This window comes from Streptomyces sp. NPDC058653, assembly GCF_042716895.1.
Lineage (GTDB): Bacteria > Actinomycetota > Actinomycetes > Streptomycetales > Streptomycetaceae > Streptomyces.
Genome location: NZ_JBHXRM010000042.1, coordinates 1 through 57,671 on the forward strand (window position 1 = coordinate 1; position 57,671 = coordinate 57,671).

Sequence of the window (57,671 nt, forward strand, 5' to 3'; positions counted from 1 at the left end):
CCAACAACCCCCCCGGGGTGGCGCTCCGGCCCGTGGCCGGTCTGCTGTTCATCGGCGGCGGCGTCGTCGGCGCGGGCATCGACGCGCGCCTGCCGGGGCCCCCGCCACTCGGGGCGGGGGGCCCACCCCGTTCACGTACGGGCCGACCCTTCACACGCCGGTGTCGCCGTGGCACGTGCCGGTGTCGCCGTCACGTCAGCCGTTCGCGAGGGCCACGACGCGGTCGAGCGCGCCGTTGAATCTGTTGTGGTCGCCCACGATGGGCCCGGTGGAGGTGTACTGCCACATCGTGTACACGCCCCAGCCGGCCGGGAGCTGACCCACCGTGGAGTTGTAGCGGGCCACCCAGAGCGGGTTGGTGGAGCCGAAGCCGCTGTAGTTGCCCGTGCACTCGGTCCACCAGCTGGTGGCCGTGTAGATCACGGCGTCCCGGCCGGTGCGGGACCTGTAGGTGTTCAGGAACTCGCGGATCCAGGCGACCATCTGCGCCTGCGTCTTGCCGTAGCAGGCGGCGCCGTACGGATTCCACTCGATGTCCAGCACACCGGGCAGGGTCTTGCCGTCACGGGACCAGCCACCGCCGCCGTCGACGAAGTAGTTGGCCTGGTTGGCGCCGCTGGAGTCGTTCGGAGTGGCGAAATGGTAGGCGCCACGGATCATGCCGATGGTGTACGACCCGTTGTACTGCTGCGCGAAGTACGGGTTCTTGTAGTAGTTGCCTTCGGTGGCCTTCACGTACGCCCACTTGACGCCGCTGTTCCACAGGGAGCCCCAGTTGACGTTCCCCTGGTGGCTGGAGACGTCGACGCCCTCCGTCTGTACGGCGCGGTCGCCGGCGGGCGGGCCGCCGCCCTGGCCGTCGTGTTCGATGACGCCCATACCCATGTGGGCGGAGCCTCGTTCGGGGATGTCCGAGGTGTGGGGGGAGCCGTCGGCGCTCGCCGCGCCGGGGAGTGTGAGGAGGAGAGCGAGAGCCGCGAGGAGGACACCGGCCAGGGTGGGGCGGCGGCGGCCTGACGTGTCGGATGTGCGCACGGACATGTTCGTGCCTCCGAGAACGATGAGGGGGGAAGCTCGTGACGGGTCGACATATCATGGTGTGGACATGCCAAAACCTGCGCTGGGGACGACGCTACGGGGGCGCCGCGGAGCTGGGGAAGGGCCTCAGACCGCTGCCGTTGGTATAAACCTGCGAAATAATGACCGAGCTGGGGCAATGGACCCCGGTGTCGGAAAACTTTCAGGAGCGGGAAAGCTCGCGATGGGTGTTATGGGTGCTGACGTGCACGGAGACAGTACGGCGAATGAACCCGAAGCGGCCGGGAAAAGTGATGTGGACCGTGAATTCCTGGCGCTGGAGCGTGAGTTGGCCGTTTTCCTGCGGCGTGCCAGAGCCAATTCCGGAGAAATGGCCCGCGAGGTCCACCCCGAACTCGAACCGGCCGCCTACGGACTTCTCGTACGGCTGGAGGAGACCGGCCAGCAGCGCGCCACCGATCTCGCCGTCTATTTCGGTGTCGGCAAGGCCACGATGAGCCGTCAACTGCACGCGCTCGAAGGGCTCGGACTGGTGACACGGGAGCCCGACCCGGCCGACGGGCGGGCCTCGCTGGTCCGGCTCACCGCCGAGGGGCTGGAGCGCTTCCGCCGGGTACGGGACGCGCGGCGCGAGCGGTACGTCCGCAAGCTCGCCGACTGGAACCGGGCGGAGGTCGCCGAACTGGCGCGGCTGCTCCACCAGTTGAACGCGCGCGCGGCCCGCTGAGCGCGCCAGGGGCGGCGGTGCGGCGGGGTGGTAAGGCAGGACGGACGGGGCTACGGCTCCACGTACACGACCGTCGCGTCGTCGTACGCCTTGCCCCGCCGGAACGCCACCCCGTCCGGGTCCGCCGACTCCGCCGCCCGTACCCGGTCGATCAGTTCCTGGGGGCCGCTCTTCCTGACCAGCGCCAGACAGTCCGCCCAGTCGCCCTCCCGGAACACCTCGACCCAGCGGGCCGCGCCGTCGGTGAGGGCCACCATGGCGCGGACCTCGGAGGCGGGCGTACGTCCCGTCACTGCCTTCGACGCCACGCCCGGGTCGACGGCCGCGGTGAAGAAGCCGCCCTCGGCGTTGCGCAGCGCGTCCGTCGCGGCGGCCTGCCGGCGGACCGAGCGCGGAACGCGGTCCAGCCGGTCGTCCACGACGGCCCGCACCTCACCGGCCGGCGACTCCAGGAGAAGCGTCGAGTCGGAGAGGACGAGATGCTCGACCGACGCCCCGTCCCAGCGCGCCATGACGACGGTCGCCTGCGGCGTTCGGGGGTGAGAAAGGTCACATGTGTCACGGTGGGCGTCGGCGGTGCGTCCGATTGCCTCCGCCAGTGCCTCGGTGAGAGGCATCTCCCGCCGGGAAGCGGACAGTTCGGTCAGCGCGCCGCCCAGCCGTGAGGTGAACCACGGCACTCCGTGCACACAGCCGTCACCGTCCCGGGGAGGCGTCACCCCGTCCAGCGCGATCAGGGTGCCGCCGCTGCCGGCCGACGGCGCGGCCACGGCGGTCCAGTCCTCGTTCGGGCGGGGGTGGCTGCCGGGGGCGGTGGCGATGTCGATGCGCATGGACCCAGTCTGCCCCAGGCCCGGAAGGCTCCCCGTGGTGCCCGACCGGGGGGCACGGGTGCGACGCGTGCCGGGACACAGGCCTCGTACTGTCGGCGCCGCGGCGCGCCCCGCCGCGACCCGGCGCATCCCGGCGTACTCTCCCGCGAGACCCCGGAGCGCCGTCTCCGAACAGCCGCGCGTCGTCGGCTCCGCGGCGATGCGGCCCGGCATCCTGCCAAAGCTCACGCGTAAGTTCCAACCGCCCCGTCGCGCATGACGAGGACGCGCGCCCGCGCGAGTTGTTCGCCAACTCCTCCTTGATGTTCACTCGTTCAGGTGGCGGAGCGGCCGATACGCGCCCCCTCCGAAGAACGCTGGAATGGTCGGAAGCCGTGCCAGGGGTGGAGGGGTTATCCGGGTCTGACCGGACGTCATCTCCGCCTCGTGGGCGGACGAGTCAGAATGCGAGCACCGGTGCAGATGAAGCGGCCTCGGGGCAAGGGCGGCAAGCGCGACGGGTCCCGGAGCTCGGTGGAGCCCCGTAAGCCGGCGGAGTCCCGCAAGGCGGTGCCGTCCGGCTCCGCCGGAGGGGACGTGCCGGAAGCTCCCGCCGGACGGCCCGTACGCGTACGCACCCGGCTCGTCGCCGCGGTCGCCGTCGTCGGCGTCACCGTCGTGGCGGCGGGCATGCCCGCCGTCCTGAGCGCCTCGTCCGAACTGAACGACGCCCAGAGCCTGGTCACCCTCGCCGAACTGAACCGGCAGACGGCCGTGCTCGCCCACTCGCTCGCCGACGAGCGGGACGAGGTCGTCGTCCATATCGCGGGAGGCCGCCAGGAGGCCGGGAGCGGGGGCGACGAGGAGAAGGACGGCGAAGGGGCCGACGGCGACCCGGGCGCCGGCGCCGCCACCCGGGTCGACCGGCAGATCGACGAGATCGACGTGGTCGCCTCTCCCGGCCTGCGCAGGGACCTCTCCACCGTCCCGTCCGTCCGCCGCACCGCCCTGACCGGCAAGGGCAGCGCCCTGGAGGCCTACCAGGCGTACACGGACGTCATCGCCAAACTGCACGCCGTCAGCGACGAGGTCGCCGAGAAGACGCCCCCCGGGGCCGCCGACGGCACCCGCGCGCCCGCCGCCCTCGGCCGCGCCGTGGAGCAGGCGTCGGCCACCCGGGGCCTGCTGCTGGCCGCGCTCGCCGTCCCGGAGCCCGAGAGCAAGGCCCCCCAGTTCGATCCCGTCACGGGCCTGCCCGTCGAGTCCGGCGACGACAATGGCGACGGCGACGAGAGCGAGCGCACGCGCGACGCGCTGAGCGCCGCCGCCCAGCAGTCCCGCGTCCATGAGCTCGCCTCCCTCACCGACTTCGACCGGTCGGCGGGCGCCAAGGCGCGCGACTCCCTGGCCACGACCGTCACCGGGCCCGAGGTCACCGCGGCGGAGAAGTACCTGGCCGACCTGGCGGACAGCCCCGAACTCTCCGACCGCGACCGGGACGCCGACCGGGAGAAGCTCGACTCGTCGCTGTCCAGCCGGATCGAGCAGATGCGGGGCGTCGAGTCCGGCATCGGCTCCGCCCAGCTCAAGCGGCTGGAGGCGCTGCGCGACGACGGCGTCACCTCGCTGGAGGTGAGCATCGCGCTCCTCGGCGGTCTGCTGATCGTCGCCGTCGGGGCGTCCACCGCCGTCGCGCGTACGCTCACCCGGCCGCTCGCCGTCGTCCGTATCGGCGCCGCCCGGCTGGCCGCCGAGCCCGCGACCGAGGAACCGGTCCGCTTCACCGGCCGCAACGACGAGTTCGCCCAGGTCGTACGGTCGCTCAACGGCCTGCACGCCAAGCTTCTCGACGTCTCCGCGCGCGCCGACAAGCTCAGCGGCGAGCGCACCGGACTGATCGGCGCCCGGCAGTCCATGGCCGACCAGCGCGCCGAACTCCAGGAGCGGGCCGCCGGGATCACCGCGGAGCTGGAGGCGCTGCGGCACACCGTCCACCACACGTTCGTCAATCTCGCGCTGCGCACACTCGGCCTGGTGGAACGCCAACTCGGCGTCATCGAGACCCTGGAGGAGCGCGAGCAGGACCCGGACCGGCTCGGCGTCCTCTTCCAGCTCGACCACCTGGCCACGGTCATGCGCCGGCACAGCGAGAACCTGCTGGTGCTCGCGGGCCATGAGCAGGGCGCGAGTTACGCGGGTCCCGTCCCGCTCGTCGACGTCCTGCGGGCCGCCGTCAGCGAGATCGACAAGTACGAGCGGGTCACCATCCTGTCGCTGCCGCCCAACGCCCAGCTGGCCGGATTCGCCGCGGACGACCTCAGCCACCTCGTCGCCGAACTCCTGGAGAACGCGACCTCGTTCTCGCCCCCCGGCGCCCACGTCGAGCTCTCCGGCTGGCGGCTGGAGAACGGCGACGTGACGCTCGAGGTCCGGGACAAGGGCATCGGGATGTCGGCCGCCCGGATCGCCGAGCTCAACGAGCGGCTCGGGGACCCGCGGGCGCACCAGCCGCGGACGGCCACGCCCGCGAAGGCGGGGAAGTCCGGGAAGGCAGGGAAGCCCGGGAAGCCGGCGACGTCCGGCGCCGAGGGCGAGGGCGCGGCCGACGGGCTCGGTCTGCGCGTCGCCGCGCTGCTCGCCTCACGCCACGACGTCCGGGTCACGCTGCGCGCGCAGAAGCAGGGCGGGCTCGCGGCCGTCGTCGTACTGCCCGGGGCCCTGCTGCCGACGGCCCTGCCCGTCGCGGGCCCGCACCGCTCGACGGCGGGGGCCGCGCCGCTGGTGCAGCTGCCCGGCTCGGAGGCGGAGGCCAACTCCAACACGCTGCCCGGTCTCTCCGGCCGGGACCCGCTGCCGACGGCGGACGGGGAGCCGATCCGCCGGACGCCCACCGCCGACCCGTACGCCATCGGACCGGAGGCGCACGAGCGCGTCGCGGACGAGTCGGACGAAGCGGATGACCTGGTCGGTACGGGCGAGGCGGAAGAGTCGGGCGAGGCCGACCGGACAGACGGGGACGAGCCGCCCACCGACGCCACCACCGACGCCGTCGACGACTCCACCGCCGACGCCGTCACCGACAAGGGACTGCCGAAGCGTGTCCCCAAAGTCGTCAAGCCCGGCGCCACAGCGGGCGACCGGGCGGGTAGCGTCGACGCGGACGCGTTGCGCCGCAGGCTCGGTGGCTTTCACCGGGGAGCCAAGGACGGCAGGCGCGACGCCGATGCCGAGCTCTTGGAGCAGACCGAAGTGCAGCAGCAGACCAGCCCAGTGAAGACCGGCCCCGCGCGGACCGGTTCGGTGCCGCGGCAGCAGGACGACCCGGCGCAGGCGGCCGAAGGACGGACGGACGAGACGGGGGAAACTGTCGAGGAGGCACGCAGTTGACGGCGACCGGCACATTCGGACTCAGTAGCGAAGCCCGCAATCTCCACTGGCTGTTGACGAATCTCGTGCAGGAGGTGCGAGGCGCGCACTCCGTCGCGGTCGTCTCCTCCGACGGACTGCTGCTCCTCTCGTCGGACCCCGCACGGCACGACGCGGCGGACGAGGCGGGCGGGAGCGAGAGTCCGCGCGGCTCCAGCTCCGACCTGGCCACCGTCATCTCGGGCATCAGCAGTCTCACCCTCGGCGCGGCCGAACTGATGGACTGCGGGGGTGTGAAGCACACCATGGTCGCCATGGAGGAGGGCAGCGTCTTCGTCATGTCGATCAGCGACGGCTCACTGCTCGGCCTGCACGCCGGCGCCGACTGCGACATGCACGTCGTGGCGTACCACATGGCCATGTTCGTCGGCCGCGCCGGACATGTGCTCACCCCCGAACTCCGCAGCGAGCTGCGCAAGTCGATGGAGAGTGCCCGATGACATCGGCGTCCGCGGCCGGATCCGGCCGCGGATTCCCCGGCGGCGGGCTGCGCGCCCGCGGCCTGCCCCTGCGTTCCGCCGGGGGGCGTGCCGCGCGCGTGCGGCCGTACTCGCTGACCGGCGGCCGGACGCGTTTCGGCCATGTACTGCTGGTCGAAACGTTCGTCGCCGCGCTGGAGGCCACCGAGGAGCGCGCCTCCGAGGAACGCGCGCCGGACGGGCGTGCCCCGGCCGGTCCCGCGCCGGAGGCGCGCAAGGAGGCGGCGGGCGGCGGCGCCCCGTCGCGCACCATGCCGGAGATGCGCGCCATCGTGGACCTCTGCGCACGGATGCGGACCGTCGCGGAGATCTCGGCGCTGCTGAAGATCCCGCTGGGGGTCGTCCGGGTACTGCTCAGCGATCTGGCCGACCAGGGAAAGATCCGGGTGTACGGGACGGGCCACGGCAGCGGCCACCCGGACCGGGCCCTGCTGGAAAGGGTGCTCGGTGGACTCCGCCGTCTCTGACGTGTCGCCGTCGTCGGACCCGGTGGAGGACCCCTCCGAAGAAGGCCTGCGCGACTGGCAGTTGGACCGCAGCAAGGCGCCCATAGCGACCAAGATAGTGGTCGCGGGCGGCTTCGGCGTCGGCAAGACGACCTTCGTGGGATCCGTCTCCGAGGTGCGTCCGCTGCGTACCGAGGCGGTGATGACGAGTGCCGGTGAGGAGACCGACGACCTCACGGCCACCCCGGAGAAGACGACCACCACCGTCGTGATGGACTTCGGCCGCCTCACGCTCGACGACGACCTCGTGCTGTACCTCTTCGGCACCCCCGGCCAGCAGCGATTCTGGTTCCTCTGGGACGACCTGGTGCGCGGCGCGATCGGCGCCGTCGTCCTCGCCGACACCCGCCGGCTCTCCGACTGCTTCCCCGCCCTGGACTACTTCGAGAGCTGCCGCCTGCCGTACGTTGTCGCCGTCAACCACTTCGAGGGCACCGAGACGTACGACGCCCAGGACGTACGGGAGGCGCTGTCCGTACCGGCGGGCGTACCCGTGCTGACCATGGACGCGCGCAAACGCATCACCGTCGTCGACACGCTGCTGGCCCTGGTGGGCCACGCCCTCGAAGCGGCCCCCGAATAGCCCGGCAGCAGGCAAGCAGGCAGCAACATACGGAGAACCCCGTCATGCGGAAGATACTCGTCGTCGGTGCCGGACAGTCCGGCCTCCAGCTCGCCCTCGGACTCCAGTCGCACGGGTACGCGGTCACCCTGATGTCCAACCGCACGGCGGACGAGATCAGGTGCGGCCGGGTCATGTCCACCCAGTGCATGTTCCACACCGCGCTCCAGCACGAGCGGGATCTGCGGCTCAACTTCTGGGAGTCCCAGGCCCCGCGCGTCGAGGGACTCGGTGTCTCGGTCGCCGCGCCCGACTCCTCCCGCGCCACCGACTGGCTGGGCAGGCTCGACGGGATCGCCCAGTCCGTCGACCAGCGGGTCAAGATGGCCGGCTGGATGGAGACCTTCGCCCAGCGCGGCGGACAGCTCGTCATCCACGGGGCGGCCGTCTCGGACCTGGACTACTTCTCCCGTACGTACGACCTCGTCCTCGTCTCGGCCGGCAAGGGTGAGCTGGTCGCGATGTTCGCCAGGGACGCGGTCCGCTCCCCGTACACCACGCCGCGGCGCATGCTCTCGGTCGCGTACGTCCACGGGCTGGGCCCGCGCCCGGAACATCCCGGGCTGGACGCGGTGCGGTGCAATCTTGTGCCCGGTGTCGGCGAGCTGTTCGTGATGCCGACGCTGACCGTCAGCGGCCGCGCCGACATCCTGTTCTGGGAGGGGATACCCGGCGGTCCGATCGATGTCTTCCAGGGCGTCAAGGACCCCGCCGACCATCTCTCGCTGACGCTGGAGCTGATGGAGCGGTACACGCCCTGGGAGTACTCGCGGGCCACGAAGGTCGAGCTGACCGACGCGAACGCCACCCTGTCCGGCCGGTACACGCCCACCGTCCGCAACCCCGTCGGGCGGCTGCCGGGCGGCGGAACTGTCCTCGGTGTCGCCGATGTCGTCGTGGCGAACGACCCCGTCACCGGGCAGGGCTCCAACTCGGCCTCTAAGTGCGCCGCGTCGTACCTGGAGTCGATCCTGGCGCACGGCGACCGGGAGTTCGACGAGGCGTGGATGCGCGCCACGTTCGAGCGCCACTGGGAGAGCGCGCGGCACACCACCAAGTGGACGAACACCATGCTCGGCCCGCCGCCGGAGCATGTGCTGGACCTGTTCGACGCGGCGGGCCGGCTCCAGCCGGTCGCCGACCGGTTCGCCAACGGCTTCGACGACCCGGCGGACTTCGAGGACTTCTTCTACGACCCCGACCGGGCCAAGGCGTATCTCGCGGAGGTCGAGGAGAGCGCCACCGACTGACGCCCACCCCGCTCAACCGCGCCGTGCGGTGGACGAGTTGTTGCCCCGGTCGTCACCGGCGGCGGCGCCCGCCGGCAGCTGGGGCGGTTCGTAGGACCGCGCGTCGAGCGGATCGGCACCCGGGTCCGGCCGTACGGCGCCGAGCAGCGGATTCGACGCGATGGGGGAGACCTTCACCCGGCCCCCGGGGCGCGGGGCGTGGACCACCTTCCCGTCGCCGAGGTAGATCGCCACATGGGTCGCCTTCGGGAAGTACACCACCAGATCGCCCGGGCGCAGCCGGCTCAGCTTCACCTTCCGCAGCTGGGCCCACTGCTGCTGGCTCGTACGGGGCACGTTCACCCCGGCGCGTGCCCAGGCCTGCGAGGTCAGCCCCGAGCAGTCGTACGACTCCGGCCCTTCCGCGCCCCACAGATAGGGCTTGCCGATCTGTTTGACGGCGTACGACAGCGCCTTGTCGCCCTTGGCGGAGGGCGCCCGGAGGCTCCGGCCCGGCCCCTTGCTGGGGGCGACCGGGGCGCTCCTGGTGGTCGGCGTGCCCGTGGGCGCCGGCGCGGCCGTGGCCACCGGCCCGCTGCTGGCCACCGGTGTGCCCGTGGCCACCGGCCCGTTCCCGGCCACCGGTGTGCCCGTGCCCGTCGGCGTGGTCGCCGTCCCCGTGGGGCTCGCGGCCTCGCCGAGCGCGCCGGAGGTGATCAGCCTCTTCTGCGCCTTCTCCGTGTCGGCGTCCTCGCGTTCGGCGATCGCCGAGATCTGTTCCGCGCTGAGCGAGGCCAGCATTCTCTCCACGTCGGCGAGCCTCGCCCGGACCGCGTCGCGCTGCTTCCGCTGTTTCGCCGCCAGTGCCTTCTGCTCGGCCAGTGCCTTGCGGGACCGGGCGGCGAGGGTCTCGGCACGTCGCTCGCCGTTGGTCAGCCGCGCGATCGTCGACAGCCGGTCGCCCTGCGCACGGTCCATCAGATGCCGCTGATCCAGGGCGTGTTGCGGATCGTCGGAGAGCAACAACTGGATGTAGGAGGAGAGTTCGGACGTGCCCTGGTACTGCTGCCGGGCCAGCCGCCCGGCCTGGGCCCGGCTGCGGACCAGTGCCTCGCGGGCGTCGGTGAGGCCCGCGCCGACACTCTTGGCCCTGGTCCGCTGGGCGGTGAGCTTCACCTCGGTGTCGTTGTAGGCCTCGGTGGCCTCCTCGGCCTGCCGGTACAGCTTCCGCAGCTCGGTGAGGAGCGCGGAGACGCTGCGCGGAGCCGCGACGGGCCCGGCGCCGGGCACTGATCCGGCGCTCGGCACCGGCACGGCGCTCGGGGTCGGCACGGCGCTCGGCGTCGGCCGGGTGCTCGGGGCGGCTTCCGTGCCTGGGAGGGGTTCGGCACCCGGAACGGGTTCGGCGCCGGCCGGTACGGCGCAGGGGATCGTCGCCAGGACGGCGAGCGCCGCCGTACAGACGCCTCGCAGAAGTCTGCCTGACACCTCGTCACCTCCGTTCGCGGGACGGTCCGTCCGACCCCGAGGAGACGATGATGGGGCGTCATTTGTCCGACCCTCGTGTGCTTACCGCACAATTGGGCGACATGGCGGCACGCCGTCACCCCCCGAGGGCCGATACGACGGCCCCCGGCGTGGCGGCTTGAGGCGTACGGGAGGGGTGTCCGCCGGTCGCGCGCGGGGGCCGTGGCTCAGTCGACCGGCAGCGCGTAGAACGTGCCTCCGCGCCGGATCACCGCGGTCCTCCCCGCCATCAGCGGCTGATACGGCGGCGCGGCGACGCCCGCGCCGTCCGCGCCGGGGGAGGGGGCGGGGCCGCCGGCGTTCTGGAACTTCCACAGCCGCCTGCCGTCCTTCGCCCCGAACGCCGTCACCTGGAGCCCGTCGGCCGACAGCACCGTCCGGCCGCTCTCACTGAGCGAGATCCGGGGGACACCGCTCCAGGCGGGGCCCTCCGTCGTCCCCTTCCAGCGCTGTACGCCGGAGTCGGGATCGAGCGCGTACACCTCCTGGAAGCGGTTGGCGACGTACAGGGTGGAGCCTACCAGCGTGCCGGTGCCGAACGCGAAGGGCTTCTGGCCCGCCACCTCGGGCGCGCCGGACCGGCGCCACAGCCGCTCGGCGCTTGCGGTGTCGTACGCGTACAGCTGGTCCGCCGCCGCCGCGAAGAGCCGGCCGCGCGCGTCGCCGACCGAGCCGCCCACGGGCGGTACCGCGCCGAACGACTTCGACCAGGTCCGCTTCCCGGTCGCCCGGTCGAAGCAGTGGTAGACCGATCTGCCCCTGGCCGCCCTCACCTGGACCGGGAGCAGCGACTTGGCGTCCTGGCGCACCACAATGTCCGCCTCCCGTACGGCGATCAGCTGGTACACCGGGGTCAACGGCGCGCGGCCGTTGGCGATCACCGTGCGCCACAGCTCCTCACGGGTCGTCAGATCGAAGGCGAAGAGATGGGTGCGGACACGGGCCGCCTTCCCCGTCCCGCTCCGGTACGCCCCGGTGAACCAGACCTGGCCGTCGCTCGTCCCGGTGACACCGGCGACCTTCAGCCCGGGGGCGCCCTTGACGCCGTCCGCGTAGTCGACGCGGTGCTCGACCGCGCCCGAGGCCGTCGAGATCCAGAGCAGCCCGCTCTCCCCGGCGACGAAGCCGAGTCCGGACGAGACGGGAAGCGCCTGATGGAGGGCGGCGGCCCCGGCGCTCCGCCAGAGCCGTCTGCCGGTACGTACGTCCACGCCGGTGGCGCCCGAGCCCGAGGTCAGGACGAGGGTGCGACCGCCGATGACGGCGGCGTTCAGGACCTCGTCGGCGGCCACCTTCTGCTCATACGCCCAGAGGGCCTCGGGCGGCAGCCCGGTCAGCCTCCTCGGGGTGTCGTCCGTGCCGAGGGGTTTGTCGTCGGTGCCGTCGGACTGCTCGTCGCCGGCGAGCGCGAGGACGCCCCCGCCGCCGATCACCAGACCGGCGGCGCCCGCGACGATTCCGGTGATGAGCGCGCGGCGCCCGAGCGGCTGCCCGAGCGGCCCGCGGAGCGAGGCGAACCGGCCCTGGCCCGACGGTCCGCCGGGCGCGGTCGGCGCGGGCGCCGGGGCCCGGACGGGCCCCGGCGGCAGGGCGGGCGGTCCGGGCGGTCCCTGCGGGCCCGGCGCCGGCGGGAGGGCCTGGGACTGCTGCGGTACGGGGGCGGCGGTCGGCGGCAGCGGGAGGGCGGTCGGCTCGGGCCGGGCGTGGGGCAGCGACAGGGCGGCGGTCGGCCGGTCGCCGACACCGCTCTCGCTGCCGGAGGCGGTCCGGGGGCGGCCGATGCGCGTGGTGCGGGTGTCGGGCTCGGGCACGGCGCCGGGCGTCGCGTCGGCCGGCGGACCGGGCACGGCGTCCACCGGGCCGCCCGCCGGGGCGTCGGCGGACCCGCCCCGGGCGGCGTCCAGCGGCGTGTGCAGGGTGTCGACCCGGGCGGCCTGGTCGGCGATCGAGGCCGACAGCGCGGCGGGCAGCCACCCGCCCGGTCCGGCGGCCGACGCCGCCGCGCCCCCCGGCGCGAGCTCGGCCGCGACGGCTCCGGCCGTCGGCCGCTCGCCCGGCTCCTTCGCCAGACAGCGCGCGACGAGCGGCCTCAACCCGCCCGGCACTCCTTCGAGTTCGGCCGTCCCGGACGCGATGCGTTCGGCCGCCGACTCGGCCGGCCCCCTGGTGAGGGGCGTCGTACCGGTGGCCGCGTACGCCAGCAGCAGCCCCAGCACGAAGATGTCCGACGGCGGCCCCGGTACCTCGCCCTCCAACTGCTCGGGGGTGAGATACCCGAGCCGTACGGACAGCCGGCCGCCCTCCATGGCCTCCGCCGACGCCGCCGCGCCCAGCGCCCCGAAGGCGGTGAGGCGCGGCCCGTCGGCGGCGAGGGTCACGGTGTCGGGCGCGAGCCCCTGAAGGACCGCTCCGGTCGCGTGCACGCGCGACAGCGTCTCGGCGAGCGCGCCGCCCAGTGTCCGGACGGCCCGCTCGGGCAGCGGCCCGGCGAGGGCGACGGCCTCGCCGAGGGTGAGCGCGGGGACATAGCCGCACGCGGTCCAGAGCGTGTCCCCCTCGGACGGGTCGGTACGGGAGTCGAGCAGCGGCCGCACCCAGCCCCCGGCCAGCCGCTCCTCGGTCCGCGCCTCGGCCTGGAAGCGCCGCTGGAAGGCGGGCAGCACGGCGAGAGCGGGGCGGGCGACCGAGACGACGACGGTGGCGCCGTCCGGTCCGTACGCCAGATACCGCACGGCGCTCGCCGACTCCCGGTACCGCGACAGCACGGTGTAAGGGCCGACGAGACGTGGGTCGTCGTGCCGCAGCGGTTCCATCACGCGAATGCCCCCTGGTGGCTCGGCCGGGAGGTCATCTCCGGCCTGGTCGATCCTAGGCGGTGTCCTCCCGGTCCTGCCGGGCCCGCGGTCCCTGGTGCCGCGTCCGGTCTGACCGGCAGGACACCCCCCAGGCCCTGTCCGGTCGGTCCGAGCGGCCGTCCGTGCCGTGCGACGGCGACGGGACGGACCTGTCCGAACGCCGGGTCCGCCTCACGGCGTACGGCGCCGTTCGCGGACCCGCCCTAGATGGTGCCCGACAAATCGCGCCCGCGGCACCATATATGACCGTGTATGGCCAGGGAGTTCCGCGTTCGGGTGGTCCCGGGGCGCCGCCGGCTCAGCCGTGGCCGGGCTTGGACCAGGGCCACTTGAGCGTGCGGCGCTCGCGGCCCTCGGGGACGTACTCGTACTTCCAGCCACGTTGCAGCCCGAGCCGCTTGGTGTAGCCGGCGGGCGCGCGCCGGTAGGCGAACACGGTGGGCGGCCCGCCCCCGGCGTCCGGCACCGGGACCTCGTACCACTTCGGGGGCTGCCCGGTCGGCCCGGTCAGCACGGGCAGTACGCGACCGTCGAGCGGCCCGCCGACAAAGACGGTCTCTTCGCTTCTCACGCCGCCAGTGTCGCGCAGCGCCCCGCCCGGGCGGACCCCGGTCACCCCCGCGGCGTACCGCACCCGCCCCCGCGTCCCGCCCCGTCCCACCCCCACGACCAGCGGCTTAGCCGTCCGCGCTGACCCGTTCGACGGAACCTGACGTGGACCCTCGGCGCGCCGCTTGACGGCGCGTCTGCCTTTGATGAGGGCCACGGCCCGGTTTCCTGAGCGGGTGGCCGACGCCCGCACCGTGCCAAGGAAGCGGAGATCCCCACCATGCGCGTTTCTCGCATCCTCGCCACCGCCGCCCTGTCCTCCCTGGCCCTGGGCGTGGGTGCGACGGCGGCCCACGCCGACCCGCAGCCGGTCCTCACGGTGAGCCCGAGCCCGGCGCGGCCCGGCTCCCCGGTCACGATCTCCCTCGACGGCGGCTGCGACACCAGCACCGTGACGGCCTCGTCCCGGGCCTTCACGGGCTCGGTCACGCTGACCGCGAGCTCGACGTCGGGCATCTACCGGGGCACGGCGACGATCCGCCGCGACGCCCGGGCCGGCACCCACACGATCAACATCTTCTGCCCGAGCGACGGCACCTCCTCCTTCACCTTCACGGTCGCCGGATCGGCGACCCCCAGCCCCACCCCGACGAGGGGCGCCAGGGGCGGTGTGGGCGGCAGCATCGCGGGGACGGACGCGGCGAAGGTCGCGGCCGGGGCGGGGCTCGTGACGCTGGCGGCGGCGGGCGGCACGCTCGCGCTGCGCCGCCGCGCCAAGCACTGAGGCGCCGCGGGACACCGGGACCGGCGCTCCGGCGCCGGTCCGCTCACGCCAGCAGCCCCGAGGCCTTCCAGAGCCGCCGGCCCGCTCCCCGCAGCACCCCGATGTCGTCCAGGAAGTCCGTGAGGCGCTTCGCACCGGACCGCATCACCTCCCGGCGGTGGCCGCTCGCCCGGACCTGGGCGACGGCCTCGCGCCGGTCCAGCCCCACGTTCTCGTAGACCTGGGGACTGACGAAGCAGACGGAGAAGACGCGTGCCGCCTGGCCGGCCGTGAGACGGGTCAGTTCCCGCTCCCAGCGCGGCGAGGTGACCATCTGGCGGCGCAACTCCTCGCGGGCGTAGCGGACGTGGCGGGCCTCCTCCACCACATGGACGCGGGTCACGCCGCGCACCAGCGGCTGGACGCGCTCGTCCGGGAACGTCAGGCGCTGCATCCAGTCGAGGATCTCCTCGCCGAGGAGCGTCGCGGCGAACGAGCCCGGGGTCGTGGAGACGGTCTTCAGCAGGCGCGCGGCGTTGTGGTGGACGCGGGGGACGGGGTACGCCGGGGCGCCGCCCTTCCGGATCATCTTCGCGAACATCATCGAGTGGCGGCACTCGTCGGCTATCTCGGTGAGCGCGTAGCGGACATGATCGCTCGTCACCGACTTGTCGTAGACGTGCCTCACCAGCAGCTGCATCAGGATGATCTCGAACCAGATGCCGAGCGAGGCGAGCGAGGCGGCCTCGTGGCGGGCCAGGTCCATCCGCCGCTCCTCGGACATCCGCCGCCACAGCGGGGTGTCGTAGAGGGAGACGAGCTCCGGGGGCCAGTACCACTTGCCGTCCTCCGCCGGGGCGTCCCAGTCGAGGTCCCTCTCCGGATCGAAGGAGTGCCTCGCCGAGGCTTCGAGGAGCCGCCGGGCGACCTGTTCGCGGTCCCGCAGCGGGCCGAGCGCGTCGCGGGGGGCCGTCACTTCGGGTTCGTGCGCTGCTGTCATGGCTGGGAGCACCTCGTAGCTGCGGTTACCGGGGGTACGATCCTCGACTCCCTTATAAGACTTCCTGTCAGCAGCTCTCGTCAATCCCCTCCACGCCACTTACTGACGCGATGTCCAGCAGCGTGCGGTCCTGCCGAACAGCCGTGGTCGACAAACAGAGCGTGGCCATCGCCTCCTCCACGCGCTCGAACCAGTCGAAGCGGCGAGCGGGCAACTCCCGGTGCCGGCCCCGGTACATGAAGGCCCGTCAGGGCGTTGAGATCGCGCCATACCGTCAGATTCATGATCAGCCACTTGTCGCCGAGGACCGGTACGTCGGTGGCGTTGCCCGATTCGCTCCTGAGCCGCCATCGGAAGCCGTCGGACCCGTCGGCCACCGCGTTCACGGGGTCGAGTGCGTCCACGAAGTCCTTCGACTCGGCGGATTCCAGCGGGTATTTGAGGCGGGCCGTGTTCACCTGGGCGAGCTCGTGCACGGGGGCGCCGGGGGGCGGAGGAAGGTGTCGTCACCGGCGTACGTCAGACAGGACCGCCTCGGCGACGCGTGCGATTTCGAGGAGCGGGACATCGGCCCCGCGCCCGGCCACCAGTTGGAGACCGACCGGGCAGCCGTCCGGCGTGAAACCGGCGGGCAGACTGGCCGCGGGATGGCCACTCAGGTTGAACGCCCAGGTCAGCGCCGTCGAGTAGACATCGCGGCCGGGACCCTCATGGCCGTGCGGACGGTTCGGGGTCACCGGCGTGAGCAGCAGCGGCGTACGGGCGAAGTACGCGTCGAGCCGGCGGGCGTTCTCCTCCCGGGCGCCCGCCCCCGCTCCTCCGGACGGATCACCGCCCCATACCGCCAGCCATGCCTCGCGCGGGTCGAGCAGCGACAGGGCCGAGCCTGGGGCCCCGTCGAGCCGTACGGCATCGGCCGCCGCGAGCCGGTCCACCGCCGCCCGTACCACCGCCTCCACCGCGGGCTCGGTCCGCGCGAAACCGAGATCCGGCGAGTACGTGGCCGGCACCGGTATCGGCACCGACGTCCGCGCCCCGGCGGCGGGGGCGGAGCCGGCCCCCGACCCGGCCAGCACGCACCGCAGATACGCCTGGGCGTCCGCCACCCGCCGCGACAGCACCCCCGCCGACGCCAGCCCCGTCCGGTCCGGCGTCGGCAGCAGCCCGTTCGTCGTCTTCAGACCGAACACCCCGCACCACGCCGCCGGGACGCGCACCGACCCCGCCCCGTCGCTGCCGGTCGCCAGCGGCACCAGACCGGCCGCGACCGCCGCCGCCGAGCCCGCCGACGAACCACCCGGCGTGCGGTCCCGCCGGTGGGGGTTGACCGTACGGCCGTGAGCGCCCAGTCCCCACGTCTGCCAGTACGTCCCAGGGCCCGGCACCGCCGTCGAGCCCACCGGCACCGCCCCCGCCGCCATCAGGCGCCGCGCCGCGTACGAGCGGATGCCCGCCGGGCCCTTCACCGCGAACGGCAGCCCCGCCAGCGGCAGTCCGCCGTCCACCGTGCGCGCCCGCTCCCGCGCGTCCGCGTGCCACACCTCGATGAACGCGCACAGCCACGGATCCGTCCGGTCGATCCGCTCCAGCGCCTCATCCACGCCCCACCGGGCCTCACCCACCACGGGAGTCAGTCTCGCAGCGCCGCCTCCATCACCGCCCGCGCGATCGGCGCGGCGTCGCCGCCCCCGCTGATCTCCTCCCGCGCCGCCTCCGCGTCCTCCACCACCACGGCCACCGCCACCGCCGGCCGCCCCGCGTCCTTGGCCTGCGCCCAGGAGATGAACCAGGCGTACGGCGTACCGGAGTTGCCCACCCCGTGCTGCGCCGTGCCCGTCTTCCCGCCCACCGTCACCCCGTCGATCCCGGCGCTCGTCCCGGTCCCGTCCTCCACCGCCCCGACCATCAACTGCCGCAGCCTGCTCGCCGTCGAGGGCTTCATCGCCTGCCGGTAGCCGCGCCCGCCCCGGTACGAGACGACGTCGCCGTCGGCGGCGAGCGTCCGCTCCACCAGATACGGGTACCTCAGATCCCCGCCGTTCGCGACCGCCGCCGCGACCATCGCCATCTGGAGCGGTGTCGCCGTCGTGTCGAACTGCCCGATGGAGGAGAGCGCGAGCTGGTCGTCGCTCATCTCCTGGTCGAAGTTGGAGACCGCGACCCCGGAGGGAATTCTCAACCGCCGGTCGTTGAAGCCGAATCCGCGCGCCGTCTCCACCATCCGGTCGAGCCCCACCCGCACCCCCAGACCGGCCAGCACCGAGTTGCAGGACCACTTGATCGCGTACGCCAGCGACTCCTTGTCGCAGCCCCGCGCGTCGTTCGGGAGCGTGGTGCGGGTGCCGGGCAGGACGTAGGGATCGGGGACGTCCGTCGGCGCGTCCACGTCCTCGACCACCCCGGCGTCCAGGGCCGCCGCCGCCGTCACGATCTTGAAGGCCGAACCGGGCGGATACGTCTGCCGGATGGCCCGGTTGAGCATCGGCCGGGCGTACGCGCGGTTGTACCGCCGCCACGCGTCCGCGACGGCGTCGCCGGTGCCGGACAGCGATCCCGGGTCGTACGACGGGCTGCTGACCAGCGCGAGGATCCTGCCGGACGACGGCTCGATCGCGGCGACCGCCCCGCGTCTGCCGTCGAGCCCCGTGTAGGCGGCCCGCTGGAGGGAGGACCTGATGGTGGTGACGACCGTGCCGCCGGGCTCGTGGGCGCGCGTGATGTCGTTCCAGAACGGCAGGGGGGCCAGCATCGGATCGCTGCCGGAGAGGATGCCGTCCTCGGCGTTCTCCAGCAGGCTCGTGCCGTACGTCTGCGAGGCGTAGCCGGTCACCGGCGCGTACAACGGGCCCTGGGTGTAGGTGCGTTCGAAGCGCAGTTGCTGGCCGGAGTCCCTCGACCCGGTGACGGGTCGGCCGTCGACGAGGATCTGCCCGCGCGGCTGCTCGAAACGGTCGATGGTCCTGCGGCGGTTGCCGGGGTTGTCGTCGAGCGAGTCGGCCTGGATGAGCTGGATCCGGGCGGCGTTGACGAGCAGCGCGACGAGGAGCAGCAGACAGAAACCGGCGGCCAGACGGATATGGCCGATCATCGCTCGCCGCCCGGCGCCGTCCCGGTGGAGGACCCCGTGTCGGTCGGGGGACCCGTGATCACCCTCGTCGGCGCGATCACACCCGTCTCCACCGTCTCCGGACGGGGCCTGCGGGCCGAGTCGCTGAGCCGGATGAGCAGCGCCACGATCATCCAGTTGGTGACGACCGAGGAGCCCCCCTGTGCCAGGAACGGCATCGCCATACCGGTGAGCGGGATCAGCCCCGTCACCCCGCCCGCGATCACGAACACCTGGAGCGCCACGATCGACGCGAGACCGACCGCCAGCAGCCGCCCGAACGGGTCGCGCAGCGCGAGGCCGGCGCGGTAGCCGCGGGCGACGAGCAGCGCGTAGAGCATGAAGATCGCCGTCAGCCCCGCCAGCCCGAGCTCCTCGCCCGCCGTGGCGAGGATGAAGTCGGACTTGGCGGCGAAGCCGATGAGGACCGACCGGCCGAGCCCCAGCCCCGTACCGAACATCCCGCCCGCCGCGAACGCGAAGAGGGACTGGGCCAGTTGCTCGGGGCCCTGGCCGGCCTCGATGGAGGCGAACGGGTCGAGCCAGTCCTCGACCCGGCTGTGGACATGCGGTTCGAGCCAGCCGACGGCGAACGCGCCGACCCCGGCCAGCAGCAGTCCGACGGCGATCCAGCCGGTGCGGCCGGTCGCCACGTACAGCAGGATCACGAAGAGCCCGAAGAAGAGGAGCGAGGTGCCGAGATCGCGCTCCAGGACCAGGACGAGAACGCTGAGCAGCCAGATCGCGACGACGGGGCCCAGCACGCGGCCCGCGGGCAGTTGCAGCCGCCAGATCCTGCGGCCGGTGTACGCGAGGGCGCTGTGGTTGGCGGCGAGATAGGCGGCGAAGAAGACGGCGAGCAGGATCTTCGCGAACTCGCCGGGCTGGAAGGAGAGTTCGTCGATCCGGATCCAGATCCTGGCACCGTTCACGGCGGGGAAGAAGATCGGCACGGTCATCAGCAGCAGCGCGGCGACCACCGAGAGATACGCGTACCGCTGGAGCACCCGGTGGTCGCGCAGCAGCGCGACGACGGCGATGAACAGCGCGACACCGAGGGTGGACCAGACGAGCTGCGCGGGCGCGTCGGGCTCGCCGGAGGTCGACAGGTCGAGACGGTGGAGCAGCACCAGTCCGATGCCGTTGAGCAGGACGGCGATCGGGAGCAGGAGAGGGTCCGCGTACGGGGCGCGCAGACGGACCGCGAGATGCGCGACGAGGGCGAGCAGGCCGAGACCCGCGCTGTGCCGCAGGGCGTCGGGCGGGACGGCCACGTCGCGGGCGAGGCCCACGGCGACGTAACCGAAGAGGGAGATGAGGACGGCGCAGACGAGGAGCGAGAGCTCGGCCCCGCGCCGCTTGCGGAGACGTAGTTCGGGCGGGGGAGAGTCCGCCTTCGTTGCGGTCATGGAGCGCAACGTAGCAACCCGACATGCCTTATGTCCGTTTATGTAAAGACATAAGGCATGTCGGGTTCAAGGGTTCCGCACCACCGGATCAGCCCTGACGGGGCGGCCCCGAGAATCGGTCCTGACGGGTCAGCACCAGCGGGGCGTCTTGCCGATGTTCTCGATGTACGCGGCCGAGACCCACGCCCAGGTGCCGTCCGCGAGGAGGTACCAGTGGTTGTTGCCGTTCACGCTGTCGCCCCGCGTCTTGCAGTGGATGAGGATGAGGGTGCCGTACGGGAGGCTGCCGACGACGCGGCTGCTGCGGGTGGGCCTGTCGCGGATCAGGAGCCCGCTCCTGGCGGTGACGCGGCCCTTGTAGAAGTGGGCGGCGGCCGCCTCGTCGCCGGCGGCGGCGGCCTCGGCCGCCTCGGCACGGGACGCCTCGGCGGCCTGCGCCACCTCAGGGTCGAGGGTGGCGGGGCGCTCCTGGACGGCGGGGTCCATGAACGCCTCGTCCATGGCGGCCTGGTCCATGGCGGCCTGGTCCGCCATGGCGGCGGGGTCGTCCATGTCGGCGTGGCCGTTGGAACTGACGGGCGGCGGGGCGGGGAGCGCCGCCATGGCGGGTGTCGCGGTCAGGGCCGCCATGGCGACGGCGAGGGCCGCGGCGTACGGGCCGAAGGAGCCCCGGAGGCGCTGGGGGCGCGCGGAACGCCGGGCACGTGAGGAACGCAGGGAACGCTGGGACATGCGTGACTCCTGAAGTTCGGGACGGGGCGAGTGATCGACGGAGAACTGCCCGACGCTCGCCCGATTTACCCTAGTTTCGTCACATTCTGTCCGCAACCGTAACTCTGTGTGCTCCGCGCACTCGGCGTATCCGGCGCCGCGTCCTCGTCGGCGTCAGTGCTGGTACGGGTTCCCGCCCTGGCCCTGCTGGGGCCCCTGGCCGCCCTGGCTGAACGGGTTGCCGCCGCCCGCCTGGCCGCCCTGCGCGCCCTGCGCGAACGGGTTGGCGCCGTGCTGCTGGCCGACACCCTGCTGGGCCTGCGTCGCGCTCTGCGCGAGAAGCTGCTCCGCCTGCTCGTTCGGCACCCGGTGCTCCACCCCGCAGAAGGTGCACTGCGTGTAGTGCTTCGTCGAGTACGGGAACAGCGGGACGAAGAAGAGGGTGAACTTGGAGACCCGCTTGCGCAGCGTGTGCGCCGACGGGTTGCCGCACTGGCCGCACACGAGCGTCAGTATCGCCAGCTGGTAGACGTAGCCCTTGGTGCCGAAGATGATCATGTGTGATTCCTTCTCTGCTCATGACGCTCATGACTGGCGCACCTCCATGGTGCCTGCCGGTGACAGCGGCTGTCAGGGCAGGCGCCCCGCCCGGTTGAGATTGATCAGGGGGCCGAGGAGATCCCCGTACCGCTCCAGCCGCGCCGCGATGTCGCCGACGCGGAAGACCAGGTCCTCCGGCGCCGAGCAGTCCGCGACCTCTTCCCAGGACACCGGGGTGGAGACGGTCGGTTCCGTACGGGCGCGCACCGTGTACGGCGCCGCCGTCGTCTTCGCCGCCGAGTTCTGGCTGTGGTCGACGAAGACCTTGCCGGGGCGCAGCGCGCGGGCCATCCGGTGGACCACCAGCTCGGGCAGTTCCGACTGCGCCTCGACGGCGAGCGACTTGGCGTACGCGGAGACCTCGGGCGACGGCGTCGGCTCCAGCGGTACGAGCAGATGCAGGCCCTTCGAACCGGACGTCTTGGCGTACGCGCCGAGCCCGTCGGCCGCCATCCGGTCGCGCAGCCAGAGCGCCGCCTCGCAGCAGTCCACCACGGTCGCGGGCTCACCGGGGTCCAGGTCGAAGACGATGCGGTCGGCGAGGGCCGGGCCCTCGACCCGCCACTGCGGGGTGTGGAACTCCACGACCAGGTTGGCGGCCCACATCAGCGTCGCGAGGTCCTCCACCAGCACCTGCTCGGCGATCTGGTCGGCCGAGCGCGGCACCCTCGCCGTCCGCACCCAGGAGGGCGCCCCGGGCGGCGGATTCTTGGTGAAGAAGCGCTGGCCGGCCGGACCGTCCGGAAAGCGGAGGAAGGAGACCGGGCGGCCCGCCAGATGGGTCAGCAGGGCGCCCGCCACCGTCGCGCAGTAGTGCAGGACCTCGCCCTTGGTGGTGCCGGTGGCCGGGTAGAGGACCTTCTCCAGATTGCTGAGCGCGATCCGCCGCCCCTCCACCTCCGCGATTGGCGTCATACGATGAGAATCCCACGAATTCCGATGTAAGGGATTAAACGTGCGATCCATCTGGAACGGCGCAATCTCCTTCGGTCTGGTCAACATCCCGATCAAGCTCGTGAACGCCACCGAGAGTCACTCGATCTCCTTCCGGCAGATCCATTTGGCGGACGGCGGCCGGATTCGTTACCGGAAGGTCTGCGAGCTGGACGAGGAGGAGGTCACCTCCGCCGAGATCGGCAAGGCGTACCAGGACGCGGACGGCTCGATGATCCCGATCACGGACGACGATCTGGCCCAGCTCCCGCTGCCGACGGCGAAGACGATCGAGATCCTCGGATTCGTGCCGGAGTCCTCCATCGACCCGCTCCAGGTGGGCTCGGCGTACTACATCGCGGCGAACGGGGTGCCCGCCGCCAAGCCGTACACCCTGCTGCGGGAGGCGCTGAAGAGGAGCGAGAAGGTCGCGATCGCGAAATTCGCCCTCCGGGGGCGCGAGCGGCTGGGCATGGTGCGGGTCCTCGGCGACGTCATCGCCCTGCACGGGCTGCTGTGGCCGGACGAGATCCGGCAGCCGGAGGGGGTGGCGCCGGAGACCGACGTCAGCATCAGGGACGCCGAACTCGACCTGGCGGACGCCCTGATGGACACGCTCGGCGAGGTCGAACTGGAATCGCTCCACGACGACTACCAGGAGGCCGTCGAGGAGCTGATCGCCTCCAAGGCGGCGGGTGGCGAGCTGCGGGCGCCGGAGGAGCCGGGGGAGCGGCGTGGCGGCAAGGTGCTGGACCTGATGGCGGCGCTGGAGGGCAGTGTGCGGGCGGCCAAGGAGTCGCGGGGCGAGGGGGACGCGGGGGACGAGGGCGAGAAGGAGGACGCGGAGGTGCGGCGCCTGCCCACCCGCAAGAAGGCGACGGGCGGGAAGAGGGCCGCGTCGAAGACGGGGTCCGGGACGGCGAAGAAGACGGCCTCGAAGTCCGCGTCGAAGTCCGCTTCGAAGACGGCCTCCAAGACGGCCGCGAAGAAGACGGCGGCGAGCAGGAGCACCGCGAAGAAGACGGCGGCCAAGAAGACCGCCGCGCGGAAGACCGCAGAGAAGAAGACCACGGAGAAGAAGGCCCCCGCGCGCAAGCGGGCCTCCGCCTGAGCGATGCCCGGCGGGGGCGCCGCCGGTCGGTGAACGTGCCGGACCCGCTCAGCGGCCGGGCGCGTCCCGCAGGGCGAAGTCGTCCGGCAGCGGTGCGCCGAGCGCGTTGAGGGCGTCGACCAGCTTCTTCTCCTCGTACGTGAAGTGGGACTCCACCAGCGCCACGAGACCGTCCAGTTCACCGCGCACCCGGCGGGCCTCGGCGGGGCTCGGCGCGGGACCGATGCCGTCGACCAGGTCCTGGAGCCGGCCGAGCATGCCGGTGACCATGTGATGGTCGTGCGCGAGCTGTTCGAGTACGGGCGCCAGCTCGGGGGAGTGCCGCGCCAGAGCGGGGAAGACCCCCTCGTCCTCCGCCGTGTGGTGCCGGGTCAGGGCGGAGCAGAACGCGAGGCAGTGCGCCCGCAGTTCGCGCGGGCGCTCGCCACCGCCCGCGAGGTGGTCGTCCACGTCGTCCCGCAACCGCGCGAGCTCCTCGCGGAGCCAGATGTGCACATCGATCAGCTGATTGCCGAACGCCGCGAGACGCCCGTCCGGTCCGGTGGAGATCCCCATGCCCGGCATCGTATGCGGGTTATTGATTCTGTTGGATTCTGTGCGACAGACCCTGGCGGTTCCGGGGAATTCCGGTGGACAATCCGGGGCGCGGGCGCCCCTTCAGGCTCAGCCCTGTCATCACCAACTCGCGCCCCGTGTTTGCCCGTTGGGCCCGGCTCCGAGTGAGAGGGACAAGCGATGACGAACAGCAGACCCCGGCCGCCGGAACGATGGCGTGCCGCGTGCGCGACCGCCCTCGCGGGGGTGCTCTGTCTGGGCACCCCGGCGGCGGCCGGGAGCGACACCGGTGAGGGCCGGCCCGGTGGCACCGCGTGGACGGTGTCCCGCGGCGGCCCGGCCGCCACCGTACGGCTCGACCCCGCCGACGGCTCCGTCACCCTGGACGTACGCGACGGGCGCACCACGCTCGTCGCCCCCTCACCCGTCGGCATCGTCACCGAGGACGCCGACCTGACGCGCGGGCTGCGCCTGGTGGACCGCGAGGACCGCCGGATCACCGAGCGGTACACCACCGTCGTCGGCAAGGAACGCCGCCGCGCCGTCGACATGGCCGAGTCCCGCTTCACCCTGGAGGGGGCCGACGGCGCCCGGGTCGACCTGGTCGTACGCGCGGCCGACGACGGGGTCGCGTACCGCTACGTGCTCCCCGGCGACGCGGACGGCGCCGTGCTCCGCGAGGCGTCCGGCTTCGTCCTGCCGGACGACGCGCCCGCCCGGCTGAGCGGCTACTCGGTCAACTACGAGCAGCCGTACGACGGTACGACCGCCGGCGGCGCGTCGAGCGGGCAGTACGCCTACCCCGCGCTCTTCCAGGTGGGCGACGACCACGTCCTGCTCTCCGAGGCGGACGTCGACGGCCGCTACCCCGCGAGCCGTCTCGTCCACACGGCGGGCAGCGGCCGCTACGACGTCGCCCTCGCCGACCCCTCCGTACCCCTGCCCGCCGAGGGCCCTCTCGCGACCCCCTGGCGGACCGTGATCGCGGGCGACCTGGCGACCGTGACCGGGTCCACGCTCGTGGACGACCTGGCCCCGCCCTCCCGCGTCGCCGACACCTCCTGGATCCGGCCGGGGACCGTCGCCTGGTCCTGGCTCGCCGGCTTCGGGGCGGCGCAGCGCAGCCTGGAGACCCAGCAGCGGTTCGTGGACTACGCGGCGGCGCACGGCTGGGAGTACTCCCTGGTGGACGACGGCTGGAACACCACCGACTGGATGCCGCAGCTGATGGAGTACGCCGAACGGCGCGGCGTGGGCGTCCTGTTGTGGATGCACTGGACCGATCTCGACACCGCCGAGGAGCGCACCGAGCAGCTCGACAAGGTGAAGAGGTGGGGCGCCGCCGGACTGAAGATCGACTTCATGGACTCCGACTCACGCGCACGCATGGGGTGGTACGACGAGATCCTGCGCGAGACCGCCGACCGCGAACTGATGGTCAACTTCCACGGCTCGACGCTGCCGCACGGCATCCAGCGCACCTGGCCGCACGTCATGACGATGGAGGGCGTGCACGGCGCCGAGCAGGGCAACGTGCAGGCCGACGACATGGCGACGCTGCCCTACACCCGCAACGTGGTCGGCTCCATGGACTTCACCCCCATGGGCTTCCAGTTCGGGCGGCGGAACAACACCGAGGCCGCCGAGCTGGCGCTCTCCGTGGTGTACGAGTCGGGGTTCCAGAACTACGCGGGCAGCGTCGAGGCGTACCGGTCCCGCCCCGAGGTCGCCCGCTTCCTGGAACAGGTCCCGACCGTCTGGGACGAGAGCCGGCTCGTCGCCGGCGCGCCCGGTGAGGCGGCGACCTTCGCGCGCAGGAACGGCGACCGTTGGTTCGTCGGCTCCGTCCGGGCGGGTGAGGCGGGTACCGAGCGGGTGCCGCTGACGTTCCTGGGATCCGGCTCCTGGCGCGTCGACGTGGTGCGGGACGGCGCCGACGGGCTGGTCCGGCAGAGTCAGCTGATGGACCGTCAGGACACGCTCACCGTGCCGGTGCCGGCGAACGGCGGCTTCGCCGCACAGCTCTGCCGCGCCGTGCCCGGCCGGGACAGCTGCGACCGGCCGGTGGACGCGCTGCCCGTCGGCACGCTGTCCGTGACCCCCGCGAGGACCGACGCACGGCCGGGGGACACCGTCGACATCGAGGCGGGCTTCGTGCTGGACGAGGCGGGCCCCGCCGAGGACGTGGCGCTCGGCGCCCGTACCCCCGAGGGCTGGTCCGTCGACGGCGCCGGCGCGACGGCGGACGAACTGGCGAACGGCGCCGGACTGACCGCGTCCTGGCGGATCACGGTCCCCGACGACCCGGCGTACGGGGCGACCGAGATCCCGGTCACGGTGGTCTACCGCGACCCGGACGCCCGCCGGGGCGCGCCGCCGCTGACGATCGAGCGCACGGTGCGCGTCCTCGTGGCGCCCGAAGGCACGGTGTACGTCAGCGCGTTGCCGTTCGTCTCCGAGAGGAACGGCTGGGGACCGGTCGAACGCGACCTCTCCAACGGCGAGAACGCCGCGGGCGACGGCGGCCCGCTGCGCCTGGGCGACACCACGTACGACAAAGGGCTCGGCGTGCACGCCGATTCCGAGGTGACGGTCGACCTGAACGGCGCCTACGACCGCTTCGCCGCCCGGGCCGGGATCGACGAGGAGAAGCCGGACAAGGGCTCGGTGGTCTTCGAGGTCGTCGGCGACGGCGAGGTGCTGGCCCGCAGCGCGGTGCTGGGACCGACGGACGTCGCGCACGCGTTCGACGTCGACGTGAGCGGTGTACGGCGGCTGACGCTGCGCGTCACCGACGGCGGCGACGGCATCGACTCCGACCACGGGGACTGGGCGGACGCCCGGCTGCTGGAGAAGAAGGCGTAGTCGTACCTCCGGACGGGTCGCCGAGCGGCCCGTCCGGCCGGTCCCGCACGGGCAGTTGGCGCCCCGGGGCCTTCCGACGTCCCGGCGGGTCGGGGACGAAGACACTCGGCCGGTACGTCGTCGGCCGCCGCGACCGGCCGCAGAACGTGTCGAGCCGGAACATCGAGGGGTCCTTCACCTCGTGTCCGGCGATACGGCTCCGGACCTCGGTCCGCCACCGCGCCTCGTCCGCGGTCTCGAAGACGACCGCCCAGCGCCCCGGCCCCCACTCGGCCTCCGAGGCGCGTCTTTGCCGCTCCCGGCTCCGTCCGCGCTTCCGCTGTCCCGGCACAGGCCCGGCATCGCAATCCCATGCCCCTCAGCAATCGTATGCGCGTACGCCACTCGAATAGGATTTCACCCCAGTGTCACCACCAGCAGCACCAACAACTTCAATTGAGTGGAGAACAGGTATGCGTGGAGGCAACGTCGCCGTGGTCGGCGGCAGCATAGCGGGGTGTGCCACGGCTCTCGCCGTGTCTCGTGGGGGAGCCGAGAGGGTCACCGTCTTCGAACGGGCGGACGCCGAACTCCGTGACAGGGGCGTGGGGATAGCCCTCCACGCCGACCGCTACAAGGAGCTCGAAAGCGCCGGCTACGTGGCCCCCGAGATGCCGTGGGCACCGCTGACCCGGCGCGTGTGGACGGTCCAGGACGGCGAGTCGGAGTACGGACGGGCCATCGGCGAGCAGCCGTTCCCCTTCCGCGCCTACAACTGGGGTTCCCTGTGGAGCGAGTTGCGGCGCCGGGTGCCCGAAGACGTCACCTACCGCTCGGGGTCCCTCGTCAGTGAGGTGGAGCCCGATTCCGACGGAGTGACGCTGCACCTCGCCGACGGTCAGAAGGAACGTTTCGACGCCGTGGTCGGCGCCGACGGATACCGCTCCGTCGTGCGCGAGGCCATGTTCCCCGGCCGCAACGCGACGTACGCCGGATACATCGGCTGGCGCGGCACCTCCGCCGACGTCGCCGACCTCCCCTCCGACGGCCACGACGCGCACAACGTGGTCTTCCCCGGCGGCCACTGCATGATCTACCGCATCCCGGACGGCGTCGGCGGCCACCGGCTCAACTGGGTCCTCTACACCGCCCCGCCGGAGTCCGAGGGCCTGCACCCGGACCTCAGGACCCCCACCTCCCTGCCGCCCGGCCGGCTCAACTCGGAGCTCACCGCCCACCTCAGGGCCCTGGTGGCGGACAACTTCCCCCCGTACTGGGCGGCCCGGGTGCTGCGCACCCCCGCCGAGACCACCTTCATCCAGCCCATCTACGACCTGGAGGTGCCGCACTACACCTCCGGCCAGATGCTGCTCGTCGGTGACGCCGCCAGCGTCGCCCGCCCGCACATCGGCGGCGGCAGCGTGAAGGCCCTCCAGGACGCCACGGCGCTGGAGGCCGCCGCGCTGGCCGGGGGGAGCTGGAAGGAGGTCCTGGAGTCGTACGACATCAGCCGTGGCCCCGTCGGCACGGCCATGGTCGCGCTGGCCCGCAGGATGGGCACCGCCCAGGTCGAGTCGACCCCGGACTGGGGCGCGATGGACAAGGCGGACTTCGAGACGTGGTGGCACGAGCAGAACAGCGGCTCCGACCGCAACAGCGGTTTCGGCGGCCACAGCCTGAAGCGCCCGTAGCCGCACACGGTCGTCGAAAGACGCCGGGCGGGCCGCACACGCGGCCCGCCCGGCGTCGGCGGAGCATCGACGGTCCCCATGCCTCAGGGCGCGGCGGACCGCACCGGGGTCAGCTCCAGCGCCTCGTGCAGCGCCGTCGGATCGGCGCGGGCGTCGGCGCCGTCCATCCGCAGCGTCATCCGTCCCGAGGTGAGGACCGTGATCGTACGGGCGCACTCGGCGGCCTGCGTCGGGCTCGGCGAGACCAGCAGTACGGCGATCCCCTCCTGCGCCAGCGTGCCGACCAACTCGTAGACCTGCTTGGCCAGCAGGGGCGCGAGCCCCTCCGTCGGCTCGTCCAGCAGCAGCACGCTCGGCGAGCCGAGCAGCGCGCGGGCGAGAGCCAGCATCTGCTGCTCGCCGCCGGACAGGTCGGTGCCCCGGTTGCCCCGGCGCTCGCCCAGCCGGGGCAGCAGCTCCAGCACACGCTCCGGGGTCCACCGGCTGGGCCGGGTCGTGTCGCCGCGGCCCGGCGGGCGGTAGGAGAGCCGCAGATGCTCCGCGACGGTGAGCCCGGCGAAGACCCGGCGGCCCTGCGGTACGAGACCGATCCCGGCCCGCGCCACCTTGTGCGCGGGCTGCCCGGTCATCTCCCGGCCGTTCAGCCGCACCGAGCCCGCGGAGGGGCGGATGAAGCCCGCCACGGTGTGGACGAGCGTGGTCTTCCCCGCGCCGTTGTGGCCCACGATGGCGTGGACGGACCCGGCGGGGACGGTCAGATCGAGTTCGTGCAGGACGGTGCCGCCGTGGTAGCCCGCCGTCAGACCGGTGAGTTCCAGCATCGGTGCTCGGTCACCCTCTCGCTTCTGCGGTGTCGCGGACACCGTCGCCGGGACCACCGGTATCACCGGCCGCACCCGCGGCGTCGGTCCGGCCGGTCCCGGTGGCGTGGTACGCGTCGCGGACCTCCGGGTGGGCGAGCGCCTCCGTGGTCTCGCCCGTGATCAGGACCCGGCCTGCCGCCAACACCGTCACCGTACGGGCGAGTTCGGCGACGACCTCGACGTGGTGCTCCACCAGGATGATGGCGACGCTCTCGGGGAGGCCGCCCAGGATCGTGAGCAGACGGCCGATGTCGCCGTCGGTCAGCCCGGCCGCGGGCTCGTCGAGCAGCAGCAGTCGCGGGTCGCCCGCGAGGGCCGCCGCGAGGTCGAGCATGCGGCGCTGGCCGTGGGAGAGGTCGGCGGCGGGCCGGGCGGCGGCGTCGGCGAGCCCGACGGCCTCCAGATGGCCCATCGCGGACTCCGCGTGCCGCCGGTAGCGGGAAGGCCGCCACCAGGCGCCCCGGCGCAGCGGATGGTGCCGCCAGCCCGCCAGCACGATGTTGTCCAGCACCGACAACTCGCCGATGACCGACGGCTGTTGGAAGCTGCGGGCGATACCGAGACCGCTTCGCTTGGCGGTCGCCGTACGAGTGATGTCGGTGCCGCCCAGCGCGATGGTGCCCCGATCGGGGCGGTCGGTACCGGCGATGAGGTTCAGCAGGGTCGTCTTGCCGGCACCGTTGGGCCCGATGACGGCGTGCCGCGCTCCGGCCGGCAGCCGGAGGCTGACGTCGTCGACGGCGGTGAGACTCCCGTACCGCCGGGTGAGGTTCCTCAGGTCCAGCACAGGCGCCGTGGACGCCGCGCCGGACGGTGCGGTGGTGGCTGTCATGGGGCGACCTTCCCGGCCGGAACGCTGTCGTGGTCGGACGGGGGCCGGTCGGCCTTCGCCGCGCCCCGCCCGCCCGGGCCGGGCCCGGCGCGCAGCCCGGCCAGACCGCGCGGCAGCAGATAGACGGCGGCCACGAACAGGGCGCCGAGCAGCAGCGGCCCATGGCCGGGCCATGAACTGGCCACCCAGTCACGGGTGAAGACGATGAGTCCGGCACCGAGCATGGCACCGATCACGGACGTACTGCCACCGATCACAGCGGCCAGCAGCGCGAACGCCGCGATCTCGAAGCCGACGTCGGCGGGGGAGAGATACTGCTGGACGGTCACCATCAGCGAACCGCCGATCCCGGCCAGCGCCCCCGCGCCGATGTGCGCGACCAGCAGATAGCGCCCCACCGGGTGACCGGACGCGCGCATCCGCGCCTCGGCGTTACGGGTGCCGGTCAGCAGCTTGCCGGCCGGCGAGCGCAGGACGAGTACGGTCACGACGACGGCGACGACCGCGACGACGAGCGCGTAGTTGTACACCTCGTCCTCCTCGACCATCCCCTCCCCGCCGAACAGCGCCTGCGTGGCCGGAAATCCGACGAGACCGTCGGCGCCGCCGGTGAGGGACTTGAGCTGGTTGATGGCCGCGCCCGCCAGCTCGCCGATGGCGAGCGTGATCATCAGGACCGTGGTCCCCCGGGCCCGGATCACCGCGGGCCCCGTCACCAGCGAGAACAGCGCGGCGGTGAGGGCGGCGCAGACGATCTGGACCGGCCCCGCCGTCCAGCCGGCGTCGGCGAGATTCGCGGTGGTGTAGGCGCCGACGGCGAACGGTGCCGTCTGGCCCAGGGTCGGCAGCCCCGCGTAGCCGGTCAGGATGGCGACGCTGATCGCCAGCAGCCCGAGGGCCAGCGCGGAGCCGGCCAGCGAGAGGGTGTAGGCGTCGAGCAGCGTCGGCAGCGCGACGAGCAGGACCAGCAGGGCGAGAAGCGGCGCCGCGCGACGGCCGCGCGCGGCGAGAGACCCGTCGTCGGGACCGCCGCGGAGCAGCCGTGCCAACGGCCCGCCGCTCGCGGACCGGGGAGGCTCCCGCGTCGCCGCGACAGCCCGTCCCGCGGGGGTCTTCCCCGCGACAGCCTTTTCCGCGGCGGCCTCTTCCGGGACCGGCTTCCGCGCGACAGCCTTCGCCGCACCGTCCCCGCGTCCGCCGAAGCCCGCGGAGAGCCGTCGCCGCAGCCACTCCACCGGGTCCGAGCCGCCGTCCTCGCCGCCGTGCGCCCCCGCCGTCGCCGGCTCGGTGAACTGGGCGCGCAGGATCAGCACGGCGGCCATGGCCGCGAACAGCAGGTACGGCGCCCAGTCCGGTGCCAGGGAGACACCGAGCGTCTGCACCTCGCCGACCGCGATCGCCGCGAGCAGCGTCATCCAGAGGGACCGCAGCCCGCCGAGCACGACCACGACGAGGGACAGCATCAGCACGGTGTCGGCGGTGCCGGCCCCCGGCCCGATGATGGGCGCGCCGAGCACCCCCGCGGCCCCGGCCAGCGCTCCCGCGGCGGCCAGGACCCCGGTGTGCACCGCGCGCGGGCTGTGCCCGGTGGTGGCGAGCATCTGTGGGTCGTCGGCGGAGGCCCGTACGGCGGCCCCCACCCGGGTCCGGGTGAGCACCCACGTACCGAAGGCCGCGAGGAGTACGGCCATCAGGATGAAGCAGAGCCGGTACGCGGGGTACCGGTGGCCCAGCAGCGTCACCGAGGAGTCGAGCGCCTCGGGGACGCGTACCGGTAGTTCGTCGGCCCCGAAGAACTCGATGAGCAGATTGCCACCGATCAGGGCCAGTCCGAACGTCAGCAGTGCTTGCGCGAGATGCCCACGACGGGCCAGGGGGATCGTTGCCGCGGACAGACCGGCGCCCGCGGCCGCGGCCGCGGCCGTTCCGGCCGCGAGTCCGATCGCGAGACCGCCCCAGGTCCCGTCGCTCAACTCGGCACCGGTGTAGGCACCGATCGCGTACAGCGTGCCGTGCGAAAGGTTCAGTACGCCCGCGGTGCCGAAGGCGAGACTCAGGCCGGCGGCGACGACGAACAGCAGCAGCCCGTAGGCCACCCCGTCCACCGCCGGCACAAAGTGGGCATCAAGGAGATTCATTCTCAGCTGCCGAGTGTCGCCAGGTCCTGGACCATGACGTTGGACAGCTGGTCACCGTCCTTGCGCACCTGGCGCAGGTACCACTGCTGCACCGGGGAGTGCGCCTTGTCGCCGAACTCCCAGGCACCGCGCGGGCTGTCGATCTGGCCGAGACCGCCGATGGCCTTGTTGATGGTCTCCGGCGTCACCTCGCCCTTGTCGGCGGCGTCCGCGATCGCCAGGTCCAGCACGGCGGCCGCGTCGTACGAGGCCATCGCGAAGGTCGTCGGCTGGGTGTCGTGCTTGGCGGTCCAGTCGGCGGCGAACTTACGGTTGGCCTCGTTGTCCAGGTCGGCCGCGTAGTTCAGGACGGAGTAGACGTCCTTCGCCGCGTCGCCCTGCGCCTGGAGGACACTGCCCTCGGTGACGAAGGCCGTGTACAGCGGCAGATCGGCGACGTCGGACTGCGCGTACTGCTTGGCGAAGTCGATCGCCGCCTTACCGGCGTAGAAGCAGTACACCGCCTTCGCGTCCGTCTTCGCGATCTCCGAGAAGTACGGCAGGAAGTTGGTGGTCTTCGGGAACGGCGTCCACTTGGTCTCGCCGTCCGGGTTCGCGAGCTTGCCGCCGACCCTCTTGAACTCCTCGGTGAAGCCGCGCAGTTCGTCGTAGCCACCCTGGTAGTCGGGGCCGATCGCGTAGACCGGGCCGTCCACCTTCTCCTTGATGTACGGGGCGATGGCCTTGCCCGGCTCGTCGGAGAGGAAGCTCGTCGTCCAGACGTACTTCATGTCCTTGACCGGCGGGCGGGCGTTCGAGCCGAGCAGCGGGATCTTGGCCTGGTTGATCAGCGGCAGCACCGCGTTGACCGAACCACCGCCGACGAGACCGGTCAGCGCGTCGACCTTGTCCTTCTTGATCAGTTTGGTGGCGGCGGGGACCGCGGTGGGCGGACCGTCGCCCTCGTCGGCCACGACCAGCTCGGCCTTCCGGCCGCCCAGCTTGTTGTCATGGGTGGCCAGGTACAGCTCGAAGCCCTTGCGCAGCTCCGTGCCGACCGCCTCGTAGGTGCCTGACAGCGAGGCGACCAGGCCGATCTTCACGGTGTCGTCGCCGGCGCCGCTGTCGCTGCTGCACCCGGTCACGGCTGCCAGACCGAGGGCGAGGGCGGCTGCGCCGACCGGCCGGACTCTGCGGCGGCCTCGCGGTATCGAAATGTCGAAGAACATTGAGGGCTCTCATCGGGAGGAATGAAAAAACGGACGGACGTGCGGAGGAACACGTACGGCAAGGAACCGGACGGTGGGGCTAGGACGACCCGGACGTCAGCGCGAGGGCTGGACGTTCGCGTCGCCGCGTACCTGGGGAGTCAGGGAATCGCCGACCTGGTTGATCAGTTCGGACATCATGTAACTGACCTCGCCGATGTCCGCGTCCCTGGTGGTCGTCACCAGCAGGGAAGCGCCGCTCGATACGGCCATCGAGAACATGTAACCGCCCTCCATGGCGGTCAGGCTGTGCTCGACGGGGTCGGTGTTGGTCAACTGGGCAGCGGCGGAGAGCAGGTTGACGACACCCGATGCGATGGCGGCCAGCCGGTCGGCGTCGTCCCGCTCCACCCCCGTGTAGGCCAGTGCGAGTCCGTCCACGGACACGGCTATCGCCTGGGTGACCTCCGGGATACGTCCGGCGAAGCCGCTCAGGATCCAGCTCAGGTCGGTGGGTGAGGTCGTCATTTTTTGCTCCGTTGGGTGTCGTCGTCAGTGGCGGAGCGCCCGCGATGGCTCGTGCTCCTGTTGATCCCCTGTGCGTAGGCCGCAAGGACGTCAGAGACTTGTCGGGAGTCCCGGCGGCGGGGTGGCTTGGGTGCCGCGCCGGATCGCTGGTCGGCGCCGTCGCGCTTGCCCAGCTTGGGCCACTGCTGCGGAGTGTTGCGCTGCCGCAGTGGCAGACCTGAGGAACTGACCCCGGCGATCCGGGAGACCGGCTCGGCGTGGACGGGGTGCTGGGACGGCTTGTTGGCGCGCTCGCGCTCGTCGCCCTGGGGGCTGCCCTTGGCGTCGCCGCGCGAACCGCCCGCCGTCCGTGAGTCGGGAGGCCCGGCGGGTCGCTTGGACCCGTTGCCGCCGGCCGCGCCGGCTCCGGCCCGGCTGTAGTCGCCCGCGCCGACCGCCTGCCGGCGGCCGAGCTGTCCGGGCGCGGTGATCGTGCGCGGTGTCTCGTACTGCACACCGGGACGCTCCCCGGGTGTGCCCTGCGCCGGCGGCGCCGACTCCTTCGGAGCCGGGGCGAGCACATTGGCCGGCAGGGTGACCTCGGCGATGGTGCCCGGACCGGACGAGTCGCGCAGTTCGACGACGATGCCGTGCCGGGCGGCGAGCCGCGCCACCACGTGCAGACCCATGGAACGCACGTCACCGATACCGGACTTGGGCTCCAGCAGACCCTTGTTGAGGTTGGCGCGCCGCTCCGCGGTGATGCCCACGCCCTCGTCGACGATCTGGACGACCGCCCGGTCCCAGAGCCGCCACACCGCGACCCCGACCTGCTTGTCCGGGGGCGAGAAGCGGGTGGCGTTGTCGAGGAGTTCGGCCAGGATGTGCGCCACGTCGTGGACCACACGCGCGGCGATGCCGATGCCGGACTCGATGACACCGAGGCTGACCCGGTCGAAGCGTTCGATCTGCTGCGCGGCGGCCACGATCACCGTCGAGCAGGAGATGTCCGCCGACCGCACCCGGCCGTGGCCGTAACCGCCCAGCACCAGCAGGTTGTTGGTGTTGCGCTCCATGCGGATCGCGAGGTGGTCGAGCGCGAACAGGATCTTCATCCGCTCGGGGTCGGCCTCGTCGCGCTGCACCGCGTCGAGCTCGGACACCATGACGGTGGTCAACTGGGCGCCCCTGCGGGCGACACCGACCAGCGTCTCGGCGAACTGCTCGTGGATGTGCGCCTGTTGGGCGGCCAGTCGGACGGCCTCGTGGTGAACGGCGTTGAACGCCTCACCCACTTCGCCGATCTCGTCGAGACCGGTGGTCTTCACCGGGTTGCCCGACCGTTCGGCGACCTGCTCGGGCGTGGCACCGCTGAGCGCCCCGGGCTGGGACAGCTCCGTCATGATCTGCGGCAGACCCGTGGTGGCCACCTCGTGGGCGGCGTTGCGCAGATCCCGCAGCCGGCGGATCATCACGCGGCCGAGCCGGATGGCGACGACGACGGCGCTGATGAGCGTGAGCAGCACCAGCGTCACCTCGCCGCCGGCCAGCCAGGCGAGCGTGGTGCGTGTCTCGGTCACCGTGTTGAGCACGGAGTCGTCGATACGGCTCTCGACCGAGCGCAGCAGCGTCAGCCGGGCGGCCGACGCCTCCTGCCACTCCTTGGCCTCCACGGTGAGTTCCTGGTCCGGCGCGGTGCGGCTGACCTCGTCCTCGAGTCGGCGCGCCTCCAGGGCCTTCGGGCCCGAGAGAGTGCGCTCCAGCCAGGTCCTCCACTCCTGCGGGCCCAGGTCGAACAGCACCCCGGTCGCCTCGGTGTAACCGAGACGAGTGGCGTCGAAGGTCCGCTTGGACGCCTCGGTGAACCCGCCGGTGGCCTGCGCCCTCATCACCGCGACCTGCTGCTGGCCGATGTGCTCCGAGGCCCGCGACAGCGCGGCGGCGGCACGGATCCGGTCGGCGACGTCGGAGTCCACGCCGTCGGCCTGCGCGATTCCGTCGCGGTAGTCGATGAGGTCGGCGATCACGATCCGGTAGCCGAAGGTCAGCGCGGTGACGGTACTTCCCCCCGAGCGCACCTGGGCGCGCAGGGAGGGCAATTCATCGATGAATTGGTCGATACGGTCCAGAGCGCCCTGCGCGTTGCCCGGTACGGACGACAGGCTTCCGAGCTGAGACCGGAATGTGGCGACACTCTTGTCCGTCGCGTTGGAACTTTCACGGAAAGCGTCCGTATCTCCTTGAGTGGAGACCAGTGCGGTCGCGGCGGCCCGCTCACGCTGCAGATGGTGTGTCAACTCGCTTACGGACGAGGCGACATCCACCATGGAGGTGAGGCGGTTGGCCTGGAGCGCTTGCTGGGTCGCGGGGGTGAGGGCCAGCACCGCGAAGGTGACGGCCACTACGAGAGGCACGGTGACCAGCAGGACAAGGCGACGATTGATTTTCACTGCGCGGCTCCATCGCCGGAACCGGTGCTGAGTATCGGTGACACGCAGATACCTATTAACGGGTTGGGGGGTGTCGGTGGGGATCGCGAGTAGATCGTGTGCAACGTTACGGAAGGGACTGGCGAGGCTTCCGGGGTGCGGCTTGATCCTATGCCGTAGCACCCCGTTACGGACGCGTACATGCTCGAAAAATGACGGCGTCCAAGCGGCCACGAACGGTCCAACTCGGCCGGAAAACAGCGCACGAGCCGACCGTCGACGGCTAAGCGGAATGATCGAATCGTTTCAACCCCGAACCCCCAGCCGCAGCCCACCGGCGTCCGGCGCCCTCCTGCGCGGCAGCCACCGGAATGTCCCTTCTCCCCCTCCGGCGTGGCGACTTGACGGAAGCGCCGACTTCCTGAACGTCATTGCGAAAGGGGAAAGATCACAGGGGCTTCAACAGGCCACCACGGGGCGGCATTTCGGTCGCCGGGGGACAAGCCGCAGCAGTCATGTGCCGTGCGGGCGGGGCGAGTTGGGGTCGCGCGCGGGGGCCTCGCGGGGTAGAGCCGGTCGACTCGGGGGCCCCGGCGGGAGGGAATGGAGAGCCTCCGGAATCGGTGTTTCCACTGGCCCGGAAGGTCTGTCCGCAACCGGCCACGGCGGGACGCGAACCCGTGCGCGGGGCTCCGGGGAGCGTTCATCCACGAGGAGATCACGTGGAGAAGCCGTGGTGGACCTGAGCGTGAATTGGCGCAAAGTGTGGAGTGACGTAAGTCACGTTACATCTGGCCGAGTTTGAGGAGTCCGCCCAAAGCCCCAACCGGGCGGAAAGTGCGACAACATCGGGCGTTCGGGTCGGGATTCGCGGGTCCGACTCCGGTACGTCGGGGAGCCGTCGCACCGCGCGACGACACCGCGTCGGAGGTCGAAGACCGTCGGTCCGCGTACCGCCGCGCCCGGGAAAGTCACCTCTCGGAGAAGCGGCCCCTCGGGACGGTCGCTCCTCGGGAGGCCGGCCCTCCGGCGGAGGAGCGTCGCGCGATCGAGGAGGAGCCTCGCGTGAGCGGAACGGTCCCGGCGGAGGCGCGTCGGCCGGGAGTCCACCGACCGTCCGCGTGAACATGACCGGCACGACGGGGAGCGACCCCGGAAGGGCCGGCCGCCGGCAGCGGCCACGCGCGGCACGGCGCGCCGCCCGAAAGACCCCGGACAGAGAAAAGAGACCCTCCGATCCGGCGTGCTGCCTGATCAGAGGGTCTTTCCGGCACCCAATCACGGTGCCCCCGGCAGGATTCGAACCTGCGCACCCGGCTCCGGAGGCCGATGCTCTATCCCCTGAGCTACGGGGGCGTGTCGCCGTTGACCTTGGCGACAGGTGAAACCCTACCAGCCCTCATGGGGTCGTCGTGAACAGGTATTTGGCGCGGTGCGAGCCGCTCCGCCGCCGGCCGCGCCCGCCCGGCGCGTCCCCCGGGCGAGGGGAGAAGTGGGGAAAACCCGGACGCGGCCCGGGAGGCGGACCTACTCTCAAGTTGTGTCAGGCGTGTCAGGCCGTGTGCTTGTTGTCGACGACAACAGGGTCATCCGGCAGTTGATCAGGGTCAACCTGGAGCTGGAGGGCTTCGAGGTCGTGACCGCGGCCGATGGTGCCGAGTGTCTGGACGTCGTCCACCGGGTCAGGCCCGATGTGATCACCCTCGACGTCGTCATGCCGCGCCTCGACGGGATCAGCACCGCCGCCCGCCTCCGCGACGACCCGGGGACCTCGCACCTGCCCGTCGCGATCATCAGCGCCTGTACGCGGTACGAGGTGGAGACCGGGATCGCGGCGGGTGTGGACGCCTTCCTCGCCAAGCCGTTCGAGCCCGCCGAGCTCGTCAGGGTCGTCCGCCAGCTGATGCGCCGGGAGGGCCCGCCGTCCCTGGACGGCAGGCATGAAGTCGGGCGTGCGGGGAGCACGCCCCGAAGCGCCCGCGGCTGACGCGCACGGCCCGGAGCGGCACCGCCCGGCCCCGTGGGCCCGGGGGAGCCGCCCGTATCGCGAAACCGGTTCGCGAAGACGCCCCCCTCCTCCCATACGCTTGTCCCGTGACCCCCGCCGACCTCTCCCGAACCGTGCTGCACGCCGTGCGCCGCGCGGTCGACGAGGGCGTACTGGCCGGGCCCGTACCGGAGAGCGTGCAGGTCGGACGCCCCGGACCGGGAGGCAGCGGCGACTACGCCACCTCGGTGGCGCTCCGGCTCGCGGGGCCCGCCCGGCGCAGCCCCCGCGACGTCGCGGAGATCCTCCGTACCGAGATCCTGCGCTGCGCGCCGGACCTCTCCCGCGTCGACGTCACCGGGCCTGGCTTCCTGAACTTCACCCTCGCTCCCGGCAGCCACGAGGCGCTCGTGCGCGCCGTCCTCGACGCCGGTACGCGTTACGGGCACGGGGACACCCTCGCCGGCACCACCGTGGTCCTCGCCCCCGCGGGTGAACTGCGCGCCGCCGTCGTGACCGGGACCGTCCTGCGGCTGCTGCGTACGCAGGGCGCCGAGGCGCGCGTCGGCGCGGGCACCGACTCTGGCGCCGACGTCGCCGAGCGGCTGCCCGTACGGCCCGTGCCCGCCGCCCTCGCGGCCGGCCTCTTCGCCCGCCTCGGGCCCGACGCCGCCCGCTGGGGCCTGCTGCGACCCGCCGCCCACGACCGGCCCCTGACCGGCGACGACCTCCTCGTCCAGCACGAGAGCAACCCGCTGTTCACGGTGCGCTACGCCCACGCCCGCACCCGCGCCCTCGCCCGTAACGCCGCCCGCCTCGGCATCCCGGGCGACGCCGGCCGGGCGGGGACCGTCGAACCGGAAGCCCACGCACTTCTCGACCGCATCGGCGACCACCCCGGCGTACTCGCCGCCGCCGCCCGTCTGCGCGCCCCCGACCGGGTCGCCCGCCATCTCGAACGCACCGCGGAGGCGTTCCTGCACTTCCAGGAGAGCCACCGCCCGCTGCCCGCCGGCGACGAGAAACCCTCGGCCGCCCACCGGTCCCGGCTCGCACTCGCCGAAGCCGCCGGGACGGTGCTGGCCGGCGGCCTCACCCTCCTCGGCGTCGACGCGCCCGAACACCTCTGATGCCGTCCCCCGAGTCGGACGCATCCGACGTAACAAAGAGAGCAATAAGACGATGAGCCGTTCCGCCCACCCCGCAGGCCCCCGCTACGGCGACGTGCACACCGAGGGCCACTACTCCCCGCCGCCCGCCGACCTCAACACGCTCGACGAGAAGATCTGGTCGCGCACGGTCGGCCGCGACGAGGACGGTGTCGCCACCGTCGCCGGGCTGCCGGTGACCCGGCTCGCCGAGGAGTTCGGCACCCCCGCCTACTTCCTCGACGAGGCCGACTTCCGGGCCCGCTGCCGCGCCTGGACCGACGCCTTCGGCAAGGACGCCGACGTCTTCTACGCGGGCAAGGCCTTCCTCTCCCGCGCCGTCGTCCAGTGGCTCAAGGAGGAGGGGCTCAACCTCGACGTCTGCTCCGGCGGCGAACTGGCCACGGCCCTCGACGCCGGCATGCCCCCCGAGCGCATCGCGCTGCACGGCAACAACAAGTCCGTGTACGAGATCGAGCGCGCCGTCTCCGCGGGCGTCGGGCGCATCGTCCTCGACTCGTTCCAGGAGATGGTGCGCGTCGCGCACATCGCGCAGAACCTGGGCCGGGTCCAGCCGGTACAGATCCGGGTCACGGTCGGGGTCGAGGCGCACACCCACGAGTTCATCGCCACCGCCCACGAGGACCAGAAGTTCGGCATCGCGCTGGCCGACGGACAGGCCGCCGAGGCGGTCCGCCGGGCGCTGAAGCTCGACGGCATCGAACTCATCGGCATCCACTCGCACATCGGCTCGCAGATCTTCGACATGGCGGGCTTCGAGGTCTCGGCGCGCCGGGTCGTCGGGCTGCTGGCCGAGATCCGCGACGAGCACGGCGTCGAACTCCCCGAGATCGACCTCGGCGGCGGCCTCGGCATCGCGTACACCCCCGAGGACGACCCGCGCGAGCCGCACGAGATCGCCAAGTCCCTCACCGCGATCGTCACCCGTGAGTGTGAGTCCGCCGGACTGCGCACCCCCCGGATCTCGGTCGAGCCCGGCCGCGCGATCGTCGGCCCGACGGCCTTCACGCTCTACGAGGTCGGCACCATCAAGCCGCTGGAGGGGCTGCGGACGTATGTGAGCGTCGACGGCGGCATGTCGGACAACATCCGCACCGCGCTGTACGACGCCGACTACAGCGTCGCGCTCGTCTCCCGGCGCTCCGACGCCGAGCCGATGCTCTCGCGGGTCGTCGGCAAGCACTGCGAGAGCGGTGACATCGTCGTACGCGACGCGTTCCTGCCCGCCGACCTGGCGCCCGGGGATCTGATCGCGGTCCCCGCCACCGGCGCGTACTGCCGCTCCATGGCGAGCAACTACAACCACGCGCTGCGCCCTCCGGTCGTCGCGGTCAAGGACGGCGGGGCGCGGGTGATCGTCCGGCGCGAGACGGAGGAGGATCTCCTGCGTCTGGACGTCGGTTGAGGGGTGCCCGATCCACCGGGCATCCAGCTGAGATAGACGTCTCGCATGACGGACGGAGGGTAGAAACATCCGTCCGGTGCGTGAGACTGGTCCACATCGCCGAGAGAGGGAATCGAGGTCGCATGATGCGTACGCGTCCGCTGAAGGTGGCGCTGCTGGGCTGTGGGGTCGTCGGCTCAGAGGTGGCGCGCATCATGGCGACGCACGCCGACGATCTGGCCGCGCGGATCGGCGCGCCCCTGGAACTCGCCGGGGTCGCCGTCCGCCGTCCCTCCAAGGTGCGCGAGGGCATAGATCCCGCGCTGATCACCACGGACGCGACGGCGCTGGTCAAACGGGGCGACATCGACGTCGTCGTCGAGGTCATCGGCGGCATCGAGCCCGCCAGGACCCTGATCACCACCGCCTTCGAGCACGGGGCGTCCGTCGTCTCCGCCAACAAGGCGCTGCTCGCCGAGGACGGCGCGACGCTCTTCGCGGCGGCCGAGAAGCACGGCAGGGACCTCTACTACGAGGCCGCCGTCGCCGGCGCCATCCCGCTGCTGCGGCCGCTGCGGGAATCGCTGGCGGGCGACAAGGTGAACCGGGTGCTCGGCATCGTCAACGGCACCACGAACTTCATCCTCGACCGGATGGACTCCTCGGGCGCCGGCTACTCGGAGGCGCTCGACGAGGCGACGGCGCTCGGTTACGCGGAGGCCGACCCGACCGCCGACGTCGAGGGCTTCGACGCCGCCGCGAAGGCCGCGATCCTCGCCGGGATCGCCTTCCACACCCGCGTACGCCTGGACGACGTGCACCGCGAGGGGCTGACCGAGGTCACCGCCGCCGACATCGCCTCCGCGCGGCGCATGGGCTGCACAGTCAAGCTCCTCGCCATCTGCGAGCGCTCCGCCGACGGGAAGTCGGTCACCGCCCGCGTGCACCCCGCGATGATCCCGCTCAGCCACCCGCTCGCCTCCGTGCGGGAGGCCTACAACGCGGTCTTCGTGGAGGCCGAGGCGGCCGGACAGCTGATGTTCTACGGCCCCGGGGCCGGCGGCCCGCCCACCGCCTCCGCGGTCCTCGGCGACCTCGTCGCGGTCTGCCGCAACCGGCTCGGCGAGTCGACGGGTCCCGGCGAATCCGCCTACACACGGCTGCCGGTCAGCTCGATGGCCGAGGTCGTGACGCGCTACCACATCAGCCTCGACGTGGCCGACAAACCGGGTGTACTGGCCCAGGTCGCCACCGTCTTCGCCGAGCACGACGTCTCCATCGACACCGTGCGCCAGCAGGGCCGGCTGGACAGTGAAGGACTGGGCGGCGAGGCATCCCTCGTCGTCGTCACCCACCGCGCGCCCGACGCCGCCCTCTCGGGGACCGTCGAGGCGCTGCGCAAGCTCGACACCGTGCGCGGTGTCGCCAGCATCATGCGTGTTGAAGGGGAGTAAGGGACCCATGACGACCCACGACAACAGCGGCCCGGCCGCCGGCGGTGCCCGGCGGGGCACCCACCAGTGGCGCGGCATCATCGAGGAGTACCGGGACCGGCTGCCGGTCACGGACACGACCGCGGTGGTCACGCTCCGCGAGGGCGGTACGCCGCTCGTCCCCGCCCAGGTCCTCTCCGAACTCACGGGCTGCGAGGTGCACCTCAAGGTCGAGGGCGCCAACCCGACCGGGTCCTTCAAGGACCGCGGGATGACGATGGCCATCACGCACGCCAAGGAGGCGGGCGCCCAGGCCGTCATCTGCGCCTCCACCGGCAACACCTCGGCCTCGGCCGCCGCCTACGCGGTACGGGCCGGCATGGTCTGCGCGGTCCTGGTGCCGCAGGGCAAGATCGCGCTCGGCAAGATGGGCCAGGCGCTGGTGCACGGCGCGAAGATCCTCCAGGTCGACGGGAACTTCGACGACTGTCTGACGCTCGCGCGCGGACTGTCCGACAACTACCCGGTGGCGCTGGTCAATTCGGTGAACCCGTCCCGTATCGAGGGCCAGAAGACCGCGGCCTTCGAGATCGTGGACGCGCTCCGCGACGCCCCCGACGTCCATGTGCTCCCCGTCGGCAACGCGGGCAACATCACGGCGTACTGGAAGGGCTACACGGAGTACGCCGCCGACGGTCCCGCGACGCGTACCCCGCGCATGTGGGGCTTCCAGGCGTCCGGTTCGGCGCCGATCGTGCGCGGCGAGGTCGTCAAGGACCCGCACACCGTGGCCACCGCGATCCGTATCGGCAACCCCGCGTCCTGGCAGCAGGCGCTCGCGGCCAGGGACGAGTCCGGCGGCTTCATCGACGAGGTGACGGACCGCCAGATCCTGCGCGCCTACCGGCTGTTGGCCGCGCAGGAGGGTGTTTTCGTGGAGCCCGCGTCGGCGGCGTCCGTCGCCGGTCTGCTCAAGGCGGCCGAGGAGGGCAAGGTCGATCCGGGCCTGCGGATCGTCTGCACCGTCACCGGGAACGGGCTCAAGGACCCGGACTGGGCGGTCGCGGGAGCGCCCCAGCCGGTCACCGTGCCGGTGGACGCCGTGACGGCGGCGGAGCGCCTCGGACTGGCCTAGGACGCGCCGGCGCGGACCCCGCGCCGGCCTGCCAATCCCCGCACAAAGCGCACCAAGACCCTGCATAGGCGCACAGGAAGCCACGCGACACGCATCGTGCGCCTCCTGTGCGCCCTATGTCGCGACAGAACCTTCCTTCGATAGGCTGTACCCGACCCGCCCCGCCGCATATGCCGCGGTGTTGTTGCCCCCGTGGCCGTCGGGTGTTTCCGTACCTCGCCGAAACCCCACAGTCGCGCAGCCTCGTCTCCGTTCCGCCTTCCTCGCAGTCACACAAGGAGAGTCGTCTAAGCGATGGCCGGTCCCGCTTTCCGCGCCGCCGCCGTACGGGTGCGCGTCCCCGCCACCAGCGCCAACCTCGGGCCGGGATTCGACGCCTTCGGCCTGTCGTTGGGGCTCTACGACGACGTGGTCGTACGCGTCGCCGACGCCGGGCTGCACATCGACATCGCCGGCGAGGGCGCCGAGACGCTGCCCCGGGACGAGAACCACCTGCTCGTACGGTCCCTGCGCACCGCGTTCGACCTGCTCGGCGGCCAGCCGCGCGGTCTGGAGGTCGTCTGCGCCAACCGCATCCCGCACGGCCGCGGCCTGGGCTCCTCGTCGGCCGCGATCTGCGCCGGGATCGTCGCCGCGCGCGCCGTCACGATAGGCGGCGACGCGCGACTCGACGACACGGCGCTGCTGGAGCTCGCCACCGAGATCGAGGGCCATCCCGACAATGTCGCGGCCTGTCTGCTCGGCGGATTCACGCTCGCCTGGACCGACGGAGGAGCGGCCCGGGCCATCCGGATGGAGGTCGCCGACACGGTGGTCCCCGTGGTGTTCGTGCCCGACCGACCCGTTCTGACCGAGACCGCGCGGGGACTGCTCCCGCGCTCCGTCCCCCATGTGGACGCGAGTTTCAACGCGGGCCGCGCGGCCCTGCTCGTGACGGCCCTGACCAGGCGTTCCGACCTGCTGCTCGCGGCCACCGACGACCGGCTCCACCAGGAATACCGCGCCCCCGCGATGCCGCGGAGCGTGGAGCTCGTGAACCGGCTGCGGGCCGACGGCGTCCCCGCGGTCATCTCGGGCGCGGGCCCCACGGTCCTCGCGCTGACCGAGGACAGCGCGGCCGACAAGGTCGTACAGCTGGCCGGCGAGGGCTGGGCGGCCCACAGGCTCGGCCTCGACGGTACGGGGGCGAGTGTTCTGCCGCTGGGTTCTCAGTGACGGTGGATTGCCGGTGAGTGAGAGGGGGAATGTTTGTTGGAGCCGGTAGTGTTAACCTCAAGTCTGCACCCGAAGTCTTTGTGGCTCGGTGCTTCGCGTCCCCATTCGGGACCACCATTCTTCCGGGAGCCTCCCCAACTGCCTGAGCAGCCTGCCTGAGCAGTTTTGAGCACGCCCCGGAACCGGCACGACACCCCTCGCTATGCCCAGGAGTGGGCCGAGCAGGGGGACCTCGGGCCGGACCCATTGCACGTACGCAAGTCTTCCGCCGTACCCGGCGGGACCATCGCCCCGTCCGTGGCCGGTGATCGACACGATCACAACCCGCGGTCGGACAGCACAACCGGTCGCCGAGCCAGAAGGCCGACGTCCGCTCCAGGGAAGGACCCTTCGTGAGCGACACCACCGATCTGATGGGCGTGACTGCCGACAACAGCGTCGACACCACCGCGCCCGCCGAAGGTGCTGCCACTGGCACCACCTCACGGCGCCGCCGCTCCGGCACCGGCCTCGACGGCATGGTCCTGGCCGAGCTGCAGCAGGTCGCGTCCGGCCTCGGCATCAGGGGCACCGCGCGGATGCGCAAGAGCCAGTTGATCGAGGTCATCAAGGAGGCGCAGGGCGGCGGTTCGTCGGCCCCGAAGAGCGCCGAGACGACCGCCGGCGACGCCGAGGCGAAGCCCAAGCGGCGCGCGACCTCCAAGGCGCGCACGGGCGACGCGGCCCCGGCCGCCGACGCCCCCGCCGACAAGCCGGCGGACACCTCCGCCGACCGGGCCCAGGCCCCGGCGGAGAAGGCCGACCAGGCCGACACGCAGATCGACATCCCGGGCCAGCCGGCCAGCGACGACCAGCCCGCGGGCGAGCGTCGCCGGCGCCGTGCCACCGCGCAGGCGGGCAGCCCGGACAGCAAGACCGAGAGCCGCGCCGAGTCGGGCACCGACACCGTCGTGGACGAGCGGCCCGACACCAGGGCCGAGGCCGCCGTCTCCGCCTCCGACCGGACCGACGCCGACGGGCGCCGCGGCGACCGCCAGGAGCGCGGCCAGCGGGGCGAACGCGGCGAGCGGGACCGCGGGGAGCGCGGCGACCGGCAGAGCCGCCAGCGCGAGCGCCGGGGCAAGGGCGACGACCAGCAGGGCGGCGGTCAGCAGACCGGCGGCCAGCGCCAGCAGCGCCAGAGCCAGGGCGGCGGCCAGAACCAGGGCAACGGGCCGCAGGACGACTTCGACGACGAGGCGGGCGGCCGTCGCGGCCGTCGCGGCCGGTACCGCGACAGGCGCGGACGTCGTGGCCGCGAGGAGTTCGGCGGCGGCGGCGAGCCGCAGGTCGCCGACGACGACGTGCTGATCCCCGTCGCGGGCATCCTCGACATCCTCGACAACTACGCGTTCATCCGGACCTCCGGCTATCTGCCGGGCCCGAACGACGTGTACGTGTCACTCGCCCAGGTCCGCAAGAACGGCCTGCGCAAGGGCGACCACGTCACCGGCGCCGTGCGCCAGCCCAAGGACGGCGAGCGCCGCGAGAAGTTCAACGCGCTGGTGCGCCTGGACTCCGCGAACGGCATGGCGGCCGAGTCCGGCCGCGGCCGGCCGGAGTTCCAGAAGCTCACCCCGCTCTACCCCCAGGACCGGCTCCGGCTGGAGACCGACCCGGGTGTGCTGACCACGCGGATCATCGACCTCGTCGCACCGATCGGCAAGGGCCAGCGTGGTCTGATCGTGGCCCCGCCGAAGACCGGCAAGACCATGATCCTCCAGGCCATCGCCAACGCGATCACGGTCAACAGCCCCGAGTGCCACCTCATGGTCGTCCTCGTCGACGAGCGTCCCGAAGAGGTCACCGACATGCAGCGGTCGGTGAAGGGCGAGGTCATCTCCTCGACCTTCGACCGGCCCGCCGAGGACCACACCACCGTCGCCGAGCTCGCCATCGAGCGCGCCAAGCGGCTCGTGGAGCTGGGTCACGACGTGGTCGTCCTGCTCGACTCCATCACCCGTCTGGGCCGCGCGTACAACCTCGCCGCCCCGGCCTCCGGACGCATCCTGTCCGGTGGTGTCGACTCGACCGCGCTCTACCCGCCGAAGCGCTTCTTCGGCGCGGCGCGCAACATCGAGGACGGCGGCTCGCTGACCATCCTGGCCACCGCGCTCGTCGAGACCGGCTCGCGCATGGACGAGGTGATCTTCGAGGAGTTCAAGGGCACCGGCAACATGGAGCTCAAGCTCGACCGGAAGCTCTCGGACAAGCGCATCTTCCCGGCGGTGGACGTCGACGCGTCCTCCACCCGTAAGGAAGAGATCCTGCTCGGCAGCGACGAGCTGGCCGTGGTCTGGAAGCTGCGCCGGGTGCTGCACGCACTCGACCAGCAGCAGGCGATCGAGTTGCTTCTGGACAAAATGAAGAAGACGAAGTCGAACGCGGAGTTCCTGCTCCAGATTCAGAAGACGACTCCGTCGCCCGGTAACGGCAACGACTGAGACAGCTTTTCGGGAATCCCGTCCCGATTGTTCAACTTGCCGATGGATCCGCCCCGTTACTCCGGTGACGGGGCGGATTTCTGCCTGTAATATCCGACAGGCCGTTCCATCCCCCCACACGGCGCCAAACCAATTCCCTTGATTAGTGGGAGATTTGCGTGCGTGTGTCGCTTCAGGGCCGACCGGCCCGGAAAATGCGAAGACTGATTGCCGCCGGTGCGGCCACCCTTGCCGTGCTCGCCGGCGGACTGTCGGCGACCACCGCCCAGGCCGTCGACGCCGGCGGCGAGAAGTTCCTGCCGCCCAAGGGCGCCGAGGTCATCAGTTCCAAGGAAGCCTCACCCCGGATCATCGGCGGCACGAACACCTCCATCAGCAGCGCGCCCTGGATGGTGCAGCTGCTTTTCGAGTACGACAACGACGGATACTTCTACTTCAACTGCGGCGGCACTCTCGTCGCGCCCAACAAGGTTCTTACGGCGGCGCACTGCGTCACCGACGAGAACGGCAAAGCGCTCGACATGGTCGGCCACGGCATGATTCTGGCCGGCACCGCCAAGCTCGCCGGCGGTCCGAACGACGAGGGCACCGCGGTCACGATCAGCCGCAGTTACGTCGCGGGCTCGTACAACGCGGACGCGATCGACAACGACTTCGCGCTGCTCACCCTCTCCAAGCCGCTGACCAACACCCCGGCGCAGCCCGCGCCGTACGGGGACACCGCCAGGTACGCGGCGGGCACCACCGCCACCACCTACGGCTGGGGCATGATCGGTTCGAACCCGGACCTCGATCCGCTGTCCGACACCCTCCAGCGGGTGTCGCAGCCGCTGCGCTCGGACGCCGAGTGCACGGAGAACCTCGACACCGCGCTCAACATCCCGGGCGCCTACAAGCCCGGCCACATGATCTGCGCGGGCGAGGGCGGCACGGGCGACAACAGCACGGGCAGGGCGACCTGCCCGGGCGACTCCGGCAGCCCCATGATGGTGAACGGCCGGATCATCGGCATCACCTCCTGGGGAGTGGCCACCGCCTCCGAGGTGTGCAACCTGAACGGCCTGTACGACGTGTACACGAAGGTCTCGACGTACATGCCGGCCATCCAGCCGCGGGTGGACGACGCCAACTTCAGCCGTGACCACCGGGCGGACCCCTGGGCCCGCACGACCTCGGACGGCAAGGCGTACACGTTCAGCTCCACCGGTGAGAAGCTCGCCGCCCGCAAGGCGTTCACCGGCACGTTCAGCGCCTACAACCTGGTCCTCCAGACCGACCTGAACAGGGACGGTCACGAGGACCTCGTGGCCCGGGGCAACTCCGGCGACGTGTACTGGCTGCACCGCTCGGTGAGCAGTGCCACCTATGTGAAGACCAAGATCTTCTCCGGCTGGAAGACCTTCCGCGCCATCGTCACCCCCGGCGATGTCACCGGTGACGGCAAGCCCGACGTGGTCGCGGTCGCCTCCACCGGACAGCTCCGGCTCTACCCGGGCCTGGGCAACGGCAAGTTCAGCGCCTCCACCCCGGTCGGCACCGGCTACCAGGCCTACAACCAGGTCCGCGGCCACGGCGACCTGACCAACGACGGCAAGCCGGACCTGCTCGTCAGGCGCGGTGGCACCAACGCCGTCTACCTGGTCAAGGGCACCGGCAGCGCCACCGCCCCGTTCGCCGCACCGGTCCAGGTCCGTCCCGACTGGTCCCTGTACAACCTCGTCATCACTCCCGGTGATGTGAACGGTGACGGCAAGGCCGATGTCCTCGTCCGTACCAACGGCGGCACGCTGACGCTGCTCAAGGGCACGGGCAAGACCACGTCCGAGATCTTCGCCACACCGGTGAGCCTCGGCACCGGCTGGAGCGGCTACTACTCGATCGCCTGAAACCCCAGGTGAGGGCCTGACCGGTCACTCACCGCATCCGCTCGACCCTGTGGCCCCCGCTCCGGCGGGGGCCACAGCGTGTTGTGCGACGCTGCCAACTGCCTCGCACAACGGGCCACGGACGACGACCGTGCCTGAACACCGTGACAGGGGGTAGCCGCACACGCCACGAGGCCGAGGCGGGCGACGAGAGCTGAGGAGCACATGGGCGACCAGAGCAGAGGCGGACGAATACGCGCGACCGGAGCGCGCCGCAGGAAGCCGGGCGCGGGCCGGCGCGCCATGACCGTGGCCGCGTGGGCGGCAGCGGCCCTGGTCCTCTTCGGCGGATCCGGTCTCGGTTACGTGTACGTCAAGCTCAACGGCAACATCAAGGGCATCGACATCAACGCCAGGCTCGGCACCGACCGCCCCGTGGACGTCGACAACGGCTCGATGGACATCCTCGTACTCGGCTCGGACTCACGCTCCGGCGCCAACTCCTCGTACGGCCGCGACCAGGGCGGCGCCCGCTCCGACACCGCGATGATCGTGCACGTCGACGAGGGCCACCGGACGGCCAGTGTGGTCTCCGTACCGCGCGACACGATCGTCGAGCGCCCCGACTGCGAGAACGAGGACGGCGGCACCGCGGACGGCGCGCGGCGCGCGATGTTCAACACGGCGTACGAGGTCGGCGGCCCGGCCTGCGCGGTGAAGACCGTCGAGAGGATGTCCGGCATCCGCATGGACCACTACATCGAGGTCGACTTCACCGGCTTCAAGCAGCTCATCGACGAACTCGGCGGCGTGGAGCTCACCACCACGGAGGCCATCGACGACCCCGAGAGCCATCTCAGGCTCGAACCGGGCGCCCACACCCTCGACGGTGAGCAGGCGCTCGGCCTCGTCCGCACCCGCCACAGCGTCGGCGACGGCAGCGACCTCGGCCGGATCCAGCTCCAGCAGGCGTTCGTCAAGGCGCTGATCACCCAGGTCGGGGAGATCGGTCTGCTCAGCAGCCCCAAGAAGCTGTACGACATCGGCGACACCGCGACCCGCGCGATCACCCCGGACTCCGAGCTGGACACGGTCAAGGAGCTCGCGTCCTTCGCGGGCGGCCTGAAGAACCTCGGGGCGCGGGACGTCAACATGATCACGCTGCCCGTCCGGTACGACCCGGCGGACCCGAACCGCGTCGTACCGCTGGAGAAGGCGTCCGAGCAGGTATGGGCCGCGCTGCGGGCGGACCGGCCGATACCCGCGTCGGCGACCGCGGACTCCGCGGGCGACAAGGGCGACGCGTCGGACGTGGTCACGGGCGGATGACGGTGCGCGCGGACCGGCCGGCGGGCGCCGTCACGGCGGAATAGATCCGCGACCACCCCGGTTTTGGAGATACGGCCGGTCCTGGCAGACTGGTCCGTCGGCCCCGGTTCACGTACGAGCATCCGCGCGTGCGACCCGGCGCCTCCTCGCCAGGCGAGGACGTTCCTGAGGAGACACCTTGAAGCGCGACATCCACCCCACGTACGTCGAGACCCAGGTCAGCTGTACCTGCGGTGCGTCGTTCACCACTCGCAGCACGATCGAATCCGGCACCGTCCGTGCCGAGATCTGCTCCGAGTGCCACCCGTTCTACACGGGCAAGCAGAAGATCCTCGACACCGGTGGCCGCGTGGCCCGCTTCGAGGCCCGCTTCGGCAAGGCTGCCGCCGGCTCCGCCAACAAGTAGCGAGCCAATTGCGCCGGTTCTCGGCGCCCCTGCCCTGGGGCGCCGAGGCCGGCGCTTTGCCGTCCCGCAGCACCTTCGCGCAGCACTCACGTACGCAACCCAGGAGCCCCCGAATGTTCGAGGCGGTCGAGGAACTGGTCGGCGAGCACGCCGACCTGGAGAAGAAGCTCGCCGACCCGTCGGTCCACACGGACCAGGCGCACGCCCGCAAGCTCAACAAGCGGTACGCCGAACTGACCCCGATCATCGGGACGTACCGCGCCTGGAAGCAGACCGGGGACGACATCGAGACGGCCCGGGAGTTCGCCGCGGACCCCACGGACTCGTCGGCCGGTGACTTCGCCGCCGAGGCCAAGGTGCTGGAGAAGCAGCGCGACGAACTGACCGAGAAGCTCCGGCTGCTGCTCGTCCCGCGTGACCCCAGCGACGACAAGGACGTCATCCTGGAGATCAAGGCGGGCGCGGGCGGCGACGAGTCCGCGCTGTTCGCCGGCGACCTCCTGCGGATGTATCTGCGCTACGCCGAGCGCGTGGGCTGGAAGACCGAGATCATCGACGCCACCGAGTCCGAGCTCGGCGGTTACAAGGACGTCCAGGTCGCCGTGAAGACCAAGGGCGGCAACGGCGCCACCGAGCCGGGACAGGGCGTCTGGGCGCGGCTGAAGTACGAGGGCGGGGTGCACCGCGTCCAGCGGGTGCCCTCCACCGAGTCGCAGGGCCGGATCCACACCTCGGCGGCCGGTGTCCTCGTGACGCCGGAGGCGGAGGAGGTCGACGTGGAGATCCTCCCGAACGACCTGCGGATCGACGTCTACCGCTCGTCGGGCCCCGGTGGCCAGTCCGTCAACACGACGGACTCCGCCGTCCGGATCACGCATCTGCCCACCGGAGTCGTCGCTTCCTGCCAGAACGAGAAGAGCCAGCTCCAGAACAAGGAGCAGGCCATGCGTATCCTGCGCTCGCGGCTGCTCGCCGCGGCACAGGAGGAGGCGGAGAAGAACGCGGCGGACGTCCGGCGCAGCCAGGTGCGTACCGTCGACCGGTCCGAGAAGATCCGTACGTACAACTTTCCGGAAAACCGGATCTCGGACCACCGGGTCGGCTTCAAGGCGTACAACTTGGACCAAGTGCTCGACGGCGAGCTGGCGGCAGTGATCCAGGCCTGCGTCGACGCCGACTCGGCGGCGAAGCTCGCCGCCGCCTGAACCGTCCGTCACGTCCCTGCCGACCACGTCCCCCTCCCCGTCCACGTCTGAAGGAGGAACCAGCGTGCAGCCACCTTCTGGGGGGCCCAGCGACCCTCAGCGGCTCCGTCGCGGGCCCGCCCCCCGCAGTCTGCTGCTCGCCGAGGTGGCCCAGGCCACCCAGCGGCTGGCGGACGCCGGCGTGCCGTCGCCGCGGTTCGACGCGGAGGAGCTCGCCGCGTTCGTGCACGGCGTCAAGCGCGGTGAGCTGCACAGCGTCGTGGACGAGGAGTTCGACGCGCGCTACTGGGAGACCGTCGCGCGCCGCGAGGCCCGGGAGCCGCTCCAGCACATCACCGGACGGGTCTTCTTCCGGTATCTGGAACTCCAGGTCGGGCCAGGGGTGTTCGTGCCCCGGCCGGAGACCGAGTCCGTCGTCGGCTGGGCCATAGACGCGGTCCGCGCGATGGACGTCGTCGAGCCGCTGATCGTCGATCTCTGCTCCGGATCCGGCGCGATCGCGCTCGCCATGGCACAGGAGGTGCCGCGCTCGCGCGTGCACGCCGTGGAGCTGTCCGAGGACGCCCTCACCTGGACGCGGCGCAACGCCGAGGGGTCCAGGGTCACCGTGCACCGCGGAGACGCTCTGACGGCCCTCCCGGACTTCGACGGCCAGGTCGACCTGGTGATCTCCAACCCGCCCTACATCCCGCTCACCGAGTGGGAGTACGTGGCTCCCGAGGCACGTGACCACGACCCGGAGATGGCGCTCTTCTCCGGCGAGGACGGCCTCGACACGATCCGGGGCATCGAACGCACCGCGCACCGGCTGCTGCGGCCCGGCGGCCTCGTCGTCGTCGAGCACGCGGACACCCAGGGCGGACAGGTCCCGTGGATCTTCAACGAGGAGGCCGGCTGGGCGGACGCGGCCGACCACCCGGACCTCAACAAGCGCCCGCGCTTCGCGACGGCACGCAAGGCCATGCCGTGAGCGCCGGGTCACTCGCCGGAAAGCGCGCGAGCGAGCCTAAGGGGCGCGCCGCTGTCGAGAGGGAGAGCGCGCGGAGGTCCGCGAGGAACGGGCGGACCGGGCACGGTCGACCGTCGACAGGGGCACAGAGCGCCCCGGAGGCGAACCGAGCACACCGAACAACAAAGAGAGAGGGCCGTTAGATGGCACGGCGATACGACTGCAACGACGCGACCGACCGTACGACCGGTCTGCGTGAAGCCGCGTCCGCCGTCCGTCGGGGCGAGCTCGTCGTCCTGCCCACCGACACCGTCTACGGGCTCGGCGCCGACGCCTTCAGTACCGAGGCCGTCGCCGACCTCCTCGACGCCAAGGGCCGTGGCCGCAACATGCCCACGCCCGTGCTCATCGGCTCCCCGAACACCCTGCACGGCCTGGTCACGGACTTCTCGGAGCAGGCGTGGGAGCTCGTCGACGCCTTCTGGCCGGGCGCGCTCACGCTCGTCGCCAAGCACCAGCCCTCGCTCCAGTGGGACCTCGGGGACACCCGTGGCACCGTCGCGATCCGGATGCCGCTGCACCCCGTCGCGATCGAGCTGCTGACCGAGGTCGGCCCGATGGCGGTCTCCAGCGCCAACCTGACCGGACACCCCGCGCCGGAGGACTGCGACGCGGCGCAGGAGATGCTGGCGGACGCCGTGTCGGTCTATCTCGACGGGGGCCCGACTCCCGGCATCGTCCCGTCGTCGATCGTCGACGTGACCGGCAAGGTCCCGCTGCTGCTGCGCGCGGGCGCCGTCGACGCCGACGAGCTCCGCAAGGTCGTACCCGACCTCGAGGTGGCCAATTGACCGCCCCTGAGGGGCGTGGCATAGCGGGACTCCCCGACACCTTCCGCATCCTCCACGTCAGCACCGGCAACGTGTGCCGCTCGCCCATCACCGAGCGGCTGAACCGGCATGCCCTGAGCGACCGCCTCGGCGAGCGGCTCACGGGCGGGCTCATCGTGGAGAGCGCGGGAACCTGGGGACACGAGGGGGCCTCGATGGAGGCCAACGCGGAGGCCGTCCTGGCGGACTTCGGCGCGGACCCGTCCGGCTTCGTCGGACGGGAGCTGCTGGACGAACACGTGATCCGCGCGGACCTGGTGCTCACGGCGACCCGTGACCACCGCGCGCAGGTCATCTCGATGGGGCACTCGGCGGGCCTGCGGACCTTCACGCTGAAGGAGTTCACGCGTCTCGTACGGGCCATAGACCCGGCGACGCTGCCCGATCCGCTCGACGAGGGCGTGGTCGAGCGCGCCCGTGCGCTGGTGCGTGCCGCCGCCGCTCTACGCGGGTGGCTCCTGGCCCCGAACGCGGAGGCGGACGAGGTCTACGACCCGTACGGGGCCCCCATCACCTTCTTCCGCTCCATCGGCGACGAGATCCACCAGGCGCTCGATCCCGTGGTGACGGCGCTCACGGGCGTACCGACCCGGCACTGATCCCTCGCCGCTCGCACACCGTCGAACAGGGGCGACGTTCGGTGAGGAATTCGGCGGGGGATATGGTGAGACGAATTTGTGCAACCGACGCGGCGCCGTGTAAGTCCTTCATCATGTGGCCGCACGCATTCCGAAGGACCTCCTCTCCCAAGCTAGTGTGTGTGCCTCAGATGGCCGGCGATTCCTGTGGGGCAGCCTGTGCGTGATTACCTGCTGACGCTCTGCGTGACGGCCGCGGTGACTTATCTCCTGACCGGTCCGGTGCGGAAGTTCGCCATCGCGATCGGCGCGATGCCCGCGATCCGCGCCCGTGACGTCCACCGCGAACCGACACCGCGTCTCGGCGGTATCGCCATGTTCTTCGGCCTCTGCGCCGGACTGCTGGTCGCCAGCAACCTGGAGAATCTCAGCGGGGTCTTCGAGCGGTCGAACGAGCCCCGCGCGCTGCTCTCCGGAGCGGCGCTGATCTGGCTCATCGGTGTCCTGGACGACAAGTTCGAGATCGACGCCCTGATCAAGCTCGGCGGCCAGATGATCGCCGCGGGTGTGATGGTGATGCAGGGTCTGACGATCCTGTGGATCCCGGTACCGGGTGTCGGGACCGTCGCGCTGACGTCCTGGCAGGGCACGCTCCTCACCGTCGCGCTCGTCGTCATCACGATCAACGCGGTCAACTTCGTCGACGGACTCGACGGTCTCGCCTCCGGCATGGTCTGCATCGCCGCCGCGGCGTTCTTCCTGTACGCGTACCGGATCTGGTACGGCTACGGCATCGAGGCCGCCGCCCCCGCCACCCTGTTCGCCGCGATCCTGATGGGCATGGGCATCGGCTTCCTGCCGCACAACATGCATCCGGCCCGGATCTTCATGGGTGACTCGGGTTCGATGCTGATCGGTCTGGTGCTCGCGACGGGCGCCATCTCCGTGACGGGGCAGGTCGATCCGGACGCCCTGAAGATCTACGCGGACGGCTCGACCCGCGAGGCGACCCACGCCGCGCTGCCGGTCTTCATCCCGCTGCTGCTGCCGCTGACCATCATCGCGATCCCGGTCGCCGACCTGGTCCTCGCGATCGTGCGCCGCACCTGGAACGGCCAGTCGCCGTTCGCCGCCGACCGGGGCCATCTCCACCACCGGCTGCTGGAGATCGGGCACTCGCACAGCAGGGCCGTACTGATCATGTACTTCTGGTCGGCGCTGATCGCCTTCGGCGTGGTCCTGTACTCGGTCCACTCCTCGTCCACCATGTCGACGATGTGGATCGTGCTGGCGGTCGTCGCGCTGAGCGCCATCGGGCTGCTGCTCCTGCTCCTGCCCCGCTTCACACCGCGCGCCCCGCGCTGGGCCGAGGCCGTCGTGCCGCCCCGCTACCGGCGCCGCCGGCGAGCCGTCCAGGGGGAGTTGGCGGAGGCGGGGGAGAGCGGCGAAGCCGTGGAGCCCGTCCACGAGGAGCCCGTGCCGACGGGGGGCCGGCAGGGCGCCGGATCACAGGTGCCTCACGATTCCCGCCCGTCCGACGAGCCACATCCGTCCGGCGGTGTCCCGGCCGACGGTGTCCCGGCGGGCGACCCGTCCCCGGTCCCGGCGGGCGTCAACGGGGCGACCGCGATCGGGCCTCGATCTCGGTTCTCCGACCGGCGCAAGGCGGATTCGTCGTACTGAGAATTACCTCAACGGGCCCCATTACCAGACAAGAAGTCTCGTTGTCCGGCTCACACGCGCGGATTCGTCCTCATGTGTGACGGTCAGCACACCTTCATGGTAAAGACCTCATCAAATAGTTTGTGATACCGTTCACGAGACCCGGCGCCAGAGCCGAAGGACCGTAGTGCGACGGTCCGTTGGCCCGAGAACTCAACTCTCGGACCGGGCCTACGCTCGTCCATGACGACACCATCTGCCCCACCCAGCAAGCGGAGCTGCCGCCATGCCCTCGAACGACGTCCGGACTCTCCTCCAGGCCGCCGTACCCACCGCTGCCGTCGGCGTCGTCGCCGCGGTGGTCAGTGGTGTGGTCGCGGGCGGGAAGGGGGCCCTGGGTGCCGGTGTGGCCGCGGTGGTGGTGATCATCTTCATGGGTATCGGTCTCATCGTGCTGCAACGCACGGCCAGGTCGCTGCCGCATCTGTTCCAGGCGATGGGGCTGCTGCTCTACACGACCCAAGTGCTGGCGCTCTTCGTCTTCATGGCCGCGTTCAAGAACACCACCCTGTTCAACCCCAAGGCCTTCGCCCTGACGTTGGTGGTCGCGACCCTCGCCTGGATCGCGGCCCAGGCTCGTGCCCATATGAAGGCAAAGATCCTTTATGTCGAGCCGGAGAAGACGGGCACGTCGGCGTGAGAGGTAGGGGCGGGATAAGTGCGAGTTCGAGATCCTGCTATCGTCCGGTTCCAACTGCGGCATCGAGGGCGCGGGCTCCCCAGCTGACGCCTGCTCTTACGACGCGAGGCTCGGAGCAGCCCGGTCGCCGTTCCCACATCCGAAACACCAGTCCAGTGCCGAACCGCGGCTTCCCGCCGCGCCGACACAACGAGGTTGCCGTACCTATGCGCCATGTTGAAGGAGCCCGCGGTGAGTGCTGACCCGACGCAGGTGCTCGCCTTCGAGACCGACTGCCACATCTTCGAGGGCTGTGGCTTCCCGGCCCCCGGCCTGCATTCGTTCCTGTTCAAGCCCCTGGTGGGCGACGGGGACAGCAACTTGTACTTCAACAAGCCGATGCTGCTGGCGCTTCTCGGCTCGATCATCATCGTCGCCTTCTTCTGGGCCGCCTTCCGCAAGCCGAAGGTTGTCCCGGGCAAGCTCCAGATGGTCGCGGAGGCGGGCTACGACTTCGTCCGGCACGGCATCGTCTACGAGACGATGGGCAAGCGCGAGGGCGAGAAGTACGTCCCCCTGGTCGTCTCGATCTTCTTCTTCGTCTGGATGATGAACCTCTGGTCGATCATCCCGGTCGCCCAGTTCCCGGTGACGTCGATCATCGCCTACCCCATCGTCCTCGCACTCATCGTGTACGTACTGTGGGTCTCGCTGACCTTCAAGCGGCACGGCTTCGTGGGTGCGTTCAAGAACTTCACCGGTTACGACAAGTCGCTCGGCCCGGTGCTTCCGCTGGCCATGACGATCGAGTTCTTCTCGAACCTGCTGGTCCGCCCGTTCACGCACGCGGTGC

Annotated in this window: 46 protein-coding genes, 1 tRNA gene and 1 pseudogene (1 of these 48 running past the window's edge); 27 read left to right on the top strand and 21 right to left on the bottom strand. The window is 71.6% G+C overall.

All coding sequences use genetic code 11. The features are described from left to right. Positions 1–195: 195 nt before the first annotated feature. On the bottom strand, positions 196–1,041 hold the full coding sequence (locus ACFWU9_RS28640) for a lysozyme (RefSeq protein WP_384323442.1): 846 nt from the start codon (positions 1,039–1,041) through the stop codon (positions 196–198). 229 nt (positions 1,042–1,270) lie between these two features. On the opposite strand from ACFWU9_RS28640, the gene ACFWU9_RS28645 reads away from it, so the two are divergent. After that, the gene (locus ACFWU9_RS28645) at positions 1,271–1,765 is read left to right on the top strand and encodes a MarR family winged helix-turn-helix transcriptional regulator (RefSeq protein ID WP_384323444.1); all 495 of its coding nucleotides are present in this window, start codon (positions 1,271–1,273) and stop codon (positions 1,763–1,765) included. 50 nt (positions 1,766–1,815) lie between these two features. On the opposite strand, the gene ACFWU9_RS28650 is transcribed toward ACFWU9_RS28645, so the two are convergent. Then, a complete protein-coding gene (locus ACFWU9_RS28650) occupies positions 1,816–2,598 on the bottom strand; it encodes a hypothetical protein (RefSeq protein WP_384323446.1) in 783 nt (260 codons plus the stop codon). 456 nt (positions 2,599–3,054) lie between these two features. Here ACFWU9_RS28650 and ACFWU9_RS28655 point away from each other — a divergent pair, with 456 nt between their 5' ends. The 5 genes from ACFWU9_RS28655 to ACFWU9_RS28675 are packed head-to-tail and all read left to right on the top strand — an operon-like array spanning position 3,055 to position 8,860. Then, positions 3,055–5,964, top strand: a complete 2,910-nt coding sequence (locus ACFWU9_RS28655) for a nitrate- and nitrite sensing domain-containing protein (RefSeq protein ID WP_384323557.1) — start codon at positions 3,055–3,057, stop codon at positions 5,962–5,964. Further along, positions 5,961–6,443 (top strand): roadblock/LC7 domain-containing protein, encoded by a 483-nt coding sequence (locus ACFWU9_RS28660; protein WP_384323449.1) that lies wholly within the window; start codon positions 5,961–5,963, stop codon positions 6,441–6,443. The genes ACFWU9_RS28655 and ACFWU9_RS28660 overlap by 4 nt, the downstream gene beginning before the upstream one ends. After that, complete coding sequence (locus ACFWU9_RS28665) at positions 6,440–6,949, top strand: DUF742 domain-containing protein (RefSeq protein WP_384323451.1); 510 nt, start codon at positions 6,440–6,442, stop codon at positions 6,947–6,949. Before ACFWU9_RS28660 ends, ACFWU9_RS28665 begins: the two co-directional genes overlap by 4 nt. Beyond that, positions 6,930–7,571, top strand: coding sequence for an ATP/GTP-binding protein (locus ACFWU9_RS28670; RefSeq protein WP_384323453.1), 642 nt, complete (start codon positions 6,930–6,932; stop codon positions 7,569–7,571). The genes ACFWU9_RS28665 and ACFWU9_RS28670 overlap by 20 nt, the downstream gene beginning before the upstream one ends. A 44-nt stretch (positions 7,572–7,615) precedes the next feature. After that, a complete protein-coding gene (locus ACFWU9_RS28675; protein WP_384323455.1) occupies positions 7,616–8,860 on the top strand; it encodes a styrene monooxygenase/indole monooxygenase family protein in 1,245 nt (414 codons plus the stop codon). A gap of 12 nt (positions 8,861–8,872) precedes the next feature. Here ACFWU9_RS28675 and ACFWU9_RS28680 read toward each other — a convergent pair whose 3' ends face one another. From ACFWU9_RS28680 to ACFWU9_RS28690, 3 genes are all read right to left on the bottom strand, one after another. Next, positions 8,873–10,327, bottom strand: coding sequence for an NlpC/P60 family protein (locus ACFWU9_RS28680; RefSeq protein ID WP_384323456.1), 1,455 nt, complete (start codon positions 10,325–10,327; stop codon positions 8,873–8,875). Positions 10,328–10,533: 206 nt separating this feature from the next. After that, positions 10,534–13,179, bottom strand: a complete 2,646-nt coding sequence (locus ACFWU9_RS28685) for a PQQ-binding-like beta-propeller repeat protein (protein ID WP_384323559.1) — start codon at positions 13,177–13,179, stop codon at positions 10,534–10,536. 340 nt (positions 13,180–13,519) lie between these two features. Then, positions 13,520–13,792: a hypothetical protein gene (locus tag ACFWU9_RS28690; RefSeq protein ID WP_384323458.1), complete on the bottom strand. Its 273-nt coding sequence runs from the start codon at positions 13,790–13,792 to the stop codon at positions 13,520–13,522. 258 nt (positions 13,793–14,050) lie between these two features. Between ACFWU9_RS28690 and ACFWU9_RS28695 the strand changes: the two genes are divergently transcribed. Further along, positions 14,051–14,554 (top strand): hypothetical protein, encoded by a 504-nt coding sequence (locus tag ACFWU9_RS28695; RefSeq protein WP_384323460.1) that lies wholly within the window; start codon positions 14,051–14,053, stop codon positions 14,552–14,554. A 43-nt stretch (positions 14,555–14,597) separates the two neighbouring features. Here the strand turns inward: ACFWU9_RS28695 and ACFWU9_RS28700 are convergent, their stop codons facing one another. From ACFWU9_RS28700 to ligD, 8 genes and pseudogenes are all read right to left on the bottom strand, one after another. Further along, complete coding sequence (locus ACFWU9_RS28700) at positions 14,598–15,533, bottom strand: diiron oxygenase (RefSeq protein WP_384323462.1); 936 nt, start codon at positions 15,531–15,533, stop codon at positions 14,598–14,600. A gap of 157 nt (positions 15,534–15,690) precedes the next feature. Next, positions 15,691–16,009 (bottom strand): annotated as a pseudogene (locus ACFWU9_RS28705) (DUF3291 domain-containing protein); the annotation flags it as partial. A 30-nt stretch (positions 16,010–16,039) separates the two neighbouring features. Beyond that, complete coding sequence (locus ACFWU9_RS28710; RefSeq protein WP_384323464.1) at positions 16,040–17,158, bottom strand: amidase family protein; 1,119 nt, start codon at positions 17,156–17,158, stop codon at positions 16,040–16,042. Positions 17,159–17,163: 5 nt separating this feature from the next. After that, entirely contained in the window at positions 17,164–18,621 is a 1,458-nt protein-coding gene (locus ACFWU9_RS28715) for a penicillin-binding transpeptidase domain-containing protein (RefSeq protein WP_384323466.1), read from the bottom strand. Further along, positions 18,618–20,048, bottom strand: coding sequence for an FtsW/RodA/SpoVE family cell cycle protein (locus ACFWU9_RS28720; RefSeq protein WP_384323469.1), 1,431 nt, complete (start codon positions 20,046–20,048; stop codon positions 18,618–18,620). The genes ACFWU9_RS28715 and ACFWU9_RS28720 overlap by 4 nt, the downstream gene beginning before the upstream one ends. Before the next feature lie 129 nt (positions 20,049–20,177). Beyond that, positions 20,178–20,780, bottom strand: coding sequence for an SH3 domain-containing protein (locus ACFWU9_RS28725; protein WP_384323471.1), 603 nt, complete (start codon positions 20,778–20,780; stop codon positions 20,178–20,180). 153 nt (positions 20,781–20,933) lie between these two features. Then, positions 20,934–21,317, bottom strand: coding sequence for a zinc-ribbon domain-containing protein (locus ACFWU9_RS28730; RefSeq protein ID WP_384323473.1), 384 nt, complete (start codon positions 21,315–21,317; stop codon positions 20,934–20,936). Between the two features lie 72 nt (positions 21,318–21,389). Further along, positions 21,390–22,274: a non-homologous end-joining DNA ligase gene (ligD, locus tag ACFWU9_RS28735; protein ID WP_384323475.1), complete on the bottom strand. Its 885-nt coding sequence runs from the start codon at positions 22,272–22,274 to the stop codon at positions 21,390–21,392. A 40-nt stretch (positions 22,275–22,314) separates the two neighbouring features. Between ligD and ACFWU9_RS28740 the strand changes: the two genes are divergently transcribed. Further along, positions 22,315–23,403, top strand: a complete 1,089-nt coding sequence (locus ACFWU9_RS28740; RefSeq protein ID WP_384323477.1) for a Ku protein — start codon at positions 22,315–22,317, stop codon at positions 23,401–23,403. Between the two features lie 48 nt (positions 23,404–23,451). Here ACFWU9_RS28740 and ACFWU9_RS28745 read toward each other — a convergent pair whose 3' ends face one another. After that, on the bottom strand, positions 23,452–23,958 hold the full coding sequence (locus tag ACFWU9_RS28745) for a hemerythrin domain-containing protein (protein WP_384323479.1): 507 nt from the start codon (positions 23,956–23,958) through the stop codon (positions 23,452–23,454). Positions 23,959–24,138: 180 nt separating this feature from the next. Between ACFWU9_RS28745 and ACFWU9_RS28750 the strand changes: the two genes are divergently transcribed. Both ACFWU9_RS28750 and ACFWU9_RS28755 read left to right on the top strand, forming a co-directional pair. Continuing rightward, positions 24,139–26,823 (top strand): glycoside hydrolase family 97 catalytic domain-containing protein, encoded by a 2,685-nt coding sequence (locus ACFWU9_RS28750; protein WP_384323482.1) that lies wholly within the window; start codon positions 24,139–24,141, stop codon positions 26,821–26,823. Positions 26,824–27,275: 452 nt separating this feature from the next. Then, positions 27,276–28,493: an FAD-dependent monooxygenase gene (locus ACFWU9_RS28755; RefSeq protein ID WP_384323484.1), complete on the top strand. Its 1,218-nt coding sequence runs from the start codon at positions 27,276–27,278 to the stop codon at positions 28,491–28,493. Between the two features lie 83 nt (positions 28,494–28,576). Here the strand turns inward: ACFWU9_RS28755 and ACFWU9_RS28760 are convergent, their stop codons facing one another. From ACFWU9_RS28760 to ACFWU9_RS28790, 7 genes are all read right to left on the bottom strand, one after another. Beyond that, on the bottom strand, positions 28,577–29,314 hold the full coding sequence (locus ACFWU9_RS28760; protein WP_384323486.1) for an ABC transporter ATP-binding protein: 738 nt from the start codon (positions 29,312–29,314) through the stop codon (positions 28,577–28,579). 10 nt (positions 29,315–29,324) lie between these two features. Continuing rightward, the gene (locus tag ACFWU9_RS28765) at positions 29,325–30,188 is read right to left on the bottom strand and encodes an ABC transporter ATP-binding protein (protein WP_384323488.1); all 864 of its coding nucleotides are present in this window, start codon (positions 30,186–30,188) and stop codon (positions 29,325–29,327) included. Then, entirely contained in the window at positions 30,185–32,326 is a 2,142-nt protein-coding gene (locus ACFWU9_RS28770; protein ID WP_384323490.1) for a branched-chain amino acid ABC transporter permease, read from the bottom strand. The genes ACFWU9_RS28765 and ACFWU9_RS28770 overlap by 4 nt, the downstream gene beginning before the upstream one ends. Positions 32,327–32,328: 2 nt before the next feature. Continuing rightward, entirely contained in the window at positions 32,329–33,534 is a 1,206-nt protein-coding gene (locus ACFWU9_RS28775; RefSeq protein WP_384323492.1) for an ABC transporter substrate-binding protein, read from the bottom strand. Between the two features lie 96 nt (positions 33,535–33,630). Then, entirely contained in the window at positions 33,631–34,041 is a 411-nt protein-coding gene (locus ACFWU9_RS28780) for a roadblock/LC7 domain-containing protein (RefSeq protein WP_189105460.1), read from the bottom strand. Continuing rightward, positions 34,038–36,470, bottom strand: coding sequence for a nitrate- and nitrite sensing domain-containing protein (locus ACFWU9_RS28785; protein WP_384323494.1), 2,433 nt, complete (start codon positions 36,468–36,470; stop codon positions 34,038–34,040). The genes ACFWU9_RS28780 and ACFWU9_RS28785 overlap by 4 nt, the downstream gene beginning before the upstream one ends. 1,263 nt (positions 36,471–37,733) lie before the next feature. Then, positions 37,734–37,805, bottom strand: a tRNA-Arg gene (locus tag ACFWU9_RS28790). A gap of 193 nt (positions 37,806–37,998) precedes the next feature. Here ACFWU9_RS28790 and ACFWU9_RS28795 point away from each other — a divergent pair. The 17 genes from ACFWU9_RS28795 to atpB form a co-directional block, all read left to right on the top strand. Then, positions 37,999–38,436, top strand: a complete 438-nt coding sequence (locus ACFWU9_RS28795) for a response regulator (protein ID WP_384323560.1) — start codon at positions 37,999–38,001, stop codon at positions 38,434–38,436. 107 nt (positions 38,437–38,543) lie between these two features. Further along, a complete protein-coding gene (gene nrtL / locus ACFWU9_RS28800) occupies positions 38,544–39,566 on the top strand; it encodes an ArgS-related anticodon-binding protein NrtL (protein WP_384323496.1) in 1,023 nt (340 codons plus the stop codon). Positions 39,567–39,618: 52 nt separating this feature from the next. Beyond that, on the top strand, positions 39,619–41,010 hold the full coding sequence (gene lysA, locus ACFWU9_RS28805) for a diaminopimelate decarboxylase (protein WP_384323498.1): 1,392 nt from the start codon (positions 39,619–39,621) through the stop codon (positions 41,008–41,010). Positions 41,011–41,132: 122 nt separating this feature from the next. Continuing rightward, on the top strand, positions 41,133–42,443 hold the full coding sequence (locus ACFWU9_RS28810) for a homoserine dehydrogenase (protein ID WP_384323500.1): 1,311 nt from the start codon (positions 41,133–41,135) through the stop codon (positions 42,441–42,443). A 7-nt stretch (positions 42,444–42,450) separates the two neighbouring features. Continuing rightward, entirely contained in the window at positions 42,451–43,557 is a 1,107-nt protein-coding gene (thrC, locus tag ACFWU9_RS28815) for a threonine synthase (RefSeq protein WP_384323502.1), read from the top strand. 294 nt (positions 43,558–43,851) lie between these two features. Beyond that, positions 43,852–44,772 carry a homoserine kinase gene (gene thrB, locus ACFWU9_RS28820; protein WP_384323504.1) on the top strand — a complete coding sequence of 307 codons (921 nt, stop codon included), beginning with the start codon at positions 43,852–43,854 and terminating at the stop codon, positions 44,770–44,772. 392 nt (positions 44,773–45,164) lie between these two features. After that, positions 45,165–47,255 carry a transcription termination factor Rho gene (rho, locus tag ACFWU9_RS28825; protein WP_384323506.1) on the top strand — a complete coding sequence of 697 codons (2,091 nt, stop codon included), beginning with the start codon at positions 45,165–45,167 and terminating at the stop codon, positions 47,253–47,255. A gap of 194 nt (positions 47,256–47,449) precedes the next feature. Beyond that, entirely contained in the window at positions 47,450–49,141 is a 1,692-nt protein-coding gene (locus ACFWU9_RS28830; RefSeq protein WP_384323508.1) for a trypsin-like serine protease, read from the top strand. A 204-nt stretch (positions 49,142–49,345) separates the two neighbouring features. After that, a complete protein-coding gene (locus ACFWU9_RS28835) occupies positions 49,346–50,449 on the top strand; it encodes an LCP family protein (protein WP_384323510.1) in 1,104 nt (367 codons plus the stop codon). Between the two features lie 178 nt (positions 50,450–50,627). Further along, complete coding sequence (gene rpmE, locus ACFWU9_RS28840) at positions 50,628–50,855, top strand: 50S ribosomal protein L31 (RefSeq protein WP_189105450.1); 228 nt, start codon at positions 50,628–50,630, stop codon at positions 50,853–50,855. Positions 50,856–50,968: 113 nt separating this feature from the next. After that, positions 50,969–52,060: a peptide chain release factor 1 gene (gene prfA, locus ACFWU9_RS28845; protein ID WP_384323512.1), complete on the top strand. Its 1,092-nt coding sequence runs from the start codon at positions 50,969–50,971 to the stop codon at positions 52,058–52,060. A 130-nt stretch (positions 52,061–52,190) separates the two neighbouring features. Continuing rightward, positions 52,191–53,030 carry a peptide chain release factor N(5)-glutamine methyltransferase gene (gene prmC / locus ACFWU9_RS28850; RefSeq protein WP_384323562.1) on the top strand — a complete coding sequence of 280 codons (840 nt, stop codon included), beginning with the start codon at positions 52,191–52,193 and terminating at the stop codon, positions 53,028–53,030. A gap of 182 nt (positions 53,031–53,212) precedes the next feature. Further along, the gene (locus ACFWU9_RS28855) at positions 53,213–53,860 is read left to right on the top strand and encodes an L-threonylcarbamoyladenylate synthase (protein WP_189105448.1); all 648 of its coding nucleotides are present in this window, start codon (positions 53,213–53,215) and stop codon (positions 53,858–53,860) included. Then, entirely contained in the window at positions 53,857–54,498 is a 642-nt protein-coding gene (locus ACFWU9_RS28860) for a low molecular weight phosphatase family protein (RefSeq protein ID WP_023538645.1), read from the top strand. The genes ACFWU9_RS28855 and ACFWU9_RS28860 overlap by 4 nt, the downstream gene beginning before the upstream one ends. 198 nt (positions 54,499–54,696) lie before the next feature. Beyond that, a complete protein-coding gene (locus ACFWU9_RS28865) occupies positions 54,697–56,160 on the top strand; it encodes an MraY family glycosyltransferase (RefSeq protein ID WP_384323515.1) in 1,464 nt (487 codons plus the stop codon). Positions 56,161–56,425: 265 nt separating this feature from the next. Then, on the top strand, positions 56,426–56,839 hold the full coding sequence (locus ACFWU9_RS28870) for a hypothetical protein (RefSeq protein ID WP_384323517.1): 414 nt from the start codon (positions 56,426–56,428) through the stop codon (positions 56,837–56,839). A 216-nt stretch (positions 56,840–57,055) separates the two neighbouring features. Beyond that, positions 57,056–57,671, top strand: the 5' portion of a protein-coding gene (gene atpB / locus ACFWU9_RS28875; RefSeq protein ID WP_384323564.1) for a F0F1 ATP synthase subunit A. The gene runs 221 nt beyond the window's last position; the window shows 616 of its 837 coding nt (coding positions 1–616); it begins with the start codon at positions 57,056–57,058; its stop codon lies off the right edge, out of view.

Excerpts from the sequence above, each read along its gene's own strand:
- lysA (WP_384323498.1), top strand. The coding sequence starts at position 39,619 with ATGAGCCGTTCCGCCCACCCCGCAGGCCCCCGCTACGGCGACGTGCAC.
- ACFWU9_RS28700 (WP_384323462.1), bottom strand. The coding sequence starts at position 15,533 with ATGACAGCAGCGCACGAACCCGAAGTGACGGCCCCCCGCGACGCGCTC.
- prfA (WP_384323512.1), top strand. The coding sequence starts at position 50,969 with ATGTTCGAGGCGGTCGAGGAACTGGTCGGCGAGCACGCCGACCTGGAG.
- ACFWU9_RS28835 (WP_384323510.1), top strand. The coding sequence starts at position 49,346 with ATGGGCGACCAGAGCAGAGGCGGACGAATACGCGCGACCGGAGCGCGC.
- ACFWU9_RS28725 (WP_384323471.1), bottom strand. The coding sequence starts at position 20,780 with ATGTCCCAGCGTTCCCTGCGTTCCTCACGTGCCCGGCGTTCCGCGCGC.
- ACFWU9_RS28855 (WP_189105448.1), top strand. The coding sequence starts at position 53,213 with ATGGCACGGCGATACGACTGCAACGACGCGACCGACCGTACGACCGGT.
- ACFWU9_RS28750 (WP_384323482.1), top strand. The coding sequence starts at position 24,139 with ATGACGAACAGCAGACCCCGGCCGCCGGAACGATGGCGTGCCGCGTGC.
- ACFWU9_RS28780 (WP_189105460.1), bottom strand. The coding sequence starts at position 34,041 with ATGACGACCTCACCCACCGACCTGAGCTGGATCCTGAGCGGCTTCGCC.
- ACFWU9_RS28810 (WP_384323500.1), top strand. The coding sequence starts at position 41,133 with ATGATGCGTACGCGTCCGCTGAAGGTGGCGCTGCTGGGCTGTGGGGTC.
- ACFWU9_RS28695 (WP_384323460.1), top strand. The coding sequence starts at position 14,051 with ATGCGCGTTTCTCGCATCCTCGCCACCGCCGCCCTGTCCTCCCTGGCC.
- ACFWU9_RS28770 (WP_384323490.1), bottom strand. The coding sequence starts at position 32,326 with ATGAATCTCCTTGATGCCCACTTTGTGCCGGCGGTGGACGGGGTGGCC.
- ACFWU9_RS28765 (WP_384323488.1), bottom strand. The coding sequence starts at position 30,188 with ATGACAGCCACCACCGCACCGTCCGGCGCGGCGTCCACGGCGCCTGTG.
- ACFWU9_RS28720 (WP_384323469.1), bottom strand. The coding sequence starts at position 20,048 with ATGACCGCAACGAAGGCGGACTCTCCCCCGCCCGAACTACGTCTCCGC.
- ACFWU9_RS28640 (WP_384323442.1), bottom strand. The coding sequence starts at position 1,041 with ATGTCCGTGCGCACATCCGACACGTCAGGCCGCCGCCGCCCCACCCTG.
- ACFWU9_RS28755 (WP_384323484.1), top strand. The coding sequence starts at position 27,276 with ATGCGTGGAGGCAACGTCGCCGTGGTCGGCGGCAGCATAGCGGGGTGT.
- ligD (WP_384323475.1), bottom strand. The coding sequence starts at position 22,274 with ATGACGCCAATCGCGGAGGTGGAGGGGCGGCGGATCGCGCTCAGCAAT.
- ACFWU9_RS28665 (WP_384323451.1), top strand. The coding sequence starts at position 6,440 with ATGACATCGGCGTCCGCGGCCGGATCCGGCCGCGGATTCCCCGGCGGC.
- ACFWU9_RS28775 (WP_384323492.1), bottom strand. The coding sequence starts at position 33,534 with ATGTTCTTCGACATTTCGATACCGCGAGGCCGCCGCAGAGTCCGGCCG.
- thrC (WP_384323502.1), top strand. The coding sequence starts at position 42,451 with ATGACGACCCACGACAACAGCGGCCCGGCCGCCGGCGGTGCCCGGCGG.
- ACFWU9_RS28650 (WP_384323446.1), bottom strand. The coding sequence starts at position 2,598 with ATGCGCATCGACATCGCCACCGCCCCCGGCAGCCACCCCCGCCCGAAC.
- ACFWU9_RS28730 (WP_384323473.1), bottom strand. The coding sequence starts at position 21,317 with ATGATCATCTTCGGCACCAAGGGCTACGTCTACCAGCTGGCGATACTG.
- ACFWU9_RS28685 (WP_384323559.1), bottom strand. The coding sequence starts at position 13,179 with ATGGAACCGCTGCGGCACGACGACCCACGTCTCGTCGGCCCTTACACC.
- thrB (WP_384323504.1), top strand. The coding sequence starts at position 43,852 with ATGGCCGGTCCCGCTTTCCGCGCCGCCGCCGTACGGGTGCGCGTCCCC.
- ACFWU9_RS28870 (WP_384323517.1), top strand. The coding sequence starts at position 56,426 with ATGCCCTCGAACGACGTCCGGACTCTCCTCCAGGCCGCCGTACCCACC.
- ACFWU9_RS28745 (WP_384323479.1), bottom strand. The coding sequence starts at position 23,958 with ATGGGGATCTCCACCGGACCGGACGGGCGTCTCGCGGCGTTCGGCAAT.
- ACFWU9_RS28675 (WP_384323455.1), top strand. The coding sequence starts at position 7,616 with ATGCGGAAGATACTCGTCGTCGGTGCCGGACAGTCCGGCCTCCAGCTC.
- ACFWU9_RS28645 (WP_384323444.1), top strand. The coding sequence starts at position 1,271 with ATGGGTGCTGACGTGCACGGAGACAGTACGGCGAATGAACCCGAAGCG.
- ACFWU9_RS28715 (WP_384323466.1), bottom strand. The coding sequence starts at position 18,621 with ATGATCGGCCATATCCGTCTGGCCGCCGGTTTCTGTCTGCTGCTCCTC.
- ACFWU9_RS28830 (WP_384323508.1), top strand. The coding sequence starts at position 47,450 with ATGCGAAGACTGATTGCCGCCGGTGCGGCCACCCTTGCCGTGCTCGCC.
- ACFWU9_RS28760 (WP_384323486.1), bottom strand. The coding sequence starts at position 29,314 with ATGCTGGAACTCACCGGTCTGACGGCGGGCTACCACGGCGGCACCGTC.